Source organism: Collinsella aerofaciens (assembly GCF_039062315.1).
Taxonomy (GTDB): domain Bacteria; phylum Actinomycetota; class Coriobacteriia; order Coriobacteriales; family Coriobacteriaceae; genus Collinsella; species Collinsella aerofaciens_BG.
The window spans coordinates 1-41,359 of the sequence record NZ_JBCJBG010000017.1; the positions used below are offsets into that span (position 1 = coordinate 1).

A 41,359-nucleotide genomic window follows, 5' to 3' on the forward strand; every position below is an offset into this window, starting at 1 on the left:
TGGCTTGGCGTCAGCATGCCGCGATTCGGTCGCACGGAGAGCATTTCCCAATTGACAAAACTATAGGAACACCCCCCTGCGGAAAGATTGGGGAACTAAGCCCTCGTCCCTCCCAAGTTGACCTTCTCGAGGTCGTCGCCCTTGTGGCGTTAGGACTGCGAATTTGGGATGGGAGGGTTACTTGGTTGTTAGGGTTAACAGGTCGTTGGGGGTTTTGAGGTTGTAGGTGGCATTTGGGATATCTTGGTGTGATCCCCATGCTGCTCTGGCAAAACTGACCCCTGCTGAAGTTGCGCATTGTTCGTCGTAGACGGTGTCGCCAACGTAGACGACGTTGCCAGGATTCGCGCCCGTACGCCGGAGATATTCGAGCATGGGAGCGGGTGCGGGTTTATGTTCGGTTGTGTCTTCGACAAGGATGATGTGCTCAAAATACTTATCGAAGCCAAGGGGTGCAATTTCTTCTGCGTATTCGTCGCGCGCACGTGAGGAGACGATGCCAAGTTTGCAGCCGTTGTTGGCGAGTGTTGCGATGACTTCAAGCAAGCCTGGAAACACGCTGATGGTGCTTTTAAAGCTGGCAGCAACTTGGCACCAGCGATTCAACGTTGCCTGCGAGTAGATTCCAAGTTTCTCAAGGGCATCCTTGCCGGGTATGCCGAGGGCAAATTCAAGCTCGTGTCGGGGGAGCGTTTTGCCGGTCTCTTCTTGGACAATCTGGACAAGCGATGATAGAACGCTTTCTTCTGTATCTGCCAATGTCCCATCAACGTCAAATACGATATGGTCAAAGTGCTTCATATGGTTGCTCCTCTCTGTTGTTTGCCTGCAAGTTTGATGCGGTGACAGAAGAAAGGCTAGCGGGATTTCTGCCTGGTGCTATCGAGATTCTGCCTCGCTGCTCGATAGCTCGAAGGAGTGCACCCCATTTGTTCTTTAAATACCTGGCCAAGATGGCTTGCTGTCGCAAAGCCGCATTGGCGCGCGACCGTCTGTACCGTTCGCGTGGTGTGTGCCAAGAGCTTGCAAGCACGGTTTACGCGGTATGCGCGCAGATATGCCGCCGGGGTCGTTCCTGCGCAAGCTTCGATAATGCGGTAACACTCTCTTTCGCTTACGCCGGCTGCAGATGCCATCTGGGGCACATCTATAGCGGCTGCATAGTTTGCGCGGATATAGTCCAGGATTGCCTTGAACTGTACGTCGCGGTTGGTCATCCAAGAGGCGTTGTCGGAGGAAAAAAGCGGTTCGGCCTTGGCGTAAATCTGAATCCAGAGCTCTGACAAGCTATTCCGAAGCGCCATCTCGTTCTGCGGCCGTTGAAGGTCGTGGTTAAAGGAACTCTTTAGCAAATCGATAAAGGGCATATCGTCGGGGTTGGTGGGCGACCATTTGAGCACATCGACGCCTCGACATTGCAGCAAAGGATTGATATAGCGCTTTTGAAGGCGTCCCGCGGGATCGCCGAGCATCGACGGCTGAAAGATATGCAACATTTGAATGGCTGGTGCCGAATTGGGTGATTGCAGCGTGCTGTGCAAAACGCCGCCGTTGATAAAGCCGGCAGACCCTTCCTCAAAGCGTACGTGCTCATGAGCCGCGCGCGTTCGATAGTCAATCGCTCCCTGCTCCATGTAGAAAAGCTCAACTTCGGAATGCCAGTGCCAGGGGACGGAATTGCCCGGATAGCGAGCGAATTCTGCGCGTTCGGCAATATAGGGCCAGTCTTCGGCGGTCTCGGGAAACGCTTCCTCGCGTCCTCCGCGGTGCAATTCTATGTGATCCATGTTTCGCATGGCATCAGTATAAAGCGCGATGGGCTTAGATTGCTCTTGCCTGTTCGGGGAACGCCTTGTCTAGGGATGCTTGGAGCTTTTCGAACGATGCTCGCAAGTTGTGGCTCTGGTCGGTTGAGCGTTTGGCTTTTGTGGTGGGGGAGTCGAGGAGGCTGTCTCTCTGTGTCGGGGGGAAGGAGAAAAGGTCTGCATGTTTTAGGGATGGCTGCTGTGTTGCGTCATTGGAAGAATGCATGCTTATGCGGCCTCCTCGATGTCCACCAAAAGGTTGCGCACGGGGTGTGCTGCTAGGTCCCGTGCGTTGGCAGTATTATGCCGCGGCTGCTGCAAAGAAGCGCTAAAGAAAGGCTTAACCTGGTTTGGTATTACGATGAAACTGCAGGTCAGAGGTATCGAGTAACACTTTTGAAAGGTTGGGGGCTTAAGGGCTTTCTAAGGTTTGTGGCGCGGATGTGGCTCGCCTGTGTGGGGCGTGTGGATGGCTCGTTCCTAGCGCTGCGGCTCTGCGGCGCGCACCTGCTCGATGACCTTTTCCATCGTGGCGTCGATGCGGTCTTTTTTGAGCTCGCATTCCCAGATGGTTATGGGTGTCCAGCCCATTTGGGTGAGTGCGTTGATGGCTGCTCGGTCGCGCTCGACGTTGCGACGGAACTTTGCCTCCCAAAACTCAACGTTGCGCTTGGGCTGGCTAGGGTTGCACTTGGGGCAGCGGTGCCAAAAACAGCCGTTGACGAAGATGGCGATCTTGCGTCCGGGGAAGGCGATATCGGGTTTGCCGGGTACCTTCCATTCCAAGCGATAGCCTGTAAGGCCCGCGGCGCGCAGACGCTGTCGTACGAGCAGCTCGGGCTTGGTGTTGGCGCGCTTGTTGCCCTTCATGGACTTTTTGATGGCGGCGCGACGGCGGACCAGTTCGCGCTCGTCAGCGGAGAGGTCCGAGGTATCGATGCCGTCGAGCAAGCCGGGCTTGGGACGCTTCTTGCTGCGGCGCTTAGGTGCGCGCTTGGGCTTGGTGGCGGGTTTGTCGGCTGTGTTGGGCGTGGCGTCATCGGCGGAGCTTGCCTCAAGCCGATCTTCCTTCAACTCAATCAGAGCATCAATGAGCCCCTTGTCGGCGGGCATCCATTCCACCGTAGCAAGCGAGGTGCGCGGAATCCAGCGGATATCGAGTTGGCGGTCATGCTTCTGGGGCTCATCGGATTCATCGGCGAGCGAGCAGTAGTAGCACTCCATGGAGAGATGAAAATCGGGGTAGTCATACTCAACGGTATAGAAATCGCGCAGGTTGGTAACTTTTACCTGCAGCTCTTCCATGAGCTCGCGGCGCACGGCGTCCTCGGGCGTCTCGCCGCGCATGAGCTTGCCACCGGGGAACTCCCAAAGTCCCAGCATGTCGCCATAGCCGCGCTGCACGGCAAGCAGCTCGTCAGATCCTTCCTTGCGAATGATCCCAGCGGCAACATGAACAGTCTTCAACAGGAGTCCTCTCTCAACATCAACACGCGGCAGGTTAGCTACCCGTACCTTACACAACGGTAAGGCAAGCGTAAGCCATATCGATGGTAGCCGACTCGTCTTCTTGCGACTATAGATGCCGTAGACTAATTGCAAGAAAGGACTCGGTATGCAAACCACGCACATGGCGACCCCGGTACTGGAGGTCGCACATCTCGAAAAGGTATATGGAGCGCTGGGCAACGTGACCCGCGCGCTCAACGACGTCAGCTTTACCGTCAACCGCGGCGAATTTGTTGGCATCATGGGCGCTTCGGGCTCGGGCAAGTCGACGTTGCTCAACTGCGTGTCGACCATTGATAGCGCCACGAGTGGCACGATCCGCATCAACGGGCAGGACGTGACGCGCATGAAGCAGGCTAAGCTTTCGCAGTTCCGCCGCGAGGAGCTCGGCTTTATCTTCCAGGACTCCAACCTGCTCGATACGCTCACGGCACGCGAGAACATCGCCCTGCCGCTCACCATCGCCCGCACAAACTCGGCAGAGATCTCGACCCGCGTGCAGGATGTGGCAGCGCGCCTCTCCATCAGTCAGGTGCTCGACAAGTATCCCTACCAGATGTCCGGCGGTCAGCAGCAGCGCGTTGCCGCGGCTCGCGCGCTCGTCACCGACCCCACCATGATCATGGCCGACGAGCCCACCGGCGCCCTCGATTCTAAAAGCGCTCGTCTGCTGCTCGAGAGCCTGGAGGCCCTCAATCGCCGCCTGCACGCCACGGTGCTCATGGTCACGCACGACAGCTTTGCCGCCAGCTACACGAGCCGTGTGCTGTTTATTCGCGACGGCAAGATCTTCACCGAGCTGCGCCGCGGCGACACCGACCGCCGAGAGTTCTTCGACCGCATTATGGAGGTCGTTGCCATGATGGGCGGTGAGGGCTCCGATGCTCTGTAAACTCGCTTGGGGCAACGTCCGCCGCGCCGGCCGCGACTACCTCGTCTACTTGCTGACGCTCACCCTGGGCGTCACGGTCTTCTATGCCTTTAACACCATCTCGATGCAGGTCGACATCGCCGGAATCGATGAAGAGGGCTTGGCACAGGTTATGGGCAGCATGCTCGGCGACCTGACGTACTTTTTGGCCGGTGTCATGGCCTTTTTGATGGTGTATGCCAATAACTTCATCATGAAACGCCGCAAGAAGGAGTTTGGCCTGTACCAGGTGCTCGGCATGGGGCGCGGGCGCGTCGCCACGATCATGGCGCTCGAGACGGTGATTGTCTCGGTGGTGGCCTTTGTCGCCGGCATTGTGCTGGGTGTGGGACTCTCCCAGCTCATGACGTTCTTTACGGCCTCGCTCTTTAAGACACAGATCGCCAATTTCCACTTCTTTTTCTCGGTGCATGCGTTCAACCTGACCCTTGCTTGCATGCTCGTAATGTTTGTGCTCACGCTACTGCTGAACCTTCGCGCCGTGCGTCGTACAAAACTCATCGAGCTTACGGGTGCCGAGCGTCGCAACGAGAGCATCAAGACACGCAACCCCTGGATTGCGATTGCCATCTTTGCCGTGGGCGTGGCGCTTGTGGGCGTGGCCTATTACCGTCTGCTACGTGATGGGTTCCCGCTAACCGCGACGGACAGCAAGCTGCAAGAGGCCATGAACCAGTTTGGTATTACAACCGCTATGGTTACCGTGGGCACCTTTGCCCTGTTCTGGGGACTCTCAGGCATGCTCATCAAGCTGCTGCAGAGCCTGCGCGGCGTGTATTGGCGCGGCCTCAACATGTTTACCGTGCGCCAGCTTGCGGCCAAGGTCAACACGGTGTGCTTTTCGATGGGCGTCATCGCGATGCTCCTGTTTTTGGCCATCACCTCGGTGACGTGCGGTATGTCGATTGCCAACGTGATGAACGAAAACCTGGAGCGCTATAACCCTGTTGACGTGTCACAGACGTATGTCTATTACACGCCCGATACGCTCGACTACTACAAAGAGTATGTCAATCCGTCTGAGGCCGATCGCATGGTGCTGGCCGATACAACGGTCGATTTGTACTCCGCATGGCACGGCAAGGGCAAGTCGGCGGACAACAACGACGAGACCGGCAAGAAGGTCAATATCGCCGATGTTGCCGGTGAGCATGTGCAGATCGATTCGTATCTGAGTTACCCGTTTGGCGGTTCGAACCCTTCGGTGTCTGCGGGTGAGATGTGCAAGACCATGGGCAAAAGGCTTCCCAAGGCGCTCGGGGGTAGCAATGCCGATACGATGGGTCTGTTTGTGACGCCGGCAAGCCAGTACAACAAACTGCGCCAGATGATGGGCGAGGAGCCGGTGAGCATTGGCCGCGACCAGTACCTGCTTACGTGTGATATGGGCGGTGAGCTGGGCGACCTGTACACCAAATACATGGCCGGCGGCCATACCCTTACCTTGGGCGGGCATGAGCTCAAGCCCGCAACCGATAAGTCGGACAAGGACACGGCGGCCATCGCCAACTCGGCGATGGGCAGTAATCCGGGTACCGTCGTCGTTGCCGACGAGCTGTTGTCCCAACTTAATCTGCAGCCGTATTCCAGTAGCCTGCTCGTTAATTACAAACAGGGGATGGATACGACCGAGGCAGACGAGAGCATTAAATACACTGTGCTCGACAATCTGCTCGTTGACGGCAAGGAGCCGGGGTCATGGGGAATCTTCATCACACGCTCCGTGATGTACACGCAAGCAGCGCAAATGAACGGTCTTATTAGCTACCTAGCCATCTACATCGGCTTTGTATTGGTCGTTGCATGCGCGGCGATTCTGTCGATCCAGCAACTCTCCAACGTGGCCGACGGCAGCCGCAGCTATCGCGTGCTGGCGCAGATCGGCTGCGACGACCGCCAGATCCGCCATTCGGTGATGGCGCAGCAAGCGGTATTCTTCCTGTTCCCGCTGGCAGTGGGCCTGGCGCACTCCTTTGTGGCACTTAAGGTGATCATCGAGCTGGTGAGCATTTTCGGAAATATGAGCATCGGCGGCACCGTGGGCCTCACCTGCGCAATCTTCCTGGCAGCATACGGTGGCTACTTCCTGGTGACCTACCTCATGAGCGCCGGCATGGTACAAGCTGCCATCGCTACCCGCTACAGCGAGTAACAAGCGGGCAAAACGGTCGCAAAATCAGAGGCGTATGACCGCCGCGAAGGGACCAGGGGCCCTTTCGCGGCGGTTTTTGCCAATCTGGTGCGTCTCAGATACAAGTGAGTAGACTTTTTTGAACCTGCCGAGCACATCGCGACAAATGCTCAATAAAACCGCAGGTCAGAGCCGTGGCGTTTTAGGGTGTGCTTAGACTCCTGCAAAAAGCCTACTCACTTGGTTTTTCTGCTAGAAGACCGCCGCGAGGGAAGGCAACTCCCTTACGGCGGTTTGGACGTTTGCCCAGATAGTCGTTGGGGACGTCCCCAACGGCTACCCAAGGAGTGTCCCAAACTGCCGGCAGAAAAGGAGCGTCCCTAACTGCCACATCAAACGAAAGGGCGCCGACCTTCTGGTCGCGCGCTTGAAGTTGAACGTCAGATTGTCCAAATGCGGCCCGCGCAGCGTCGAGCCGTTACGGCGTTTGGTAAAACCGCGTAACTAAATACGCTCCGCGATCTCGTGGATGAGGTAGTCGGTCTTTTCCCAGCCCAGGCACGGATCGGTGATCGACTTGCCGAAGACGCCGCCATCGACCGGCTGGTTGCCGTCCTCAAGGTAAGACTCGATCATAAAGCCCTTGACCAGCTTGGAGATGGACTCGTTGCGGCGGCAGCTGTCGAGCACTTCCTTGCAAATGCGATACTGCTCCAGCGGACGCTTGCCCGAATTGTCGTGGTTGCAGTCGATGATCGCTGCGGGATTGGCATAGCCGGCGTGCTCGGTGTAGCGTTCGGCCAGGCGCTCCAGGTGCTCGTAGTGGTAATTGGGGTAGGTGCGCCCATCGAGACCGATGTAGCCACGCATAACGGCGTGCGCGAGCGGATTGCCGTCGCACTCGACCTCCCAGTTGCGGAAGATGAAGCTCTGGTGCGCCTGCGCGGCGTAAATGGAGTTGAGCATAACGGTGGTAGAGCCAGCAGTGGGATTCTTCATGCCGACGGGTACCGAAATGCCGCTCGACACCAGGCGATGCTCCTGGTTCTCGACCGAGCGTGCGCCCACGGCAACATAGCTCAGCAAGTCGACGAGGTACTGGTAGTTGGAGGGATAGAGCATCTCGTCGGCGGTGAAGAAGCCCGTTTCCTCAATAACGCGCAGGTGCATATGGCGGATTGCCTTGACGCCCTCGAGCAGGTCATCGGGAGCCTCGGGATTGGGGTTGTGCAGAAGACCCTTGTAACCGGTGCCCTTGGTGCGCGGCTTATTGGTGTAGACGCGCGGAATGATGATGAGCTTGTCCTTGACCTCCTCGGCGGTCTTGGCCAGTCGGTTCATGTATTCGAGGACCGAATCCTCGCGGTCGGCAGAGCACGGGCCGATGATGAGCACCTTGCGTGCGTCCTCGCCGGTAAAGACTTTGGCGACCTCGGCGTCAAATGCCTGCTTTTTGGCGGTAAGCTCGGCAGAAAGCGGCATTTCCTCGCGGATCTCCATGGGGATCGGCAACTTGCGTTTGAATTCCATGGCCATAGGGGCCTCCTCAATCTATAGAAAGAGCAATAAGCGTATTGTTGAGTGTTCGGCATTATCCGCTGTCGCACGCTAAAGTGCAAGCCCTTGTTACCCCGAAACCCGCAAAAGGGGACAGGTTTATTTTGGCAGGTTTTATCTGGGTAAACGTCGGAGGATGTCGGGAGGGAGTGGCGCCACGGGGCATCGTCTACGACATGCCGCGGCAGAAAGTATCAACGAATTCGTCGTAGGCGTCTGTCTGAAGGAGCCGCATGGTGTTCTCAACGTTACTAAAGACCTCGATGATAAGGTCGAGCACGTCTCGGAAAAGCCCCATATCGTCCTGTGTGATGCCGATCATGAGAGCAAAGCGAATGTCGTGCCGTCCCCAGGGGATGGGCGTGTCGCAATGCGCGACGGCGATAAACGAACGTTTCGGGTAGACCGAAATCGCGTGTGGCACGGCAAGGCAATCGGTGAATGCTGTGGAGGAAACTCCTTCGCGAAGATGGACGTCTGCAACATAGTCGGCATCGACATAGCCAGCGGCGATTGCGGCAGTACCGAGCTCGTCGATGCAGGCTGCGGCGTTCGTCGCGTTGACGTTGCGACAATAGAGCTCCGGCTTAATCAGATGACGCAGCAGCGTGCGCGCATAGTTGTGGCGATGCTTTTCTTGGATGCGGGCCAGCCGGTCGCGCACCTTGCGCAGGTTCTGCTTGGTGAGGATGGGTCCGATCAGAATCTTCTCACATCCGGCGGGGACGGTCACATCGATGGTGGTAATGACGGCGTCGCATTCGGGCGGCTCGGAGAGATAACGGTCGCAGCTCATGATCGAGATAATCTGCGCTTCGTCTTTGAGTGCGATCTCTAGGTCGTCGACGAGTTTATGCGCGAAGTCATGGTAGTCCTCGACGATTACCGTGCAGGTGAGAAGGTTGTTGGGTGCCGCGACACGCTCGAAATACGCGCCGATGTGAAACGCAACGAACGCGATTTCATTTTCGCCGATTTCGACATTCATGACGGTCGAGAACCGGTGCGTTAAGTAGACGGCCATGTCGTAGACGGGCGCGTATTCGCTCTTGATCTGTGAGGCGAGCGGGTTGGGATAGCTTACGTGGTAGACGGCGCGTTGGTAGGCGTTGAACATGTGAAGCACGAGTTGCAGTCGCATGGGTTCGTCGATGAAGTGTGGAATGTTGTAGCGGGCGCCCGTTTCGTCGAGGATCTCGAGCACGGTATCCACGAATGCTGGGTCGATGATGCTTGCCAGCTTTTCGAAATCGAGCTCGCGGTATTCGACGCGTTCGATCGAAAGCGCCAACAGCAGGAGGATTTGCTGGAAGTCAGCGCGGGGAATCTCGCAACCGAACTCCTGCTCGAAATAGGACGCAATATGCTCCGCACAGCGAACGATTTGGTCGCGTTGGGAGAGCTGCGCTACGAGGCCGTCACCGTCGATGGGGCCATCGACTTCGCTGAGCTCGTTGTTCGAGGTGAGGCGGATGATGATTACCATGAGATGGACGAGCAGGTTGGAGAGCGCGTAGTCGTTGATGAAGAGTTCGGATCGCTGGCAGATTTCGACGAGGCTCGCAAGGATCTGCTGGACGTCGAAATTGGGGAACATACTCTCGAGCGTGCGCGTCGATGAGAAATATCCGTAAGAGTTATGGGTGGCGATGTGCCCGAGTAGTTTGCGCTTGTTGCGCTCGAGGCCAGTGAGGCTTACCTTGAAATCATGCGTCTCGACGAATAGATTGAACCGGCCGGCGAGTTCGCGTACCTCGGGCATGACGGCGCTCGCAAGCGTGCTTTCGGATATGCAGAGCTCGGCGGCAAGATCGAAGACCGAGAGCGGTTCCCGAGCGTTGACCAGGTGCGATGCTACATAGTTGCAGCGGGCATCGATGCCGATGCCGCCCGTGGGTTCCCCGCCCCGCTCGGGTGCGGACTTAATGCTGGGGCACGCCGGTGAGGAAAGGGCCTCGTCAGCATGTGCTAGGCGGTAGCCTTCCTTAGACGATTCGATGATTGTGTCGCCCTGACCGTTGATCTCGGTCACATAGTTGCGGATGGAACGCTCACTTGCGCCCAGCATGGTGGCGAGCATGGAGGCGGAGACCCATGAAGTGGCATGCTCCAGAATATCGACCATGCGGTTGATTCGGTTTTGCTTTGCGCTTGCCACGGCCGACTCCCAACGAGATAGAAGCGTGCGCCCGCCGAGGGCGCATCCCACGGGGCATGAAGCGCCCCGATGTTGTCATCATGCGCCATGGTATCGCAGAGGGTCGTGGGCGAAAAAGTCTCAATTTGCCGCATGAACGGAAAGACTGCGGCATTGCCGCTATGGCGGAAAACCTGACACTTTGCCGCCATGCGGCAAAAAGAGGGTTCGCGGCAGGGTAGGGGCAGGCCGTATAGTGCAGTCACGGTCAAGGGAAGCCGGGTCGACACGGTCTCCCCAAACGTACGAGGACCGAGGCGGCAACCGAGCCGCTGCGGACTCGTTTATTGGGAAAGGAGTACCCCTCATGGCAGACGAGAACGGATGCGTCAGAATTCTCCTCGCTTGCGGTATCGGCGCTTCGACGGGTTTCATGGCCGCCGGCATGCGCAAGGTGGCAAAGTCCAAGGGACTCAACTGCACCATTAAGGCAGTCAGCAAGTCCGAGATTATGGATTACGCCGACAAGATTGATGTCCTTCTGCTTGGTCCGCACTTCGCCTCCGAGGTGCCCGAGATCCAGGCGCAGGTGGCGTCTCATGGCGTGAAGGTCATGGCCATCGACCCGGATTACTATGCGGCACTCGACGGCGAGAGCATCCTCGAGGATGCTTACGACCTGCTTGACGAAGACTAGGAGGGGACAACATGCTGCAAAAGTTCATGGAAGCGGTCCAGGCGTGGATCACCGAGCATGTCGTCCCCGTGATGAACAAGCTTACCTCAACTTATTGGTTCGGCGTCATCTCAGACGCGGTCCTCTACATCGTTCCCTTCTCTATGGTTTCGGCAATCCCGAGCCTTTGGAACATCATCCGTCGTTTTGTCCCGACGCTCCCCGATCTGTCGCCGCTCACGACGTTCAGCTTCGGTCTCGTTGGCCTGTTCATGGCGTTTATCATTCCGCACAACGTCGCGGTTAAGGAAGATCGCAAGGACCGTAGCATGATCGCCGGTTTCACCGGTATAGGCGCCTTCATGCTGTGTATGAACCCTACGATCACTGAAGACGGTTACGTTTTCCAGATGGCCAAGTTCGGCGCCGGCGGTATGTTCACCGCCATGGTTGTGGGCTTTGTCGTGGGCTTCATCTACAAGCGCATGGCTCGTATGACGTTCTTCTCGGAGGACAGCATGGTCCCCGACTTCGTCAAGAACTGGTTCGATAACATCATCGCCGTCTTGCTGTCGCTCTTCGTTGCGTGGCTTTTCACCAACATGCTTCAGGTTGACGTCTTTGGCGCCGTTGCGATCATTCTGTCGCCCGTCACCGGCTTTGCCCAGACGCTCCCCGGTACTATTGCGATTCCGCTCGTCATGGACACCTTCTATTTCTTCGGCATCTCCGGCTGGGTCTTCTCGCCCATCCAGCAGTCCATCCAAAAGTCCGCCCTTGCCGAGAATATGGCTGCATATGCCGCCGGCCTTACCCCGACGAACATCAACGCCTACGGCATTACTCGCTACATCATGATCGGCGGCGAGGGCGCCACGCTCCCGCTGGCTTTCTACATGCTTTTTGCCAAGTCTAAGAAGAACAAAACGCTCGGTCGCGCCACGATCGTCCCGTCTCTGTTCAACATCAACGAGCCGCTCGTGTTCTCTACGATCGTTGCCAACCCCTTCATGTTCATCCCTATGGTGCTTCAAGCCATCATTCTGCCGGCCAACGCCTATCTGTGGATGAGCATGGGCTGGGCGAGCCTTCACGTTGAGAATTTCGACATGAACTTCCTGCCCAATGCTGTCTCGGCGTTCTTTATGTCCGGTGGCGACATTCGCAACGTTGCCCTGGTTTGCGTGAACCTGCTGATCGCCGCGATTCTCTGGTTCCCGTTCTTCAAGGCGGCCGACAACTATCAATGCAAGGTCGAGGAAGAGAAAGCAGCTGAAAAGGCAGCCAAGAAGGCGGCGAAGAAGGCCGCCAAAGAGGCTGCTGCCGTAGCCGCCGTCGCCGAGTAGGCGAGACACCGGGGCCCATTGCCCTGGATTACGTAATCATTCGATGCCCCGGTTGTGGAAACGACCGGGGCCACAGGAAAGGAGACCGCGATGGCCGAGGAAGAGCCCATTAACATTCCCGCCGTTGCGATGAGCGTCATCATCAACGCCGGCGACGGCCGTGCCTGTATCGATAAGGCGATGGATGCCCTGGCAGAGTTCGATTTCGACGCGGCAGAGGCCCACCTGGCGGAGGCCGACGAGAAGATCCTCGAGGCCCATAAGTCCCAGACCGAGATGATCCAGCGTCAGGCCGGAGGCGAGGAGGTCGAGTACTCGTTGCTCTTTGTCCACGCCCAAGACACGCTCATGACCATCAGTGCCGAGCTGCACATGGCCAAGAAAATGATGCCCGTCGTGCGTGCACTCGCCGCGAAGTAGCGCCGTGAAAGCCGCGCGCGTTTCTAAATTCAAAACGACTCGTTACCTATTGATTCCGACCATTGAGAGATGAGGACATAGCATGATTGATCTTTCTACTTATGACTTTGGCGATGCCTTCCCGGAGGGCTTCCTCTGGGGCGGCGCCACGGCGGCCAACCAGGTCGAAGGCGCCTGGAACGAGGGCGGACGCGGACCGGCCGTCTCGGACTACGTCATCCTGCTCGACCGCGAGACGTGTGCCCGCGAAGGCATTGTCGAGGGCGGACCGCTCAACTCCGTGACGCGTCAGTCCCTTGCCGCTCGCAAGGCAAACGAGATGGCCTACGACTTTCCCAAGCGTCGCGGCATTGATTTCTACCACACCTACAAGGAGGACATTGCGCTCCTCGGCGAGATGGGCTTCGGCGTCTTCCGTATGAGCATCTCCTGGAGCCGTATTTTCCCAAACGGTGACGACGCGCTGCCTAACGAGGAGGGTCTGGCCTTCTACGATAAGGTGTTCGACGAGTGCCACAAGCACGGCATTGAGCCCATGGTTACCCTCAACCATTTCGATATGCCGCTCCACTTGGCAGAGGAGTATAACGGTTTCGCGAGCCGTCACGTTGTCGACGCTTTCGAGCATTACGCGGAGACGCTCTTCCGCCGCTACAAGGGTAAAGTCAAGTACTGGATGACCTTCAACGAGATTAACCACGTGTATGCCAACCCCTGCACCTGCTGCGGCGTGATCTGGGATGAGAAGGAAGACGGCTCCAACCCCTATGCTGGGCGCTGGCCCGAGAAGTTCCAGGTCGCGCACAACCAGCTTGTCGCGTCCGCCAAGGCTGTCATCAAGCTGCGTGAGATCGACCCCGAGGCACATATTGGCAACATGCTCTGCCGTCTTGAGAACTACGCCGAGACTTCCAAGCCCGAGGATCAGCTCCAGGTGCTGTTTGAGGACCACTTCAACTGGTTCTTCACCGATATCCAGGCCAAGGGCGAGTACCCCTACTACGTAAAGCGCTTCTTCCGCGACTACGGTGTCGACATCAAGATGGAGGACGGCGATCTCGAGACCCTCAAGGCCGGCGTGGTGGACTACATCTCCATCAGCTACTACATGACCTACATCATGCGCTATAAGGGCAAGATTTCCCCCGAGCCGAGCGGTAAGCTGCTTACCGAGATCAAGAACCAGTACCTCGAGATGACCGAGTGGGGCTGGCCGATCGACCCCGTGGGCTTCCGCATCACGCTCAACCACATCTACGATCGCTACCACCTGCCGATCTTTATTGCCGAGAACGGTAACGGCATGACCGAGAACCGCGACGAGAACGGTTATTGCGACGACGACGCGCATATCGAGTACATGAAAGAGCATGTCGAGCAAATGCACCAGGCGATTCTCGACGGTGTCGACGTCTTTGGTTATGCCTGGTGGGGCCCCATCGACCTGATCAGCTCCGGCACCTCCGAGATGACTAAACGCTATGGCCAGATTTCGGTCGATCAGGACGACCATGGCGACGGCACCGGCAAGCGTGGCAAGAAGAAGAGCTTCTTCTACTACAAGAAGCTCATCGCCAGTAACGGCGCCGACACCGCGAGTGACAACATCGTGGTCGAGTAGCTCGGCCCCTTCGCCGGGATGCCTGTAGGGCGGGTGTCCCGGCGGCTTTTGGAAACCTTGATCGAAAGAAGGACTCGGATGTATTCAAAGACCACGACCGTTGTAAACGCAAGCGGCATCCATGCCCGCCCTGCCTCATTGTTTGTTCAGAAGGCATCCGGGTTTGGAAGCAAGGTGACCGTGCGCAACGTTACCAAGGGCAGCGACCCCAAGGATGCTAAGTCGATTCTCATGGTTATGGGTTTGGGGATGGCGTGCGGATGCGATGTCGAGATTGCGGCCGATGGTGCCGACGAGCAGGCCGCCGTCGATGCGCTGGTTGAGCTGATCGAGAGCGGTTGCGGCGAGTAACCGCAAGGCTTTGATGAGAGGGGAGAGGGCGATGGCTCGAGGGTTTCGTGGGGTGACGACAATCGTTCGCCGGCAGGAGGCTCGCCGGTCCATGTTGGCGCTTGCAGGCGTGGCCTGCGCGTATGCGGGGATGCTTGTACTTATGGAGGCGACGACAGGTGCGGTCGCGCCGCCGCTCGTGCCCGTAGTGTCATCAATCTCGCTTTTCGTTTCAATCGCCGGTATCGCATTGGTGATTGCATTTGAGGTCCGCGCGTATCGTGCACTCACGGAAGCGTGTGACGCTGAGCCCCAAATGGGTGACAAGATGCTGCTCGGTGCCGCACTTTGGTTTTTGGGCGGTCTGCCCCAGGCATTCGTGACGCTACTGCGCACCGTAGCGATTACTGGCACGCTCGATATCAAACAGACGCTCATCCAGATCGGCGTGACGCTGACCCTGGCACTCCTTGCCTGGCCACGTTATCGCGATTGCTTCTAGGTTGTTTTAAAGCGCGCAATGGCAAAAGATGGCCCGCTGATTCTGCGTAATCAGCGGGCCATCTTTTTGTAGTTATGATATTGGGCTTACGCCGCCTCGTCGAACTGCGAGTTATACAGGTCGGCGTAGAAGCCACCCTGGGCGAGTAGCTCGTCGTGTGTGCCCTTCTCGACGATGTCGCCGTCGCGAATTACCAAGATTACGTCGGCGTTGCGGATCGTGGACAGGCGGTGCGCGATGACAAAGCTCGTGCGGCCCTGCATCAGCGCATCCATGGCGCGCTGAATAAGCTCCTCGGTGCGGGTGTCGACGTTGGAAGTCGCCTCGTCCAAAATCAGCGCCGGACGGTCGGCCAAAATGGCACGGGCGATGGTCACGAGCTGGCGTTGACCCTGCGACAGGTTAGTGCCCTCTTCGTTGATCATAAAGTCGTAGCCGCCGGCGAGCGTATGGATAAAGTGGTCGCAGCGTGCGGCGCGTGCGGCGGCCTCGACCTCGGCGTCGGTCGCATCGGGGCGTCCGTAGCGGATGTTTTCGCGGATGGTGCCGTTAAACAGCCAGGTGTCCTGCAACACCATGGCAAACTCGCCGCGCAGCGCCGCGCGGTCCCAGTCGCGCACGTCGACGCCTTCGACGCGCAGCGAACCGCCGTCCACGTCGTAAAAGCGCTGCAGCAGCTTAATGAGCGTGGTCTTGCCGGCGCCGGTGGGGCCGACGATGGCAATGGTTTGGCCGGGCTTAGCCTCGCAGCTAAAGTCGTGGATGATGGTCTTGTCGGGCGTGTAGCCAAACTTGACATGGTCAAACTCCACGTGGCCGGGGCGCTTCTCGGGAATCTGCGCGTCGGCCTTCTGCTTCTCCTCGGGCGCGGCCAGGAACTCAAAGACGCGCTCGGTAGCGGCAGCCATCGACTGCATCGTGTTGCTCACGTTGCCCAGCTGCTGCACGGGTTGCGTAAAGTTTCGAACGTACTGGATAAAGCTCTGGATGTCGCCGGGCGTGGCATTGCCGGTCAGCGCGAGCTGCGCGCCCACCACGACGACGCCCACGTAGCCCATGTTGCCCACCAAGCTCATAAGCGGCATCATCAGGCCCGACAGGAACTGCGAGCGCCAGCCACTAATAAAGAGGCGGTCGTTTTGACGGTCGAACTCTTCAATCGAGGCCTCGGCGCGGTCGAACACCTGAATGACGTTCTGGCCGGCAAAGTCCTCCTCGATAATGCCGTTGACGGCGCCCAGAACCTGCTGTTGCTCGCGGAAGTACGGCTGCGAGAAGTGAATCATCACGGTCAAGATAATCGCGGCGGCCGGCAGCGTGAGCACGGTGACGCCGGTAAGCGGCAGGCTGATCGAAAGCATCATGACGAGCACGCCGATAATCTGCGTCACCGACGTGATGAGCTGCGTCACGCTCTGGTTGAGCGACTGACCCAGCGTATCGACGTCGTTGGTGATGCGGCTGAGTACGTCTCCCTTGCTGTGGCCGTTGAAGTAACTCATCGGCACGACGGCAACCTTGGCGGCGATTTCCTTGCGCATGCGGTAGCAGATCTTTTGCGTGACGCCGGTCATGAGCCAGCCCTGGACCAGGCTGCAGACAGAGCTCGCCAGATACAGGCAGAGCAAAAAGCCGAGCGTCTTGGCGATCCAGTCAAAGTCAACGTCGCCGGTGCCGTTGACCTTGGCGACCAGGCCTTCGAACAGCTTGGTCGTAACCTGGCCGAGCACCTTGGGTCCCACAATGTTAAAGATGACCGAGCACACGGCAAAGGCGACGGCGGCAAACACGGCAATCTTGTGTTGGCCGATATAGCCGAGCAGCTGCCTCATGGTGCCCTTAAAGTCCTTGGCCTTTTCGCCGCGACGCATGCCGCCCATGCGGCCCATGGGACCACGTTGGCGGGTGGGCTTGGGAATCTGAGTCTTGGTCTCGTCTGCCATTAGCGCTCGCCTCCTTCCATGACGGCTGCAATTTCTTCTTGGGTAAGCCCCAGCTCCTCGGCGGAAAGCTGCGACTGTGCGATCTCCAGATACGCCGGGCAGCTGCGCAGCAGCTCCTCGTGCGTGCCGGTGCCCACTACGTGGCCGTCGTCGAGCACGATGATCTGGTCGGCGTGCATGATGGTCGCGATGCGCTGGGCTACGACCACGAGCGCGGCGTCGGTAACGTTTTTGGCCAGCTCCTCGCGTAGGCGCGCGTCGGTCTTGTAGTCGAGGGCACTAAACGAGTCATCGAACACCACGATCTCGGGCTTTTTGGCCAACGCGCGGGCGATGGCCAGACGCTGGCGCTGACCACCCGAAACATTGGAGCCGCCCTGGCTGATAGGGGAGTCGTACCCGTCCTCGCGCTCGGCGATAAAGTCCTCCGCCTGGGCGACGCGTGCTGCCTGGCGCATATCCTCGTCACTCACCATGTCGCCCGCAAACTTGAGGTTGCTCTCAACGGTACCCGAGAACAGACGACCCTGCTGCGGAATATAACCGATGCGGCGGCGCAGCTCGGAAAGGGTCATGTCGCGCACGTCGATACCGTCGAGCGAAATGCTGCCGCCCGTGACGTCGTACAGGCGCGGAATCAGCTGCACGAGCGTGGACTTGCCCGAGCCCGTGGAGCCAATAATGCCGAGCATCTGACCGGCATGCGTGGTGAAGTTCACGCCGCTGATGACGTCGGCGCGGGCATCGGGATACTGGAAGCTCACGTCGCGGAAGGTGAGCTCGCCGCGCGGCGCGCTGGCAGCAGGCAGTTTGGGCGAGACAGGGTCGTTGATACTCGTAGGGCAGGTGACGACCTCTTCCACGCGCTCGGCTGCGACCTCGGCGCGGGGCAGGATGACCGAAACCATGGTGAGGATCATAAACGCCATGACGATCTGCATGGTATAGGAGATAAACGCCATCATGTTGCCGACCTGCATCACGCCGTCGGACACGCCCTGCGCGCCAAACCAGACGATAAGCACGGTGATGCAGTTCATGACGAGCATCATGAGCGGCATCATAAAGCTCATGGCGCGGTTGGTGTAGAGCTGCGTGGTCATCAGGTCGAGCGAAGCCTTGTCAAAACGCTCGAGCTCATGCTCCTCGCGGTTGAACGAGCGGATGGGCATAAGGCCGTCGAGCAGCTCGCGGGCGGTAAGGTTCACGCGGTCAACAAAGCTTTGCATCTTTTTGAACTTGGGCATGGTGAGGCCCATAAGCACGCCGACGACGGCCGAGACCGCGATGATGGCAACGGCGATGGTCCACTCCAGGCCGGTATGGTTGGCCAGGACGCGCATGACGGCGACGATGCCCATGACGGGGGCCATCAGACACATGCGGATAAACAGAGTTGCGGCCATCTGGATTTGCTGAATGTCGTTGGTGCAGCGGGTGATGAGCGAGGCCTGGCTAAACTTGCCCACCTCGGCCGGCGAGAAGTGCATAACCTTGTTGAAGGTCTCGCGGCGCAGGTCGCGGGCGATGGAGCAGGCGGTGCGCGAAGCCACGGCACCGGTCAGGATGGTGGCGACGAGCGACACGAGGCACAGTCCAAACATCGTGGTCGCCATGCGGCTCAGGTAGGCGTTCTGCACGTCGGCGGGGTCGATGCCCTGCGCCTTGTACTCGTCCTGTACATAGCTCACGGCGCGCTGGGTGACGATGGAGCCCGACATGGAGCCCATTTTGTCCGCCATTTGGTTGGCGCCCTCGACGAGCTTGCCCTGGTCGATTAGGCCGCCTTCAACGCCTAGACGCAGGCTCTTCATGGTGATCTTGCCACCGTCGGCATCAATCTGTTTTTGCATGTTCTGCGCCGCAGCGGCCTTCTGCTGCATCTCGGCGAGTTGCTCGGGCGTCATCGCCGCCATCTGCTCGGGCGTGGGCATGGCCTGGGCGCCGCTGTTGTCTTTCTCACCGGACGTGCCCATCATGTCACCCATGGAGTTGGCGTCAATACCCTGGTTGAACGAAAGGACGACAGTCTCGGGCAGGCTCATGATGTCGGCAATCTTGCCGCCGTCGGCACGCTCCTCCTCGGTGCCCTTGTACGTTCGAATGCCGTTATTGTCCGCCTTGCTAAACACGGCCTCCACAGCCTTGGCGTCCTTGGCGCTCATAAAGAGTTCGAGGTCGTCGAGCGATTCGGCGCGAATGGTGTCGGGCACGGGCGAGGCGATGCCGCCTTGCTGCACGCCCACGTCGACGATGTCGCTCATATAGGTAGGCAGCGCCAGATCGGCGTTGCAGCTGATTACGATAAGTACGATAGCTGCGAACAGTGCCAGGACATGCTTTTTAAAGAGCTTGAGAATCCTCACTCGGCATCTCTCCTTTCTTGGTTGTGGTCGATAATTTCGTTGGCACGTCTTAGAAGACGCACCATCTCTTGGGTATCTGTTTCGCCGAACTGCTCGAGGAAGGCCGCGGTGCGGTCCTCGAATTCCCGACGCTTGATTTCGAGATCATGGAATCCCTTGTCGGTCACCGTGACGTGTACGCGACGACGGTCGGTCTTTGAGTGCTCGCGCTCGACCCAGCCCTTGGCTTCGAGAGCGCGTAGGATATTGGCGATGCGGGCACTCGAGACCCAGGCGCGATCTGCGAGTTCGCTCGGCGTGAGCGAACCGCCAGCGAGCATGAGGGCGCGCATGACGGCCATCTCGCCGCCGAGAGCTTTGTCCGCAAAGCGCGAAACGCGCTGATGCATGCTGCCAAACTCGGTAAGGAGTTGGCGTCCAAGCTCATGGAAATCGGTATCTTCCACCGAAAACCCCTAACACTAGAAACTATTTTCGGTGGAAGATGATACCCCTGCACGCGCGCCCTATACGGAAGATTTTTGGGACATGCCTAGAAAACTGCCTTTAGGCGATCTCCGTACACCGTCGGTGCCAGCAAAGTTAAGGGCAGATCTCTAGGCATGTCCCAAAAACTACCTGGTTGCTAGGCAATATAAAGAACGCATAAAGAATTAAAATCATTCAAGAATTGCAGCGTTTCAAAGAACTATCATGCACGCGGTTAGGCGAGGGGTTGTCACCACCATGACGACTGGGACTCATATAATCGCCACGTGCGATGCTCCAACTTCCCGCGAGGAGACACCTTATATAAAGGGGGATGGAGTCATGGCATTTGACTTCACGGGCAAGACCGCGATTGTCACGGGCGGCACTCAGGGCATTGGCCTCGAGATCGCCAAGGGCATCGTCGCGGGCGGCGGACATGTCGCGCTCATCGCAAGGAACGCTGCTAAGGGCGAGGCCGCTGTGGCCGAGCTTGGCGAGGGCAACAAGTTTTATCAGCTCGATGTCGCTGATGCGCCCAAGGCGCGCGAGACCGTCGAACAGATTTTCGCAGACCTGCCGCAAACCAACATCCTGATTAACTGCGCTGGCGTTATCAGCACCAAGAAGTTCGACGAGATCGATGACACCGAGTGGCGTCGCACCATCGACATCAACCTCAACGGTACCTTCACTATGATGAATGCCGTGTACCCGCACTTTAAGGCGGCCCATGCCGGCACTATCGTCAACGTGAGTTCCGTTGCGGGCAAGATCGGTGGTGGCCTGCTCGGCACCGCTGCCTACGCCAGCTCCAAAGCAGGTGTTAACGGTCTAACCAAGGCAGTCGCCAAGGAAGGCGGCAAGTTTGGCGTCCGCTGCAACGCTGTATGCCCGTCGCTCACGTTGACCGATATGACCTCGATTCTTTCTGACGAGAACTCTCAGCGCATCATTAACGGTATCCCTCTGGGCCGCGCCGCCCAGGCCAGCGAGCCTGCACAGATGGTGCTGTTCTTCGCTTCCGACCTTGCCAGCTTCGTAAACGGCGAGATCGGTGACTGCGACGGTGGCATCGTTCTGGACGGGTAATACCCCGCGACGATTATTCGGCGACGGCTCCTGCGACTCGGGACCGTCGCCTTCTTTCTGACAAAGGAGCGTGCGGCCGCGTGCGGCACGCATCAAAAGGAGATATAAATGAGTGAATCGACTGCGGTGGAGGCGCCGGCAACAAAAGAGCCGTTCTTTAAGATGTCCACCATCCCGGGCGCCAATATCTTGGTGCCGCTTCTGTTGGGCTGCCTGCTCAACACGCTATTCCCCGACCTGTTTAAAACGCTCGGTAGCTTTACGCTCGGCATGACCCAGCAGGGCGCAGGCCCGCTTGTTGGCGCCTTTTTGCTCATCGTCGGTACGACGATTTCGTTTAAGAGCGCTCCTGCCGCCGCTGCCCGCGGCGCCATTATCATTGCCGTCAAGCAAATCGTGGTCGTTGCCGTGTCGCTGCTCATCCTTTATGTGTTCAACGACAACTTGTTTGGCATCTCTGCCATGGTGATGCTGGCCGCTTGCACGGGTGCCAACAACGCTATGTACGCTGGACTGATGGGCACCATGGGCAACGAGGCCGAGCGTGGCGCCGTCGCCATCACCACGCTCGTTGTCGGCCCTCCGGTTACTATGATCGTGCTCGGCGCCGCCGGTCAGGCTCCGATTGGCTGGTCGCTCGTGGGCGCCATCCTGCCGATCGTCGTCGGTATTATCCTGGGCAACCTGTTCCCCAGCTTTAAAAAGATGATGGCTCCTGCGCTTTCCGCCATCATCGTGCTCGTCTTCTTTGCCATGGGCTCGACCATGACCTTTGGCCAGCTCATTAATGGCGGTCTTCCCGGTATTCTGCTCGGCGTGATCTGCTCTGTGGTCTTTGCAATTCCCGTCATCGCGGTCGATAAGCTCACGGGTGGCACGGGTGTCGCAGGTGCAGCCATTTCGAGCTGCGCCGGAGCCAATGTGGCCACGCCTGCCGCCATGGCGAGCGTCAACGCGGCCATGTACGGTGGCGCCGTGCTCGCGACGGCTACGGCGCAGGTTGCAGCATGCGCTATCGTGACGGCCATTTTGACCCCGCTCGTTACCAGCTGGTGCTACAAGCATTTTGAGGGCCAGCAGAGCAACGGCAAGGCAACGACCGACAAGGCCTCCGCAGCCGCCTAATGCCAAGCGGCAATCAAAGCTAAAAAATAGCCACGCCACAGGGCGGCCGCAGGGGAAATCCCGTGGCCGCCCTTCAGTTTCTGAAGGGTCCCTGGGACACTTTATCCTGGTAAAGCTGGCATAACAGCTAGAGTGACGGACGTATAAAGGCAAGGAAAAAAACCAAACAAATCGGTGAACGGTAGTTGTTCACGCTCGCATTTCCTGCGGGTTTGTAAAAAACGCCCTTATGATATAAAAAAAGAAACATATAACAGCCCAGATGAAGGGGGTCGCTATGTTATCCTTCTCAAACGGGTGAAATCTTGGGTTTTGGGTTGTAGTTCCAAGGTGGACAAACGTTTTTCCTGCACCAACGTGTGGTGAAGAACGGAAGAAGCCGGTAGTGCAAGCCGAAAATTCAAGAATTCAATAAGCAGCGGTGTGAGAGAGCGCCGCATTACACGTAACTAGGAGCGTGGTTACACAATGCAGGAGGCATGGGAAGGCTTCAAGGAAGGCATCTGGACGGGAGAGGTTGACGTCCGAGACTTCATCCAGAAGAATTACACCCCCTACGAGGGCGACGAGTCGTTCCTCGTCGGCCCGACCGAGCGTACCAAGGAGCTGTGGGGCGAGGTTCTCGACCTGCTGCTTAAGGAGCGCGAGCAGGGTGGTGTCCTCGATATGGACACCAAGACCGTCACGGGTATCGTGAGCCACCCCGCTGGCTACATCGATAACGCCCACCGCGAGAAGGAGACCATTGTTGGCCTCCAGACCGACAAGCCGCTCAAGCGCGCTCTGCACGTCAACGGTGGTATCCGCATCGCTTGCCAGGCTGCCAGCCAGCACGGCTACAAGGTCGACGAGAACGTTGTCGAGCGCTACACCTTCGAGCGCAAGACCCACAACGCTGGCGTCTTCGATGTCTACACCCCCGAGATGCGTGCTTGCCGCTCGGCTCACATCATCACCGGTCTGCCCGATGGCTATGGCCGCGGCCGCATCATCGGCGACTACCGTCGTGTCGCCCTGTACGGTGTCGACTACCTGATCAAGGACAAGGAGGCCCAGAAGGCTTCCACCCCGACGGTCATGACTGCCGACAACATCCGCGACCGCGAGGAGCTGCAGGAGCAGATCCGCGCCCTCGGCGAGCTCAAGATGATGGCCGAGACCTATGGTTTCGACATTTCCAATCCTGCTGCCAACACGCAGGAGGCCATCCAGTGGATGTACTTCGCCTACCTTGCTGCCGTCAAGGAGCAGAACGGCGCCGCTATGTCCATCGGCCGTACCTCTACGTTCATTGACATCTATGCTGAGCGCGACCTTGCCAACGGTACCTTCACCGAGGAGCAGATCCAGGAGTTCGTGGATCACTTCATCATGAAGCTCCGCATGGTCAAGTTCGCCCGTACTCCCGAGTACCAGGCCCTGTTCACCGGCGACCCGCAGTGGGTCACCGAGTCCATCGGCGGCATGGGTGTTGACGGCCGTACGCTCGTTACCAAGATGAGCTACCGCTACCTGCACACGCTCGAGAACATGGGTACCAGCCCCGAGCCCAACATGACCGTTCTGTGGTCGACCCGTCTGCCCGAGAACTTCAAGAAGTTCTGCGCCAAGACTTCTGTCGCCAGCTCCTCGATCCAGTACGAGAACGACGACCTCATGCGCGTCTATCACGGCGACGACTACGGCATCGCCTGCTGCGTGTCCTCCATGCGCATCGGCAAGGAGATGCAGTTCTTCGGCGCCCGTGCCAACCTGGCCAAGTGCCTGCTCTACGCACTCAACGGCGGCGTCGACGAGGTCTCCAAGAAGCAGGTCGGCCCCAAGTACCGCGCCGTCGAGGGCGATACGCTCGATTACGACGATGTTGTGGCCAAGTACAACGACATGATGAAGTGGCTCGCTGGCGTGTACGTCAACTCGCTGAACATCATTCACTACATGCACGACAAGTATTGCTACGAGCGCATCCAGATGGCTCTGCACGACAAGCACGTGCACCGCTGGTTCGCTACGGGCATCGCTGGCCTTTCCGTCGTGGCTGACTCCCTGTCCGCCATCAAGTACGCCAAGGTCCACCCCGTCCGTGACGAGAACGGCATCATCGTCGACTTCGAGACCGAGGGCGAGTTCCCCAAGTACGGCAATGACGACGACCGCGTCGACCAGATCGCTCACGACGTTGTGCACCAGTTCATGGAGTACATCCGCATGAACGACACCTACCGCAACTCCGTGCCCACGACCTCGGTTCTGACCATTACCTCCAACGTCGTGTACGGTAAGAAGACCGGCTCCACGCCCGACGGCCGCAAGGCTGGCCAGCCGTTCGCCCCGGGTGCTAACCCCATGCACAAGCGCGATAGCCACGGCGCCATCGCTTCGCTGTCTTCGGTTTCCAAGCTCCCGTTCCGCGATGCTCAGGACGGCATCTCCAACACCTTCTCCATCATTCCGAGTGCGCTCGGCAAGGAGGACCAGGTGTTCTTTGGCGATATCGACCTTGATCAGCTGGGCGAGTAACTATTGTTAGTGCTATACTAACAATAACGATTACTGATTAGCGCGCCGGTTTCGGCCGGCGCCTGTCAATCGAAGGAGACACATTATGAAGGTTTCTGAAGTTTCCGAGACTCAGGCCGATAACCTGGTCCACATGCTCGACGCTTACGCCGAGAAGGGTGGCCACCACCTGAACATCAACGTCTTCAACCGTGAGACGCTGCTCGACGCTCAGGCTCACCCCGAGAAGTACCCGCAGCTGACCATCCGCGTTTCCGGCTATGCCGTGAACTTCCACACGCTCACCAAGGAGCAGCAGGACGAGGTCATTTCGCGTACCTTCCACGACAAGTTCTAAAGGGGTTTAACTCCCGCAGGATCGCCGGGCCGCTTTGGGTTACTTTCCAAAACGTCCTCGGACATGCAAAGAGCTCCGCTGCGCGCTTCGCGCGGCGGAGCCCTTTGCGTCCTGCGGAAATGTTTTGGAAAGTAACCCAAAGCGGCCCGGCGGGGGTCCTGTGTAGTCACCCTTTAGGCGGAACTCTCCTAATTATTTGGATGAGTCGTTTACTTACTTGTGCTGTTACCGTCTTCCCGCTGTTGTTGGGGTATGCTTTGTTCGTATGTAAACGTTTGACATGTTGATGGGGGAGGGTGCTATGGCTCGCGAGGGCGCTCGTTCTAAGGATTCTGCTAAGCCTGGCATCAAGGAAGTTGCAGCGGTGGCGGGGGTTTCGCCTACTACGGTATCTCGCGTGCTTAATAATCGCGGCTATATTAGCCAAGAGACCCGCGATAAGGTCCATGCCGCGATGGAGCGCATCAACTATACGCCCAACGATATCGCCCGTGCCATGCTCAACGGTCGCCTGAATCTTATCGGTATGATCGTTCCCTTTGTGAGCAGCCCGTTCCATGCTCAGGTTGTGCAGGCGGTCGAGCGCACGTTAGCGGAAAACGGCTTTAAGATGTTGCTGTGCAACAGCGCCAATCGACCTGATCTTGAGCGTTCCTATATCGACATGCTCCGCCGCAATATGGTCGACGGCGTAATCGTCAACTCCCTCAATATCGGTGCTGAGGCATATGCCGAGATGGGCTTGAGCCTGGTTGGCATCGACTGCGATCTTGGCGAGGGCTCTGTCCAGATTGCAAGTGACAGCTATGGCATCGGCGAGCTCGCCACGCGCCGTCTGATTGATGACGGCTGCAGGCGTATCCTGTGCCTGCGCAGCAATAGCCGCATGCGCATGCCTGCCAATAAGCGTACCGATGCCTACCTCGATGTTGTTGAGCAGGCCGGTTTGTCCGCGCTTGTCCGTGAGGTTGAGTTCGTTAAGCCCGACGACGAAAAGGGCGCGGTCGTTGCGAAGATCCTCGATGAGAACCCCGATATTGACGGCATCTTTGCGGGAGACGATACGATGGCGGCCATCTGTCTCAACGTGATGAAGCAGCGTGGCTTGAGCGCTCCAGACGATATTAAGGTCGTGGGCGCGGATGGTGCCCGCCGAACTATGACGTTTATGCCTGACTTAACAACCGTACGTCAAGATATCGATCGCATCGGAGAGCTCGCGGCGCAATCCATCATCGCTCTTATTAACGGCGATAATCCCGAATCGAATATCAAGCTCCCCGTTGAACTCATTGAGGGCAAAACCGCGTAGTTCATCCTGTGCCAAAAGAATTCCTCAAACGCCTCCGATGACCGTTCGCCGGCATATGTCAACCGTTTACCGACGACTGGAACTGCGAAAAGACGTATTGATATGAAAACGTTTGACATATGAAAACGATTGACATATCTTGCCATTGTACCGAGTTAGTATGTCGTGGAAAGGAAGTCTCGGATGCACAAGGTGTATTACCAGCCTGAGGGAATTTGGGTAGGCGACATCATGCCGTACGGCGAGGACGGCACGTTCTATCTCTATCATCAGCGTGACACGCGTAACCCCGAACCTTTCGGAGAGCCGTTTGGCTGGGCACTCGCTACGACCAAGGATTTCGTCAACTACAAGGACTTTGGCGAGAGCCTTGAGCGCGGCGGCGACGAGGAAGTCGACCAGTACATTTATGCCGGCACGGTGTTTAAGGTGGGCGACAAGTACCATGCGCTCTACACTGGTTGCAATCGCGATAAGGTCCGCGCACGTTTGATGAAGCAGGTTCTTCTTCACGCAACGAGCGACGACGCCGTCAAGTGGGAGAAGAACATCGCCGAGACGCTGCTTCCGCCCCAGGAGGGTTACGATGACCGCAACTGGCGCGATCCCTTTGTGCTTTGGGATGAGGAGAACGAAGAGTACATGCTCATCCTCGGCACGCGTGTGGGCGAGGACAAGCGTCTGATGACCGGCCGCCTGGTCAAGTTCACCTCCAAGGATCTGACCAACTGGGAGTTCCAGGGCGACTGGTGGAACCCAGGCCTGTACACCATGTTTGAGATGCCTGATCTCTTTAAGATGGGCGACTGGTGGTACCTCGTCTTTTCCGAGTACAGCGACGGCAACAAGACCCGTTACCGCATGTCCAAGTCCATCAACGGTCCTTGGATTACCCCCGCTGACGACTCCTTCGACGGCCGCGCGTACTACGCCGCTCGCACCGCATTCGATGGCGAGCGTCGCGTTCTCTTTGGTTGGGTTCCTACGCGTGACGAGGGCGGCGACCCCAGCTCTTACCTGTGGGGTGGTACCTTCATGCCCCTCGAGATCGTTCAGCGTGCCGACGGAACGCTCGGCACCAAGCTTCCCGACAGCATGCTCGGCGCCTTTGGCGAGGGCAAGGCTGTCGAAGCCTTCGAGCTCTCCTGCGAGTCGGGCAAGGTCGAGCAGGTTTTGTCTGCAGACGCCGGCTCCACCTACTTGCTCGATACCGACATTGAGCTCGGCGGTAACGCTGCCGGCTTCTCGGTCAAGTTCGCCGAGGACGCCGAGACCGGTCTTGCCTATGAGTTCCGCGCCAACCTGCGCGAGGGCAAGCTCGAGTTCACGCCGGCTCCCCAGTACCCGTGGTTCCAGGTCAACAACATGGGCCTCGAGCGTCCGTTGTTCTTTAAGGGCGAGGGCACTCATCATGTGCGCCTGGTCGTTGACGACGATATCGCGACCATCTTTGTCGATGATGTTGCGCTCAACGCTCGCTTCTGCAACAAGCAGGGCCAGGGTGTGGCGCTTACCGTCACCGACGGTGCGCTCAAGTGCGCAAACGCAACGATCGCGTCTCTGTAGCGGCAACGAACCGTTTTATGATTTAGAAAAAGAATGGAGAGGAACATGGACTACAAGGCAGTGTCCCAGCAAGTCGTCGACAACGTCGGCGGACTGGAGAACATCGAGGGCGCCACGCATTGCGTGACCCGTCTGCGTCTGGTGCTCAAGGATACGAGCAAATACAACAAGGCCGAGCTCGAGAACATCGATGGCGTCAAGGGCGTGCTGTACAACAGCGGCCAGCTCATGATCATCTTCGGTACCGGTACCGTCAACAAGGTTTACGATGAGTTTATGGCTCTGACGGGCGTTAAGGAGATCAGCGCTTCCGAGGTCAAGGGCGCCGAGGCGGACAAGAAGGGCAAGTTCTTCTCGGTCCTCAAGGTATTCTCGGACATCTTTATCCCCATCATTCCCGCCTTCGTCGGCGCTGCAATCATCATCGGCCTTAAGTCGCTGATCGTTGCCAACGGCCTCTTCGGCATGGAGGGCAGCCTCGCCGATCACAGCGAGTTCCTCAAGAACCTCGCAAGCTTCTTTGCCATTATCGCCACCACCTTTGACTACCTGCCTGTCCTGGTTATGTACAGCGCGGTCAAGCGTTTTGGCGGCAACCCGATCCTGGGCATCCTCGTCGGTATCGTCATGGTTCACCCGAGTCTTATGAACCGTAACACGTTCGTTATGGACCCGACGGGTGCTGAGTACTGGAACTTCGGTCCGCTCTCCATTCCCATGGTTGCTTTCCAGGGCGGCGTGTTCCCCGCAATCCTGACCGCCTGGTTTATGGCCAAGGTCGAGAAGATTGCCCAGAAGTACATCCCCGAGGTCGTTTCGTTCGTCTTTGTCCCGACCGTTACCCTGATTCTTGCTAACGTTGCCCTGTTCACCGTGTTCGGCCCGCTCGGCAACCTGATCGGTGACGTCCTCGCCGGCGTAATCGATATCCTGTACAACAGGATGGGCGTCTTTGGTGCCTTTGTCTTCGCCGCGTTCCTGCAGCCGCTCGTCGTTACCGGTACGCATCAGTTCATCCAGGGTATCGAGGCCAACCTCGTTGCCACGACCGGCTTCAACTACATCCAGGCCATCTGGTCGGTTTCCATCATCGCCCAGGGCGGCGGCGCCATCGGCATGTACCTCATTCACAAGAAGCATTCCAAAGAGCGCAACATTTGCATGTCGTCCTTTATCCCGACGCTGGTCGGTATCTCCGAGCCTGCTATCTTCGCTGCAAACATGCGCTACTCGATTATTCCGTTCATCTGCGCATGCATCGGTGCAGGCTGCGGCGGTGCCTTCGTGAAACTCTTTGAGGTGCGCGCTATCGGTCAGGGTTTGACCGGCGTTCTCGGCCTGCTTATCGTCACGCCCGAGACCCTCGTGTGGTATGTGGCTGGCAATCTCATCGCCTTTATCGTGCCGATCGTCTTGATCTTTGCCTACAACAAGGCAAAGGGCGTTCCGACCACCGATGAAGAGGGCGCTGGCGCTGGCTTCGACGTTAGCTTCTAGTTGAGCCGTTCAGTGTAATCTGAGGATAAGTCCATTTGGGGAAGGGCGTTCGACTCGTGTGAGTCGAGCGTCCTTCCCCATAGACGAGAAAGTCAACGGCGATGTTTAATCAAAAAAATAAGGTGACACGCGCGGACTATGAGCAGTGGCGTGCCGGACAGGATGAGACGGCGGGTCGCATCGCGTCCGACCCCGATAGGCTCCTGTTCCATGTGGAGCCTGAGCTTGGCTGGCTCAACGACCCCAACGGTTTGGTTCAGATTGGTGATACGTATCACATCTATCATCAATACGATCCGTTCGATGCTGCGCATGGCGGTCCAGTGCTTTGGAACCATCTGACGACAAAGGATTTTGTGACGTACGAGAATCACGGCCCCGTGCTGTTCCCAGATTCCGATTTGGATTCGAGCGGAGCGTATTCTGGTTCTGCCTTTGTACGCGATGGCAAGATTCACTACTTCTATACCGGCAACGTCAAGCATTTTGACCGCGATGATTACGACTACGTGTTGACGGGCCGTGAGCAAAACCAGATTCATATGGTTGCCGAGAATCCCGACGAATTGGGCGAGAAGCGCATGGCTGTTGGACCAGTCGATTACCCCGACGATATCGGTACGCACGTGCGCGACCCCAAGATCCTTGAGCACGATGGTATCTACTACATGGTTCTGGGCGCTCGTACGAAAGCCGACCGTGGCTGCGTGCTTGTCTATACTTCGCGTGATTTAGGGGTCTGGAGCTATGCGACGCGCATTGAGCTGGACGAGAACTTTGGCTTTATGTGGGAGTGCCCCGATCTGTTTGAGCTCGATGGCGAGCTTATTCTCGTTTGCTGTCCGCAGGGTGTGCCTGCCGATGGTTGGCGTTACCGCAATCCGCATCAGTGCGTGTGGTTCCCCATCGAGGCCGATTGGGAGGCGCCGAGCTTTAAAATCGTCGGGCAGGGCATGCCCCCGATGGTCGATGCCGGTTTTGATTTCTATGCTCCGCAGTCCTTTGAGGATGCTGCAGGCCGGCGTTTGATGATCGGATGGTCGGGTTGCCCCGACGCGACGGCAGAAAACCCGACGGTGGCGCGCGGGTGGCAGTGCGCGTTGACGGTGCCGCGAGAGCTGAGCATGCGCGATGGTAAGCTCTGCCAGCAGCCGGCGCACGAGATTGAGAGGATGCGCGGCGACTGCGTTCGCGCGACAGGCGGTGAAACCGTTGAGGAGCCGGGCCGCCTGTTTGATGTTGTGGTTTCCTGTGAGGGCGCCAAGATGGTCGAGCTCGAAATCCGCAAGGGTGTCTTTGTGCGCTATGCAGACGGGATGCTTACCCTCGACATGGGTGACGAAGGCTATGGGCGCGACCAGAGGTCGATCGAGCTCAGCGAGCTTCGCGACCTGCGCGTGCTTTCGGACACTACGATGGTCGAGATTTTTGCAAATGGCGGCGAGGCGGCACTTACGAGCCGTACCTATTCGCCGGCGGTTCCGGCGATGGGGTTGCATGCCGAGAGTGCGGCGTCGATGGATTTCTACCGCCTCGCGCATTAACCATGCGTGAGGCACGATTGGACTTGCTGGGCGGAATGTGTTGCAGTTGCCGCAGCGAACTACCGTTTATCGCGTATAGCTACCGTTTGCGGGATAAGTAACACTCATTTATAAACCGTGTAAAATCTCAGCCAAGCACGGAGTTTTCTAGGGAGACGCTGTCCTTTGTTATGTGCAAGGGACGGCGTCTCTTTGGCGCTTGGACGCCGTTGTGCAACAGTGCGGCGGCGCGTGCCATGTATTGAAAAACCAATGTCGAGATGGGTCGTGATAAGAATGGGCAAGTACGTAATCGTGGTTGAATCTGGTTCGGATGTGACGCCAGAGCTCTGCGAACGCTACGGCATCGTGCGCGTGCCCATGCATGTCACGATTGGTGACGAGACCGTCGAGGACGGCTCGATCGATCCGCTCGAGATTTATTCGCGCTGCAACGAGTTTGGCGTGATGCCCAAGACCAGTGGCTGCGCACCGGCAGATTTCTCCCGTGTGTACGACCGCATTCACGCCGAGCAGCCCGACGCGACTATTCTGCATCTCGCGTATTCCGAGGCCACGACCTGCTCGCATCAGTCCTCAAAGATTGCGGCCCAGGGGCGCGACTACGTGTTCTCCATGGACACGCGCTTTGTCTCGGTGGGCCAGTCGCTCGTTGTCGTCGAGACCGCCAAATACATCGAGGCTCACCCCGATGCCACCGTCGACGAGATCTTTGCATTTACGAACTCCGTCATGGACCGCGTGCTGTTGGGCTTTGTTCCTACGGACCTTGCCTTCCTTAAGGCGGGCGGTCGCTTGTCCAACGTCGCGTTCCTAGGCGCCCATCTGCTCAAGATTAAGCCCTGCATTGAGGTGACGGGCGGCAAGTTCGTGGCGACCAAGAAGTTCCGCGGCTCTATGCTCAAGTGCGCCCGCGCCTTTATTGACCACATGGTTGCCAAGGGCGAGATCGACTACTCGCACATTGGCCTGGCGTATTCGGTGGGCCTTTCCCAGGAGCTGCGCGACGACATGGAGGTCTATGCGCATGACCTGGGCTTTAAGGATATTACCTGGACTCAGGTTGGCGGTGTCATCTCGAGCCATTGCGGCCCGACCGCCTTCGGTGCGGTGCTCACGCTTAAGGCGTAAGGCCTGGCGTCTATCGATTTCTATTGCCTCGGCGACGGGCGGGTTGTGACAACCTTCCCGCCGCTTTTGCGTGAAGTAAAATAGGACGACCTAATTGACCCCTAAACCGTTTTGCCATCATGCGTATGGGCTAGAATGGCTCTGACATTTATGTAACTAAAACCAATGAGAGGCAAGGTAGCGGGAATGGCTGAGATGACGCTCGAGGGTGTGGACGCTCGTCCCGAGGACTCTGCGTTTGCCCTGGGCCGCGTGCATTCGATTGAGACGATGGGTACGGTCGACGGTCCCGGCATCCGCTTTGTGGTGTTTGTTCAGGGCTGCCCCATGCGCTGTGCGTATTGCCACAATCCCGATACCTGGTCTGTTAACGGCGGCACGATGGTGACCGTCGAGCACCTCATGGACGAGTTCCAGAGCAACCATGAGTTCTATCGCAGCGGCGGCATTACGGTTTCGGGTGGCGAGCCGCTCCTCCAGCCCGAGTTTTTGGCCGATCTGTTCCGTGCAATGCACAACAATTCAGATGGTCGCGTGCATACCTGCCTTGACAGCTGCGGATATGCGTTTGACCCCAACCACCCCGAGAAGTTCGATGCCGTTCTCAGCGAGACCGACATGGTGCTGCTCGACATCAAACATGCCGATCCGGCTGAGCATAAAAAGCTGACCGGCTGCGATCCCGCACGCATTCTGGCGTTTGGCGATGAGCTGGCGCGTCGCAAGATTAAGGTCGTTATCCGTCACGTGGTAGTGCCGGGCATTACCGACACGGTGGAGGAGTGCGAGGCACTCGGTCGCCTGATCGCTCCATGGCACAACGTGGTGGGTTTGGAGATGCTGCCGTATCACACGATGGGTGTCGTCAAGTACGAGCAACTGGGCATTCCCTATAAGCTCGAGGGCGTGCCCCAGATGGATACCGCGCGCATGCCCGAGCTGCGCAACGCCGTCATGACGGGCATGAAAAAGCGCCGCGCGGAACTCAAAAACGCCATCGGCTAGCGAGCCATATTCGCTCCCCAAAGGCACTCATTGGGGACAGACTTAAATGAGTGCCCCTGGGCACCAAGTTGATTGTCAAAGAGCCCCGTCATGTTGCGGTGGAATAGTTCTTGTTTTTCGGCTTATGCCGCCCAAATAGGAACTATTCCACCGCAACTGCGTTTTGGGCGGAGATGCGCAACAGAATTGTGCCATTTGGATAAATACGCTTGTGGTTTCTTTAAAGACGCCTTAAACGCCGCTGAATATCTTTGGAAAGAAATGCCTGCTCGGTATTATGCTGCTCATATATGAACGGTAGCAGTCAGGAGACCACGTGCGAAACAACGCATCGCGGGACGAGTATATGCCGCAGCATAGCAGCAGATATGAGACGAAGGGCACGTCTTCGCGTGGCCTTGCCGACGCTCGCGTCCGCGTGACGAAGATTGCCGCCATTGGGATGCTAACGTTGGCGATTATTATCCTCGGAATTACCGCCAAAACCTACGCGTCGGAGCGAATGGCACACTCAGATGCGTCAACGGTACAGACGCAAAACGAGAAGGTTTCAAAGTCCAAAGCGTCGGCAGATCTCAAGACGAGACTTTCGAAGGCGGACTTCAACGATATCCCTTCGGGTGATACCGTTCAGGCCTTCTCGTTGGTGGATAACAAGACTCCTACCTTGGAGGATGAGAGCCTTGCCTTGCTCCAGGATGCCCTGAGTCGGGCGCAGGAGCTAGGCGATGTGGGTGTGGTGTTCTACGACCTGTCAAGCGGCAAGGGCGTGACGTATAACCCCGATGTCGAGGTTTACGGTGCGAGTAGCTATAAGGCGCTCTATGCGTTGTACATCTGCGAATCTCTGGTCGAGACGGGTCAGGTTTCACTCGATGATTCCCTTGGCACCTATGGTGGCTACAACATGGGTTGGCAGACGGTGCGCGACCTGATCGAGGCCGCGATCGTTAATTCGGACAACGATTCGTTTATTGCGTTACGCGCGGCGTTTGACCGTGTCGGTTACGAGGATTGGATTGCCAGTCTTGGCATCGATTACGATACCGCACTCGATCCAATGAGTGATTTTCCCACCTATTGCCCGCGCACCTCGGCCAAATTGTGGCGCGAGATGAGCGAGTATTTGAGCCGTGATACCGAGACGTCGCAATGGCTATCGGATCTTCTGGCCTCTACGACTCGATCGTTTATTCGTAATGGCATTGCGGACGACCAAGCCCTGGTACGCAACAAGGCAGGCTGGATTAGCGAGGATGGTTGCTATTCGACATGCGATGCGTGCCTCATCGATGTCGATGGCGACACCTACATTATGAGCATCATGACATCGATGCCATGGAGCGATCGCTCGAGCGAGCTGGTGGCTGCGATTGCTAAGACATTCTTTGATACCCGAGCTGCGCTGGCCTAACGTGTTCGTTTGACGAGGTCAAACAAAATGCTGGTACCATACCGTGGTTGAGAATTTCGAATAGGTTTGGGGAATGGCATGGCTACCATCGCGATTATCGGTGCGCTCGAAAAAGAGATCATGCAGATTAAGGAAGAGTTGGGCAACGTTTGCATGGTACAGGAGGCGGGCTTGAACGTTGTGACCGGCGGGCTCGACGGCCTGTCGATTGTCGCCACGACGGCGGGTATGGGCACGGTAAACGCTGCCGCCGCAACACAGCACCTCATTAGCAAGTATGCTCCACAGGCAGTTGTGTTTTCTGGTATCGCAGGTGGCCTGAATCCCAAGCTCCATATCGACGATGTCGTCATTGGCAAATGCCTGCGCTATCTAGATACCGATACCGCGCTTATCGCCGAGTCTGCACCGGGGCTCGAGGAGTTTGTCTCGACGCCTGCGCTGGTCGATATTGCCGCCGATGTGCTTTCTGAGCGTGGCTTTGTTGATGCTTCGACAAATGCGACCGCTTCGAACGAGGGCGCAAAGCAGTTCCTGGTCGGCACGATTGCCACGGGTAACCGCTTTGTGACGGGCGCCGCTATGCGCAATGATGCCATCGAGGCGACGCATGCCGATTGTGTCGGCATGGAGGGCGCGGCAATTGCCCATGTCGCAACCAAAAATGGTGTCGATTGCCTGGTGCTGCGTGCTATCAGCGATAATTGTGACGAGGCGTATGATGCGATTTGCGACCGCGAGTTCGATTTGTTCGAGTATGCGCGTGCCGCAAGCGATATCACGCTCGATATCGTTCGACGCATTGCCGCTGCGCAATAGCGCGTTTTTTGCAAGATCCTACGACCAAGGAGTGTCCATGGCCGATTCCATTAACTACCAGCTTGCCAAGTTCGTCGCCAGCTACGGCAAGGTTTCGCAGATCCCCGAGTCCACCTGTCCCGAGGTGAGCTTCGTTGGCCGCTCAAATGTGGGCAAGTCGTCCATCATGAACAAGCTCTTTGGCCGCAAGAACCTGGTGAAGGTTTCGAGCACGCCGGGCAAGACGAGCAACATCAATTTCTTCGAGGCCGACGACGTGCATTTTGTGGACCTGCCGGGCTACGGTTTCGCCCGTCGTTCCAAGGCCGAGCGCGACCGCTGGGCCGAGCTCATCGGCGACTTCTTCGACTCCGAGCGCAGCTTTAACTTGGTTGTGTCGCTAGTGGACATTCGCCATGACCCCAGTAAGCTCGACCATGACATGATCGACTACCTGCAGGGCAACGAGTTCAACTTTATCGTCTGCCTCACCAAGGCCGACAAGCTCAGCCGCACCCAGCAGGCCCGCCAGGCAGCAGCCATCAAAAAACAGCTCAACGTTCCGGCCGAGAACGTGATCATCACAAGCTCCCAGACCGGTATCGGCATCGATGAACTAAAAAAGCGCATCGCCGAGGCCTGCCTCTAGCAAGTGCTCCTTACCAGCAAGAGCCCCTGCCAATAAAAATCAACTATCAGCTCGGCGCCCCTTCAAAGCGTGGGTCCCTGTAGACATCCTCAGCAAGGTAGGCGCAGGGACGGTCGGGATGTTCCCTCAAAATCATTCCGCAGCGCGAAGGCCCCTTGTCCGTCGCTCCGTAGGAGCAGGGCAAGGGGCCTTCATGCGCGAGGACGATTTTGAGGGAACATCCCGACCGTCCCGGACAGGTATATGGGGAGGATGTCTACAGGTACTCGATTTGAGCGCCCTCGGTGTCGCACGTCAGAATGTGCGTGTCACACTTAGGGAACTGCTCGCGCAGCTTGACCTGCAGGAACTTTGCCACGATGGTGTCGTCGGTTACAGCCATGAGGGTCGAGCCCGAGCCGCTAATCCAGATGGTCTTAGCGCCGCCGTTAAGGCAAGTGTCGCGCACGGCATTGTAGTCGGGAATCAGGCGGCGACGATAGGGCTCCTGGATGCGGTCGTCATTAGCGGCGGCAATCAGGTCCAGGTCACCAGTCTCCAAGCCGCGCGTCATGCCGGCGATGCGGCCCATCTGCCACACGGCGGTGGAGAGTGGAATCTCCTGCGGTACGACCTTGCGTGCCTCGCTCGTGTGCACCTCGTAAGGTGGAATCACGGTAATAAAATGCAAACGATCGCTCACCTCGTAGCGCAGGCACTGGGGGAGCGAATCGGTCGGCGTAAAGGAGCAGACGGCGCCGCCCAGGATAGCGGGGGCGACGTTATCGGGATGGCCCTCGACCTCGGTGGCAATGCGGACGAGCTCGGCGCGGTCGACGGTGTGGCCCGTCAACGCGGCGGCTGCCATAATGCCGGCGACGACGCAGGTGGAGCTGGAGCCCAGGCCGCGGGCGACGGGAACGTCAGTCTGAATGTCGATGGCGACGGGGAAGGCCGGCTCGCCCCATGCGGCCAGTGCATCCACAAAGCTCACGTAGACTAGGTTGTTCTCGTTTTGGAACTCTTCGGGGCATCCGGTGATGGTGAGTTTGTCGGCGCGCTCGAAGGTGAAGTGCGAGTAGAGGCTGACGGCCATGCCGAGGGTGTCGTAGCCGATGCCTAGGTTGGCGCTGGTTGCTGGGACGGTGATTTTGATCATGTGGGTCCTCCTGGGCGGGTCTGGCCGTTTAGTTCGCTGCTCGGGCAGTCCTGCGCAAGACGGAAAGCACATTAAGTGCTTTCCTTTGCGTGCGGAACTCACGACGAACTAAACAGCCAGGCACGCTGTGCGCGTTCGTCATCATCCCGAGGGTTATCTGATGAAAGAAGGTGCGCCGGCTTTCGCCGGCGCTTAATAAGGGATCTAGTTGGTGCTCATTCGTTTTGCTGCGGACTCGACGTAGCTGGCCATTTCGTCGACGTCACAGACGTCTTCGAAGCGGACAGGTTTGGACTCGAGCTCGGCGAGCTGGGTCGGGGCGACCGTGTTGGTGGCCTGCTCGAGCACGCGCATAGCCTCAAAATCGTCCTCGGGAACGTTGAGGCCCAGGGCATCGCAGCAGGCGCGCGGGAACTTGTAGGGGCTGGCGGTCGAAAGCAGCACGCGGGCCTTGGCGCCCTCGGCGGGAGCGACCTTTTCAAAGACGTGATAGCCGCAAGCGGTGTGCGGGTCGATCACGTAGCCGTTGGCGTCCCAGCAACTCTTGATGGCAGCGCGGACCTCGTCCTCGCTGGCCCAGCCGCAGCCAAAGACGCTCTGAATCTTGGCCAGCAGCTCGGCGGGCACCTCGTAGCGACCAGTCTGTGCCAGCTGCTCCATAAGGCCGGCAACGAGCTCGCAGTCGCCGTCGGACAGGAAGTAGAGCATGCGCTCGAGGTTGGAGCTGATGAGGATGTCCATCGACGGCGAAATGGTCGTGAAGAACGGGCGGTTGCGGTCGTAGACGCCGGTGGTCAGGAAGTCGGCAAGCACGTTGTTCTTGTCGCTCGCGACGATGAGCTTGGCGACGGGCAGGCCCATGCGCTTGGCGTAGTAGCCGGCCAAGATATCGCCAAAGTTGCCGGTGGGCACACAGAACTCTACGGCGTCGCCAGCCTCGATAGCGCCGGCGCGCAGCAGCTGCGCATAGGCGGCAAAGTAGTAGACAACCTGCGGTACCAGACGGCCGACATTGATAGAGTTGGCGCTCGAAAGCACCGTGCCGGCGGCTTCCAGACGCTCGGCAAGCTCCTTATCGGCAAAGATGCGCTTGACGGCGCTCTGGGCGTCGTCAAAGTTGCCGCGGATGCCGCAGACGGCGACGTTGTCGCCCTCCTGCGTGGACATCTGCAGGTTCTGGACGTGGCTGACCTTGCCCTCGGGATAAAAGACGGTGATGCCCGTGCCCGGAGCGTCGGCAAAACCGGCGAGTGCGGCCTTGCCCGTGTCGCCCGACGTGGCGGTGACGATCATGATGCGCTCAGCGCCGCCGTCCTTGGCGGAAGTGCGGGCCATGAGGCGGGGGAGCATCTGTAGGGCGACGTCCTTGAAGGCGCTTGTGGGGCCGCCAAAGAGCTCCATCACATAGGTCTGAGGGGCGTCAGCACCCGGCGCTGCGTCGAGTTTGACGAGCGGCGTAACCTCTTCACTCGCGAACGTGCCGCGGTATGCCTCGTCGACACACGCCGAAATTTCTTCGGCCGTGTAATCATTCAGTAACATTCCCAACACATCTTGAGCGATTTCAAAGTACGATTTATCTGCAAGCGAGCTGATATCGACCTGCTGGGTGCCAAGCTCGTCCGAGACAAACAAACCCCCGTCGGGAGCGATGCCGGTGCGGATTGCCACCTTACTTGAGCACGATAAAGTGCGTCCTCGTGTACTATGATAAGTTCCCATATAACACTGCTCCTCGGATGCCTTGGTCCCAATCGGTGAAACCATGGTATCAGAGCGCGCAAAATAGGTTCGCAGAGGCTTTTTAGAAAGGTAACCTCCAGCCCATGATTAAGATTGCCAAGTTTGGCGGCTCGTCGGTCGCCGACGCCGAACACTTTAAGAAGATCAAGGCCATCGTCGATGCCGACCCGGCTCGCCGTTTTGTGGTGGTTTCCGCCTGTGGTCGCCGCTTTAAGGGCGACACCAAGGTGACCGACCTGCTCTACCTGGTTAACGCGCACGTTAAGTACCACGTGTCGTGCGAGGAGCTGCTCGAGGACATCGGCCAGCGCTATTTTGATATCGCTGACGAGCTGGAGCTCACCTATCCCATCCGTGAGGAGTTCGCGGCTTTTGCCGAGCGCGCCCGCTCGGGCGGTTACTCCACCGAGGAGCTCGTGAGCCGCGGCGAGTACTTCACCGCTCGCCTGATGGCTGAGTACCTGGGCCTACCGTTCCTGGACGCCGCGACGGTTGTGGCGTTCCATCACGACGGTACGCTCAGCATGAACCGCACCTCCGAGCTGGTGCAAGAGTACGGTCAGCAGGGCGGCTTCGTTATGCCTGGCTTCTACGGCGCGACGCGCGAGGGCCAGATCAAGCTGCTCGACCGTGGCGGCGGCGACATTTCCGGCTCGATCCTGGCCAAGTGCCTAGGCGCCGACCTGTACGAGAACTGGACCGACGTTTCGGGCTTCTATTCTGCCGATCCTCGCATTGTGCCCGAGGCTCAGCCCATTGCGCGCGTTACCTACGAGGAGCTGCGCGAGCTTTCGTACATGGGCGCAAGCGTCCTGCACGAGGAGGCCGTGTTCCCTGTGCGTGAGGCGGGAATTCCGCTGGTCATCAAGAACACCAATGCGCCGCAGGACCCCGGCACCATCATTAGCGAGACGGCTGATGAGGGCGAGGCGGAGCCCATCATTACCGGCGTGACCGGCAAGCGCGGCTTTGTCGCCATCAACGTCGCCCGCGACCGCACCAAGCCCCGTGTTGGCTTTATGCGCCGTGCGCTTTCGGTGTTCGAACGCTATGACGTCTCCGTCGAGCACATGCCCACCGGTGTCGACCGCTTTGGCGCCGTGGTGCAGGAGCAGGATGTGCACGACTCGCTGTACTCGCTCGTGGGCGACATTCAGCAGGAGGTCGAGCCGCTCGAGATCGAGGTCGTCGAGGGCCTGGCGCTTATCGCGACCGTCGGCCGTAACCTGCGCGGGCGCGCAGGTATTTCGGGTCACCTGTTTGGCATGCTTGGCCAGGCCGGCGTGAGCGTGCGTATGATTTCGCAGAGCTGTGACGAGATCAACATCATTATCGGTGTCGAGGAGAAGGACTTCGACCTAGCGATTCAGACCATTTACCGTGCCTTCTCCGACGAAAACGGCATTGTGAAGGTCTCCGACCTGGAGGCTCCCGCGCCGGTCGATCCCGCCCTGGTCGCGCTCCACAAGTAGCTGCCATCCCGTTGATTTTTTGGGACATGTCTCAAAAATCTACGGCGGGGCGTTTCGTTTCGGTTTCGTTTCGACGGGGCGGGTTTCGTGCCCGCCCCGTTCTTGTATACACTGGCAACAATAATCGGCCTGCTCGGCGTTCGGGCAAAAGCCACAACCTTTAAAGGGGGAAGCATGAAACAGTACACGGTTGCTATTTTGGGCGCGACGGGAGCTGTAGGCACCCAGATGCTCGAGTGCCTCAACGAGCAGGAGTTTCCGGTCGGTAAGCTCAAGCTGCTGGCGAGCGCGCGCTCTGCGGGCAAGACCGTTGAGTTCCGCGGCGAGCAAATCGTGATCGAAGAGGCTTGCCCCGAGGCCTTTGAGGGCTGCGATATTGTGCTCGGAGCCGCCGGCGACGATATCGCGAAGGAGCTGCTGCCCGAGGCCGTCAAGCGCGGCGCTGTCGTGGTCGACAACAGCCATGCCTTCCGCATGGATCCCGAGGTGCCGCTGGTCGTACCCGAGATCAATGCCGACGATATCAAGTGGCATCACGGCCTTATCGCCAACCCCAACTGCGCGACCATTATCGGCCTGGTTCCCACCTGGCCGCTGCATCAGCTCGCCGGCGTGAAGCGCATGATCGTCTCGACGTACCAGGCGGCTTCGGGCGCTGGCGCTCCCGGTATGGCCGAGCTCGAGGCCCAGCTGGCCGCCCTGGGCCGTGGCGAGGAGATTCCCGAGCCGCGCGCTTTTGCCGCCCAGCTGGCGAGCAACCTGATTCCGCAGATTGGCGGCGTCAAGGAGGAGGGCTTTACCTCCGAGGAGATGAAGCTGCAAAACGAGGGCCGCAAGATTATGCACCTGCCCGAGCTGCGCGTGAACTGCACCTGCGTGCGCGTTCCTGTGCTGCGTTCGCACTCCGAGAGCATTACGCTCGAGTTTGAGCGCGATATAACGGTTGAGGAGGCCCGTGCTGCGCTGGCTGCCGCTCCCGGCGTCAAGCTGGTTGACGATATGGCTGCCGAGGATGCGCACGATCGCTTCCCCATGCCGATGGACACCTCCGACCAGGACCTGATTTGGGTCGGCCGCGTGCGTCGCGACATCTCGAACCCCGAGGCTGCGCGTGGCATCACCTTCTGGTGCTGCGGCGACCAAATCCGTAAGGGCGCGGCAACCAACGCCGTCCAGATCGCTAAGCTGCTCTGCGAGTAGTGTGACCTGTCCGGCGGGGGCCGGGCTTAGTTTTCAGAACACTCCGCAGACCAGTGTGGCGCCTTGTCCGCGGC

The 41,359-nt window shown here is 58.3% G+C and carries 33 protein-coding genes; 23 read left to right on the plus strand and 10 right to left on the minus strand.

Features of this window, described 5'->3' with window-relative positions; translation table 11 throughout:
• Positions 1-177: 177 nt before the first annotated feature.
• The 3 genes from ABCP74_RS07970 to vsr all read right to left on the minus strand — a co-directional run bounded on the left by ABCP74_RS07970 (position 178) and on the right by vsr (position 3,272).
• Positions 178-801, minus strand: coding sequence for an HAD family hydrolase (locus tag ABCP74_RS07970; protein WP_343001481.1), 624 nt, complete (start codon positions 799-801; stop codon positions 178-180).
• Positions 802-857: 56 nt separating this feature from the next.
• Positions 858-1,787, minus strand: coding sequence for an AraC family transcriptional regulator (locus ABCP74_RS07975; RefSeq protein ID WP_343001482.1), 930 nt, complete (start codon positions 1,785-1,787; stop codon positions 858-860).
• Positions 1,788-2,285: 498 nt separating this feature from the next.
• Entirely contained in the window at positions 2,286-3,272 is a 987-nt protein-coding gene (gene vsr, locus ABCP74_RS07980) for a DNA mismatch endonuclease Vsr (protein ID WP_343001483.1), read from the minus strand.
• A gap of 148 nt (positions 3,273-3,420) precedes the next feature.
• Between vsr and ABCP74_RS07985 the strand changes: the two genes are divergently transcribed.
• On the plus strand, positions 3,421-4,206 hold the full coding sequence (locus tag ABCP74_RS07985; protein WP_343001484.1) for an ABC transporter ATP-binding protein: 786 nt from the start codon (positions 3,421-3,423) through the stop codon (positions 4,204-4,206).
• Positions 4,196-6,397, plus strand: a complete 2,202-nt coding sequence (locus ABCP74_RS07990) for an FtsX-like permease family protein (protein WP_343011771.1) — start codon at positions 4,196-4,198, stop codon at positions 6,395-6,397. Before ABCP74_RS07985 ends, ABCP74_RS07990 begins: the two co-directional genes overlap by 11 nt.
• Before the next feature lie 483 nt (positions 6,398-6,880).
• On the opposite strand, the gene ABCP74_RS07995 is transcribed toward ABCP74_RS07990, so the two are convergent.
• Positions 6,881-7,912, minus strand: coding sequence for a 3-deoxy-7-phosphoheptulonate synthase (locus tag ABCP74_RS07995; RefSeq protein ID WP_343001488.1), 1,032 nt, complete (start codon positions 7,910-7,912; stop codon positions 6,881-6,883).
• Between the two features lie 190 nt (positions 7,913-8,102).
• Positions 8,103-10,091 (minus strand): BglG family transcription antiterminator, encoded by a 1,989-nt coding sequence (locus tag ABCP74_RS08000; protein WP_343001490.1) that lies wholly within the window; start codon positions 10,089-10,091, stop codon positions 8,103-8,105.
• A 346-nt stretch (positions 10,092-10,437) separates the two neighbouring features.
• Here ABCP74_RS08000 and ABCP74_RS08005 point away from each other — a divergent pair, with 346 nt between their 5' ends.
• From ABCP74_RS08005 to ABCP74_RS08030, 6 genes are all read left to right on the plus strand, one after another.
• Entirely contained in the window at positions 10,438-10,767 is a 330-nt protein-coding gene (locus tag ABCP74_RS08005; RefSeq protein ID WP_343001491.1) for a PTS sugar transporter subunit IIB, read from the plus strand.
• 11 nt (positions 10,768-10,778) lie between these two features.
• Complete coding sequence (locus tag ABCP74_RS08010) at positions 10,779-12,092, plus strand: PTS sugar transporter subunit IIC (protein WP_343001492.1); 1,314 nt, start codon at positions 10,779-10,781, stop codon at positions 12,090-12,092.
• 90 nt (positions 12,093-12,182) lie between these two features.
• Positions 12,183-12,512 (plus strand): PTS lactose/cellobiose transporter subunit IIA, encoded by a 330-nt coding sequence (locus ABCP74_RS08015; RefSeq protein WP_343001493.1) that lies wholly within the window; start codon positions 12,183-12,185, stop codon positions 12,510-12,512.
• A gap of 82 nt (positions 12,513-12,594) precedes the next feature.
• Positions 12,595-14,133, plus strand: coding sequence for a glycoside hydrolase family 1 protein (locus tag ABCP74_RS08020; protein ID WP_343001494.1), 1,539 nt, complete (start codon positions 12,595-12,597; stop codon positions 14,131-14,133).
• Positions 14,134-14,211: 78 nt separating this feature from the next.
• Entirely contained in the window at positions 14,212-14,484 is a 273-nt protein-coding gene (locus ABCP74_RS08025) for an HPr family phosphocarrier protein (protein ID WP_343001495.1), read from the plus strand.
• A gap of 31 nt (positions 14,485-14,515) precedes the next feature.
• Positions 14,516-14,965 (plus strand): hypothetical protein, encoded by a 450-nt coding sequence (locus ABCP74_RS08030; RefSeq protein ID WP_343001496.1) that lies wholly within the window; start codon positions 14,516-14,518, stop codon positions 14,963-14,965.
• Between the two features lie 86 nt (positions 14,966-15,051).
• On the opposite strand, the gene ABCP74_RS08035 is transcribed toward ABCP74_RS08030, so the two are convergent.
• From ABCP74_RS08035 to ABCP74_RS08045, 3 genes are read right to left on the minus strand one after another with little or no spacing between them, the layout of a single operon-like run.
• Positions 15,052-16,908 (minus strand): ABC transporter ATP-binding protein, encoded by a 1,857-nt coding sequence (locus tag ABCP74_RS08035; RefSeq protein ID WP_343001497.1) that lies wholly within the window; start codon positions 16,906-16,908, stop codon positions 15,052-15,054.
• Positions 16,908-19,274 carry an ABC transporter ATP-binding protein gene (locus ABCP74_RS08040; protein ID WP_343001498.1) on the minus strand — a complete coding sequence of 789 codons (2,367 nt, stop codon included), beginning with the start codon at positions 19,272-19,274 and terminating at the stop codon, positions 16,908-16,910. Before ABCP74_RS08040 ends, ABCP74_RS08035 begins: the two co-directional genes overlap by 1 nt.
• Complete coding sequence (locus ABCP74_RS08045; protein ID WP_343001499.1) at positions 19,271-19,720, minus strand: MarR family winged helix-turn-helix transcriptional regulator; 450 nt, start codon at positions 19,718-19,720, stop codon at positions 19,271-19,273. The genes ABCP74_RS08040 and ABCP74_RS08045 overlap by 4 nt, the downstream gene beginning before the upstream one ends.
• Positions 19,721-20,084: 364 nt before the next feature.
• Between ABCP74_RS08045 and ABCP74_RS08050 the strand changes: the two genes are divergently transcribed.
• From ABCP74_RS08050 to yihA, 13 genes are all read left to right on the plus strand, one after another.
• Positions 20,085-20,834: an SDR family NAD(P)-dependent oxidoreductase gene (locus ABCP74_RS08050; RefSeq protein WP_118066227.1), complete on the plus strand. Its 750-nt coding sequence runs from the start codon at positions 20,085-20,087 to the stop codon at positions 20,832-20,834.
• A 108-nt stretch (positions 20,835-20,942) separates the two neighbouring features.
• Entirely contained in the window at positions 20,943-21,959 is a 1,017-nt protein-coding gene (locus tag ABCP74_RS08055) for a 2-keto-3-deoxygluconate permease (RefSeq protein WP_343001500.1), read from the plus strand.
• Between the two features lie 468 nt (positions 21,960-22,427).
• Positions 22,428-24,479 (plus strand): formate C-acetyltransferase, encoded by a 2,052-nt coding sequence (gene pflB, locus ABCP74_RS08060; protein WP_343001501.1) that lies wholly within the window; start codon positions 22,428-22,430, stop codon positions 24,477-24,479.
• Positions 24,480-24,564: 85 nt separating this feature from the next.
• Positions 24,565-24,816: an autonomous glycyl radical cofactor GrcA3 gene (grcA3, locus tag ABCP74_RS08065; protein WP_117583521.1), complete on the plus strand. Its 252-nt coding sequence runs from the start codon at positions 24,565-24,567 to the stop codon at positions 24,814-24,816.
• A 301-nt stretch (positions 24,817-25,117) separates the two neighbouring features.
• Positions 25,118-26,128 carry a LacI family DNA-binding transcriptional regulator gene (locus tag ABCP74_RS08070; RefSeq protein WP_022094949.1) on the plus strand — a complete coding sequence of 337 codons (1,011 nt, stop codon included), beginning with the start codon at positions 25,118-25,120 and terminating at the stop codon, positions 26,126-26,128.
• A 183-nt stretch (positions 26,129-26,311) separates the two neighbouring features.
• A complete protein-coding gene (locus ABCP74_RS08075; RefSeq protein ID WP_343001502.1) occupies positions 26,312-27,694 on the plus strand; it encodes a family 43 glycosylhydrolase in 1,383 nt (460 codons plus the stop codon).
• A 45-nt stretch (positions 27,695-27,739) separates the two neighbouring features.
• Entirely contained in the window at positions 27,740-29,191 is a 1,452-nt protein-coding gene (locus ABCP74_RS08080) for a PTS transporter subunit EIIC (RefSeq protein ID WP_052044095.1), read from the plus strand.
• Between the two features lie 101 nt (positions 29,192-29,292).
• Complete coding sequence (locus tag ABCP74_RS08085) at positions 29,293-30,735, plus strand: glycoside hydrolase family 32 protein (RefSeq protein ID WP_343001504.1); 1,443 nt, start codon at positions 29,293-29,295, stop codon at positions 30,733-30,735.
• A 276-nt stretch (positions 30,736-31,011) separates the two neighbouring features.
• Positions 31,012-31,866, plus strand: a complete 855-nt coding sequence (locus ABCP74_RS08090) for a DegV family protein (protein WP_233503811.1) — start codon at positions 31,012-31,014, stop codon at positions 31,864-31,866.
• A 186-nt stretch (positions 31,867-32,052) separates the two neighbouring features.
• The gene (gene pflA, locus ABCP74_RS08095; protein WP_343001505.1) at positions 32,053-32,871 is read left to right on the plus strand and encodes a pyruvate formate-lyase-activating protein; all 819 of its coding nucleotides are present in this window, start codon (positions 32,053-32,055) and stop codon (positions 32,869-32,871) included.
• Positions 32,872-33,373: 502 nt separating this feature from the next.
• On the plus strand, positions 33,374-34,285 hold the full coding sequence (locus tag ABCP74_RS08100) for a serine hydrolase (protein WP_343001506.1): 912 nt from the start codon (positions 33,374-33,376) through the stop codon (positions 34,283-34,285).
• 78 nt (positions 34,286-34,363) lie between these two features.
• A complete protein-coding gene (mtnN, locus tag ABCP74_RS08105; protein ID WP_343001507.1) occupies positions 34,364-35,104 on the plus strand; it encodes a 5'-methylthioadenosine/S-adenosylhomocysteine nucleosidase in 741 nt (246 codons plus the stop codon).
• Between the two features lie 37 nt (positions 35,105-35,141).
• A complete protein-coding gene (gene yihA, locus ABCP74_RS08110) occupies positions 35,142-35,732 on the plus strand; it encodes a ribosome biogenesis GTP-binding protein YihA/YsxC (RefSeq protein WP_343001509.1) in 591 nt (196 codons plus the stop codon).
• 256 nt (positions 35,733-35,988) lie between these two features.
• Here yihA and thrB read toward each other — a convergent pair whose 3' ends face one another.
• Both thrB and thrC read right to left on the minus strand, forming a co-directional pair.
• A complete protein-coding gene (thrB, locus tag ABCP74_RS08115) occupies positions 35,989-36,870 on the minus strand; it encodes a homoserine kinase (protein ID WP_343001510.1) in 882 nt (293 codons plus the stop codon).
• A 204-nt stretch (positions 36,871-37,074) separates the two neighbouring features.
• Positions 37,075-38,592, minus strand: a complete 1,518-nt coding sequence (gene thrC / locus ABCP74_RS08120) for a threonine synthase (RefSeq protein WP_117766540.1) — start codon at positions 38,590-38,592, stop codon at positions 37,075-37,077.
• A gap of 104 nt (positions 38,593-38,696) precedes the next feature.
• Here thrC and ABCP74_RS08125 point away from each other — a divergent pair, with 104 nt between their 5' ends.
• Both ABCP74_RS08125 and ABCP74_RS08130 read left to right on the plus strand, forming a co-directional pair.
• Positions 38,697-40,085 carry an aspartate kinase gene (locus tag ABCP74_RS08125; RefSeq protein WP_117766542.1) on the plus strand — a complete coding sequence of 463 codons (1,389 nt, stop codon included), beginning with the start codon at positions 38,697-38,699 and terminating at the stop codon, positions 40,083-40,085.
• A gap of 174 nt (positions 40,086-40,259) precedes the next feature.
• Positions 40,260-41,285, plus strand: a complete 1,026-nt coding sequence (locus ABCP74_RS08130; protein ID WP_117766544.1) for an aspartate-semialdehyde dehydrogenase — start codon at positions 40,260-40,262, stop codon at positions 41,283-41,285.
• Positions 41,286-41,359 lie beyond the last annotated feature (74 nt).

Excerpts from the sequence above, each read along its gene's own strand:
- ABCP74_RS07970 (WP_343001481.1), bottom strand. The coding sequence starts at position 801 with ATGAAGCACTTTGACCATATCGTATTTGACGTTGATGGGACATTGGCA.
- ABCP74_RS07975 (WP_343001482.1), bottom strand. The coding sequence starts at position 1,787 with ATGGATCACATAGAATTGCACCGCGGAGGACGCGAGGAAGCGTTTCCC.
- ABCP74_RS07985 (WP_343001484.1), top strand. The coding sequence starts at position 3,421 with ATGCAAACCACGCACATGGCGACCCCGGTACTGGAGGTCGCACATCTC.
- ABCP74_RS07990 (WP_343011771.1), top strand. The coding sequence starts at position 4,196 with ATGCTCTGTAAACTCGCTTGGGGCAACGTCCGCCGCGCCGGCCGCGAC.
- ABCP74_RS07995 (WP_343001488.1), bottom strand. The coding sequence starts at position 7,912 with ATGGCCATGGAATTCAAACGCAAGTTGCCGATCCCCATGGAGATCCGC.
- ABCP74_RS08005 (WP_343001491.1), top strand. The coding sequence starts at position 10,438 with ATGGCAGACGAGAACGGATGCGTCAGAATTCTCCTCGCTTGCGGTATC.
- ABCP74_RS08010 (WP_343001492.1), top strand. The coding sequence starts at position 10,779 with ATGCTGCAAAAGTTCATGGAAGCGGTCCAGGCGTGGATCACCGAGCAT.
- ABCP74_RS08015 (WP_343001493.1), top strand. The coding sequence starts at position 12,183 with ATGGCCGAGGAAGAGCCCATTAACATTCCCGCCGTTGCGATGAGCGTC.
- ABCP74_RS08020 (WP_343001494.1), top strand. The coding sequence starts at position 12,595 with ATGATTGATCTTTCTACTTATGACTTTGGCGATGCCTTCCCGGAGGGC.
- ABCP74_RS08025 (WP_343001495.1), top strand. The coding sequence starts at position 14,212 with ATGTATTCAAAGACCACGACCGTTGTAAACGCAAGCGGCATCCATGCC.
- ABCP74_RS08030 (WP_343001496.1), top strand. The coding sequence starts at position 14,516 with ATGGCTCGAGGGTTTCGTGGGGTGACGACAATCGTTCGCCGGCAGGAG.
- ABCP74_RS08035 (WP_343001497.1), bottom strand. The coding sequence starts at position 16,908 with ATGGCAGACGAGACCAAGACTCAGATTCCCAAGCCCACCCGCCAACGT.
- ABCP74_RS08050 (WP_118066227.1), top strand. The coding sequence starts at position 20,085 with ATGGCATTTGACTTCACGGGCAAGACCGCGATTGTCACGGGCGGCACT.
- ABCP74_RS08055 (WP_343001500.1), top strand. The coding sequence starts at position 20,943 with ATGAGTGAATCGACTGCGGTGGAGGCGCCGGCAACAAAAGAGCCGTTC.
- pflB (WP_343001501.1), top strand. The coding sequence starts at position 22,428 with ATGCAGGAGGCATGGGAAGGCTTCAAGGAAGGCATCTGGACGGGAGAG.
- grcA3 (WP_117583521.1), top strand. The coding sequence starts at position 24,565 with ATGAAGGTTTCTGAAGTTTCCGAGACTCAGGCCGATAACCTGGTCCAC.
- ABCP74_RS08070 (WP_022094949.1), top strand. The coding sequence starts at position 25,118 with ATGGCTCGCGAGGGCGCTCGTTCTAAGGATTCTGCTAAGCCTGGCATC.
- ABCP74_RS08075 (WP_343001502.1), top strand. The coding sequence starts at position 26,312 with ATGCACAAGGTGTATTACCAGCCTGAGGGAATTTGGGTAGGCGACATC.
- ABCP74_RS08080 (WP_052044095.1), top strand. The coding sequence starts at position 27,740 with ATGGACTACAAGGCAGTGTCCCAGCAAGTCGTCGACAACGTCGGCGGA.
- ABCP74_RS08085 (WP_343001504.1), top strand. The coding sequence starts at position 29,293 with ATGTTTAATCAAAAAAATAAGGTGACACGCGCGGACTATGAGCAGTGG.
- ABCP74_RS08090 (WP_233503811.1), top strand. The coding sequence starts at position 31,012 with ATGGGCAAGTACGTAATCGTGGTTGAATCTGGTTCGGATGTGACGCCA.
- pflA (WP_343001505.1), top strand. The coding sequence starts at position 32,053 with ATGGCTGAGATGACGCTCGAGGGTGTGGACGCTCGTCCCGAGGACTCT.
- ABCP74_RS08100 (WP_343001506.1), top strand. The coding sequence starts at position 33,374 with ATGGCACACTCAGATGCGTCAACGGTACAGACGCAAAACGAGAAGGTT.
- mtnN (WP_343001507.1), top strand. The coding sequence starts at position 34,364 with ATGGCTACCATCGCGATTATCGGTGCGCTCGAAAAAGAGATCATGCAG.
- yihA (WP_343001509.1), top strand. The coding sequence starts at position 35,142 with ATGGCCGATTCCATTAACTACCAGCTTGCCAAGTTCGTCGCCAGCTAC.
- thrB (WP_343001510.1), bottom strand. The coding sequence starts at position 36,870 with ATGATCAAAATCACCGTCCCAGCAACCAGCGCCAACCTAGGCATCGGC.
- thrC (WP_117766540.1), bottom strand. The coding sequence starts at position 38,592 with ATGGGAACTTATCATAGTACACGAGGACGCACTTTATCGTGCTCAAGT.
- ABCP74_RS08125 (WP_117766542.1), top strand. The coding sequence starts at position 38,697 with ATGATTAAGATTGCCAAGTTTGGCGGCTCGTCGGTCGCCGACGCCGAA.
- ABCP74_RS08130 (WP_117766544.1), top strand. The coding sequence starts at position 40,260 with ATGAAACAGTACACGGTTGCTATTTTGGGCGCGACGGGAGCTGTAGGC.